This is a genomic window from Maricaulis sp., from assembly GCF_015665295.1.
Taxonomy (GTDB): domain Bacteria; phylum Pseudomonadota; class Alphaproteobacteria; order Caulobacterales; family Maricaulaceae; genus Maricaulis.
Genome location: NZ_JADFAJ010000012.1, coordinates 117016 through 171927, shown reverse-complemented (window position 1 = coordinate 171927; position 54912 = coordinate 117016). Strand labels below are relative to the sequence as shown.

Here is a 54912-nt window from a genome sequence, read left to right as displayed (position 1 = left end):
AGGCAAGCCGGCGCGGTTCGCTGACGTGCCCAAGGACGAGCGCAAGGCCTGGCGCGGCCTGCAGCTATTGACCACCAAGCCGGTCCTGTTCATCGCCAATGTCGATGAAGGCAGTGCCAGCACGGGCAATGCCTATTCCGAGATCGTGATGAAGCGGGCCGCCGAGGAAGGCGCCCAGGCTGTGGTGATCTCGGCCAAGATCGAGAGTGAACTCGCCTTGCTCGAAAACGAGGAGCGCGATGAATACATGGAGGCGATCGGCCTGACCGAGCCCGGCCTGGATCGCCTGATCCACACCGGCTATTCGCTGCTGGGCCTGCAGACCTATTTCACGGCCGGCCCGAAAGAGGCCCGCGCCTGGACCATCCGCGAGGGCTGGACCGCGCCGCAGGCCGCCGGCGTCATCCATGGCGACTTCGAGAAGGGCTTCATCCGCGCCGAAACCATCGCCTATGACGATTACATCGCCTGTGGTGGTGAAAGCGCCGCCAAGGAAGCCGGCAAGATGCGCGCCGAGGGCAAGGACTACATCGTCAAGGACGGCGATGTGCTTCACTTCCGCTTCAACGTTTAGGTCCAACAGCTCCTCGCCCAGGCAAGGCGAGGTGGCTGGACGCTTGGCGGCCAGACGGAGCGGGTGATCGGAGGTTGCTGCCGGAAGGCTGGCGCGTGTCACCCCCGGTCGGCCCTTCGGGCCACCTTCCCCGTCCAGGGGAAGGAGCTGCATCCCGCCCCCTGCGCCATCCCGCCACATGGCACTGTGACAGGACGCGTCCTACATCGGCGACATGCCCTCTCCCAACCACGTTCGCGTCACTGAAGCCCGCCTCGCTGCCCGCAAGGAAGCGGCGGAGATGGGCATTACGGCCGAGCAGATCTCCGACCTCGTGGAGACCTTTTACGGCCATGTCCGCCAGGACGATTTGCTCGGCCCGGTCTTCGCCCGCGCCATTCCCGGCGACTGGGGACCACACCTGGCGACGATGAAGGCCTTCTGGTCGGCGATTGTCTTTCATGATGGCGGCTATGCGGGTCGGCCGATGCCGGCTCATATGAAACTCAAACCGCAGATATCACCCGAGCATTTCGGTCGCTGGCTGGCCCTGTTCGAGCGGACGCTCGATGAAATCGGCGCGACTCCGGCTGCCAGGGCAGGCTTTCTGGAGCGTGCCAGCCGGATCGCAACCTCATTCCAGGCCCATCTTTTCTACGATCCGTACGACAACGCCTGACCCGCAATGCATCCAAAGGCTTGCCACCAGCGGCCTGACGACGCATTTGAGACATCCGGCATGGGTCCATGCCGTCTCCCGGAGCAGGTCATGACCAAACCTCAACAGGCGACCGGCGAAGCCTTGCCGATGTCGCTCACGGAACTCGTGGCACTGCTCGTCGCCATGACAGCCGTGGTGGCGCTGGCCATCGACATGATGCTGCCGGCACTCGACAACATCGCCGGGGATCTCGGCGTGCTGGCCGAAAATGACCAGCAATACGTCATCGCCATCTACCTGGCCGGTTTCGGGGCCGCACAACTGATCTACGGCCCGCTTGCGGACCGCTTCGGGCGCAAGATCGTGATCCAGTGTGCGCTGGCTTTCTTCATCCTGACCAGTCTGATCTGTACGCTGACACCGACCTTCGAGCTCCTGCTGGTTGCCCGTTTTTTCCAGGGCGCCGCCGCGGCCGCCTGCCGCGTGATCGCCACGGCGATAGCCCGCGACCTGACCTCGGGCCGGCGCATGGCGGAGGTCATGTCGATGGTCATGACCGCCTTCATGGCGGTTCCGGTGCTGGCGCCGATGTTCGGCCAGCTCATCCTGACCGTGGCGCCCTGGCGCTGGATTTTCGCCTTCCTGATGACGTTCGGGCTTGGCCTGATGGTCTGGCTGCAACTTCGCCTGCCGGAGACACTGCATCCGGAATTCCGGGTCCCGCTGCGCGTCAAACCGCTTCTGGCCGCCTTCCGCGAGACGGTCAGTCACCGGTTGATGCTGGGCTATACGCTGGCGGGCGCGCCCTTCTTCGGCGGGCTTTATGGCTTCCTGGGCAGTTCGCAGCAGATTTTCGTCGGGCATTTCGGCCTGTCCGATGACGCCTTCCCGTTCGCCTTTGCAGCGATCGCCGGTGGCATCGGCCTGTCGAGCTATGCCAACTCAAAGCTGGTGATGCGGCTCGGACAACGGCGCCTCTCGCACAGCGCACTGATCGCCTTCACCCTCATCTCCACCATTCACGCCCTTGTACTGGCGAGCGGAGTCGACAATTTCCCGCTCTTCCTGGCTTTGCTGGCGGCGGCGATGGCTTTCCTCGGCCTGATTGCAGCCAATTTCTCGGCCCTCGCACTGGAACCGGTCGGCCATATCGCGGGCACCGCCTCGGCGGTCTACGGCTTCGTCACCGGCGTCATCGGGGCGGCAATCGGCTCCTATGTCGGCCAGCTCTATGACGGAACCGCGACGCCGCTGATCATCAGCCAGGCCCTGATGGCGGGTACGGCGCTCACCATTGTCTTCGTGACCGAGCGCGGCAAGCTGTTCCAGGTCGGTGACGACTAGACCGCCGCCTTGAAGGCGGCGCCCGTCCCTACTGGCCTCGCGTCACAATCCACCCCATCATGCGGCCAAAGCCACAAGCAGGAGGGGGCACGGTTGGCCTATTCCACAATCGAGTACGCCGTCGACGAGCAGATCGCGACAATCACGCTGAACCGGCCGCACCGGCTCAACGCCTTCACCTATGAAATGGGTGACGAGATCATCGCAGCGCTCGACGAGGCCGATGGCAATGACGACGTGCGCGCCATCATCGTCACCGGTGCCAGGCCCGCCTTCTGCGCCGGCGCCGACCTGTCGACCGGGGCGGAAACCTTCAACATGGTCGCCCAGGCCCGGGAAAGCGGTGAGTTCGACGAAACCGATCCGAAATGGCGCGACAAGGGGGGCATGCTGAACCTGCGGATCTGGAATGCGCTGAAGCCGGTGATCGGCGCCATCAATGGCGCTGCGGTCGGGATCGGGGCAACGATGATCCTGCCGATGGATATCCGCCTTGCCTCGATGGACGCCAAATTCGCCTATCCCTTCGCCAAACGCGGCATTGTCTGGGATGGCTGTGCGAGCTGGTTCCTGCCGCGCGTGGTGGGCATCTCCACCGCGATGGACTGGGGCCTGACCGGACGCACCTTCTCGGCAGCGGAAGCGTTTGAGTCCGGCCTGGTCGCACGCGTCGTTCCGGCCGATGACCTGATGGCGGAAGCGCGCCAGCGGGCCCGCCTGATCGCCGAGCGTTGCGCGCCGGTCTCGGTCGCCATGATGCGGCGCATGGCCTGGCGAATGCAGGGCGCGGCCCATCCGATGGAAGCGCACCGTGTCGAGAGCCTGGGCATCCTGCATGCCGGCATGGGCGCCGATGCCAGGGAAGGTGTCATGTCCTTCCTGGAAAAACGGCCGCCGGACTTCCCGATGAAAGTCTCCAGCGACCTGCCGCCCTGGCACCCCTGGTGGGACGCGTCCGAAGACGAGTACTGTTAGACAGACATCTCAGCCAAGTGGTAGCTTGCGGAAAAATTTCCGGAGGTTGCAATGGCTGAACACGTCCTTTTGATCCACGGCTGGAGCGCCAGCGACAAGTCGATGGCGAAAATCGGCAACCTGCTCGCCGAGCATGGCTACCAGACCCGGGATGTTTTCCTCGGCGGTTATCCGTCAATGGATGATGATGTCCGCATCGAGGATTCGGCACGCCGGCTTCAGGTCATTGTCGGTGAAATGCAGGCCGCCGGCACGCTGCCCGCGAAATTCCACGTTGTGGTCCATTCCACCGGCGCCCTTGTGGGGCGCTGGTGGATGGCGGAATTCTTCCCAAAGGGCGGCGCCCCAGTCGCCAATTTCCTGATGCTCGCCCCGGCCAATTTCGGCTCGCCGCTCGCGACGATCGGTCGCTCGACACTGGGTCGGCTGACCAAGGGGTTCACCAACGGCTTCCAGACCGGCACGCATTTCCTCAACGCGCTCGAACTGGCGTCAAAATTCCAGGAAGAGCTGGCCCTGCGCGACCGCGTCAGCGAGGACGGTTCGACCGACAGCCCCTTCTCGGACGATGGCACCCGCCCCTTCGTCATCGTCGGTGCCGACCCGATTTCCGGAACCGGCATTCTCGGCCAGAAGGCGTGGGACGGGACGGTCCGTGTCGCGACGGCGAATATCGATCCGCGCGGCGTGACCGTCGACTTCTCCAATGGCTCGATCCTGGAACCGGAATTTCGCGCCTGGACCCGGCGCGGTCCGGAGGATACGCCCTTCGCCGTCATCCCGGATCGCAGCCATCTGAGCATTCTCAAACCGGCCCCGAAGGAAAGCGCGTCGAAGGACCCCGTCGTCTCGCAGCGCCTCGAAAAGCTTATCCTGCAGGCTCTGTCGGTGAAGACGGCGGCGGCTTATCGCACCGTCGCCGGGGACTGGGAGGCGGTCTGTCTGGAAACCCGCAAGCTGGCCCAGGACGGGCCGGAGGCTGACGCCTTGCGCGACCGGATACTCGGTCGGGCCAGCGCCGATGGTGACCGCTTCCGCGAATTCTATCAGATCGTGGTCGAGGCGGTGGATGATACGGGCCTGCCGGTCGATGATTTCTCGATCTGGCTGACCGCCCCGAAAAAAGCCAAGGAAACCCAGTTCAAGGCCGGCAATAGCGTCACCCAGATCGAGATCGATGCCCAGCTCTCCCTGATCCAGGACCGGCATGTGAACTCCTGCAACAAGAACCGGCTCTCCCTGCATATCGACCGGCGCGAATTGCTCGCCAATTTCCTGCGCGACCGTATCCCGCCGAGCTATGAGGCCTCGCTGGCAGCCGGGATCACCGCCTCGGCGCCGGGCAAGCGGGTCGGATATTTCACCGTCGATGGCAAGGAGCACAGCGCCCTGATCCGCCTGCGCGCTCTGGAGCCGGGGGATGAGGAAAAGGGCAGGCGCTTCCTGCGCCGCTATACGACCCATTTCCTGCGGGTGATCCTGCCGCGCGTGGCCCGTGACGACGTGTTCACGGTTCGCGCGCTGCGTTAGGGCCGCACACCGCGTCAGGCGCGCGGAAAGTCCTCGGTGAAAAGCGCGCCCTCGGCGATCTTGACCGCATCGCCGCCGAGCATGAGATCGGTCAATTTGCCATTCTCGTGCTTGAGCCGCAGCCGGATCAGGCTGGGTCGTCCCATCTCGACACCCTGATAGATGTCGACGCCGTGCTCACCCTCGCCGAGACCGCCCTGCTCGCTGATCACACCGGCAAAGGCGGCAGCTGCGCCGCCCGTCGCCGGATCTTCCAGAATACCCAGATGCGGCCCGAACATGCGAGCCCGCCAGTCCGTCGTGTGCTCGGTCAGCGTCGCCTTGGCCACCACAAGGGCACAGACCGGCGCCTCGCCGCCGAACACATCTTCAAAGGCCGCCAGGTCAAGCTTGATCGCCGAAAGCCGGGCCGGGTCGCGGATCGGCACGATCGCGAAGGGCACACCTGCCGACCAGATGCCGCCGGTCACCGATGTGTCGAGCAGGTCGCCGGTCTGCAGCCCGAGCGCAGCGGCGATCGCGGCATAGTCCGGCAGCTCGCCGAGCTGCACGGGCAGTTTCGGCGCGAAGAAACGCGCCGAGCCGTGGCGCGGCCCGTTGACCCGGCCATCGGCCGTGACATCGCCGACCGTCTCCTCCAGGACGAAGCGCTTGCGCTGGCCTTCGGCGGCGCCGCTGGCCAGCGTCAGGGCGACGGTGGCGCCGATCGTCGGATGCCCGGCGAAGGGCAATTCCTCGCGCGGTGTGAAGATGCGCAGGCCATAGTCGGCGTCGCGGCCGCGCGGCTCGGTGATGAAGACCGTCTCGGACAGGTTGAACTCGCCCGCAATCGCCTGCATGGCGACCTCGTCGAGATCATCCGCGCCGAAGACCACGGCGAGCGGATTGCCGGCGAGTGCCTGGTCGGTGAAGACGTCGAAAACGGCATAGCGATGTGTGGTCACAGGCGAAATCCTCAGGTCTTGAGCCGATAACCGGTCTTGAACATGCGCCAGACGATGAAGAGGCAAAAGGCGAAGAAGCCCGCAATGGCGGCCAGCGAGATGCCGATATCCACATCGGACACGCCATAGAAACTCCAGCGGAAGCCGGAGATCAGATAGACGACCGGGTTGAACAGGGTGACGGTCTGCCAGAAGGGCGGCAGGACCGAAATCGAGTAGAAGCTGCCGCCGAGAAAGGTCAGCGGTGTCACGATCAGCATCGGCACGATGTTGAGCTGTTCGAAATTGTCGGCCCAGATGCCGATGATGAAGCCGAACAGCGAAAAGGTCACCGAGGTCATGACCAGGAAGGCGATCATGGCCAGCGGATGCTGGATCTCCATCGGCACGAAGAAGGACGCGGTGACCATGACCAGCGCACCGAGGATCAGCGATTTGGTCGCCGCCGCCCCGACAAAGCCGACAACAATCTCCAACGCCGAGATCGGCGCCGAGAGCAGTTCGTAGACGGTGCCATTGAACTTGGGGAAATAGATGCCGATGGCGGCGTTCGAGACCGATTGCATCAGGATCATCATCATGACCAGGCCGGGCACGATGAAGGCGCCATAGCCAACCCCGTCGATCGATTCCATGCGCGAACCGATGGCCGCTCCGAAGACGACAAAATAGAGTGAGGTCGAGATCACCGGGGCGAGGATGGACTGCATCAGCGTCCGCCCTGTGCGGGCCATTTCGGCCTTGTAGATGGTCAGTGCGCCGCGCCAGTTCATGATGCGCCTCCCACAAGGTCGACGAAGATTTCTTCCAGCGAACTCTGCCGGGTCTCAAGATCACGTACCGAGACACCGGCCGCGTTGAGATTGGCGAGCAAGGTGGTGATGCCGGTGCGGTCTGCCCTGGTGTCGTAGTCGAAATGCAGCGCATCGCCGTGCTCTGACAAGGTCAGCCCCTCGACGGCGAGCGCCTCGGGAACTGCACTCAGCGGTTCGGCCAGCTGGAGGGTGAGCTGCTTGCGGCCGAGCTTGGCCATCAGCGTCGCGGTCTCTTCCACCAACACAATCTCGCCCTGGCGGATCACGCCGACCCGGTCGGCCATTTCCTCGGCTTCCTGGATGTAGTGCGTGGTCAGGATGATCGTCTTGCCGCGCTGACGCAGCTTCTCGATCACCTGCCACATGCCCTGGCGCAGCTCGACATCGACGCCGGCGGTCGGCTCGTCGAGGAAAAGAATGTCGGGATCATGCGACAGTGCCTTGGCGATCATCACCCGGCGCTTCATGCCGCCGGACAGCGCCCGCATCTGCTCGTCACGCTTGTCCCACAGGGAGAGGTCCCGGAGCACCTGCTCGACATAAGCGGGATCGGCGGGCTTGCCGAACAGGCCGCGCGAATAGGCGACCGCATCCTTCACCTTGGTGAACATGTCGATCGACATTTCCTGCGGCACCAGACCGATCCGTGCCCGCGTCAGGCGAAAATCGCCATTGATGTCATGCCCGAACACATTCACCGACCCGGAACTCGCCGTCACGAGACCGCAAACGATGCCGATCAGGGTGGTCTTGCCGGCGCCGTTGGGGCCCAGCAGGGCGAAGATCTCGCCCTTCCGGATGTCCAGATCGACCGATTTCAAAGCCGTGAAGCCGCCGGCATAGGTCTTGGACACGCCATTGATCGACAGGACAGCCGGTTGCCCGGCTCCCGTCGGCGTTTCATGCGTCATGGAATTGGTCTGCCTTCAGCGAGTGTCAGGCGCTCTGTCCCGCGCGGACGCCAAAGGTGGGCTTTCGACGGGGAAATTCAAGCCGCAAGGGCCGGATGAATGGATGCGATGCGGGAAAAGGCGTGGCCGAGGCCTAATCCTCGACCTCCTCCAGGTCATCCTCGGTCAGACCACCATCGACGCGCCAGCCATAGCCGTCGCCCTGGGCCAGGGTTTCCGCCAGCCAGGGCATCGCCGCGACCAGTTTTTCTTCCAGCATGAAGGGCGGGTTGATGATCACAACACCGGCACCGGCCAGCTTGCCTTCGGAGGCCAGATCGCGAGTCCACAAATCGGCACGCAGGATTTTCTCCGGCTCGAAATCCTTCTCCGAGATCAGCCATTCCGCGAGGCCATTGTCGAAACGGTCGGCCGCCCAGAGATTTTTCAGCGAGCGCCAGAAAATGAAGGTACCGGTCGGCCATTTTGCCAGGGCCCCCATCACGGCTTCGGCCATATGGGCCAGCTCGTCGCGATCCTCAAAGGGTGGGTCGATCAGCACCAGGCCCCGCTTTTCCTTCGGCGGAACCAGGCTTTTCAGCGCCTTGTAGCCGTCGCGACGTTCGACCTTCACGCGGGCATCGCGGCGGTAACGATTGTCCAGCGTCTGGCTGTCGGCCTCGTGCAGCTCACACAGGTGAACACGATCATCCTCGCGGGTCAGGCGGGCGGCGATCTCCGGCGAGCCGGGATAGGTCTTGATGCCGTCGGGATTCATGTCGCGCACAATATCGAGCCAGGGCCCGAGCATGGCCTGGACCGGTTCGGGCAGGTCGGCGTCGATCAGGCGGCCAATCCCGTCCTTCCATTCCGGCGAGCGCTCGGCTTCCGACGAGGCGAGGTCATAGCTGCCAATCCCGGCATGGGTATCGATCACCCGATAGGGTTTCGGCTTGGCGTTGAGGTGTTCAAGACACAGGGCGAGCACCGAGTGCTTGAGCACATCGGCGAAGTTTCCGGCGTGAAACGCGTGGCGGTAATTCATGGCGGCGCTATAGCGCGGAGCGGCTGCGGACGCCAATACTCGTTTCGGATCGACCGGCGCCCCTGGCGACCGTCATGACCCCGGCTTGCGCCGTGAACAGAGGCTTGCACACAGCCAGATGCGCCTTAGTCTTCCGGAAAAGTCATCGGGGAGCCTTCGACCATGTTCCGACTATTCGCCACCGCAATCGCTGCAGTCACACTCACCCTTCCGGCTTTCGCCCAGGACAGCGCCGCACCGGAGCCGCGCAGCTGGGAAAGCCGGGGCCAGGTCACCGTCAACGGGACGCGCATCCGCTATACCGCAACCGCCGGGGAAACCTTCCTGCGTGATGAGGACGGCAATGCGACAGCGGCCATTTTCGCCACCAGCTATATCGCGGACGGCACGAATGATCCGCGCACAAGGCCCGTCGCCTTTGTCTTCAATGGCGGGCCGGGCTCGGCCAGCCTGTGGCTGCACATGGGCGTGTTCGGCCCGCAACGCCTGGTCCTGCCCGATGTCGGTGATGATGGCGCGGCGCCCTTTGACATGGTGGAAAATACCCAGTCCATCCTCGACGTGGCCGACCTCGTCTTTGTCGATCCGGTCGGCACCGGCTGGTCGCGCGCGCTCGGCGACAGCGAGGGTTCGGAGTTCTGGGGCGTCAATGAGGATGGCGAGAGCCTGGCCCAGTTCATCCGCATCTGGCTGTCCGAGCACCAGCGCTGGAACTCGCCGAAATACCTGTTGGGCGAGAGCTATGGCACGCTGCGTATCGGCTCGCTGCTGAACGAGCTGGAAGGGGGTTATACCGATGTCGCGATCAATGGCGTGGCGCTGATCTCGACCGTGCTGGACTTCCGCTTCGATGACACTTCGGACGGTAATGATATCGGCTATGTCGGGCTGATGCCCGGCTATGCCGCGACCGCCTGGTATCATGGCAAGGTCGACCGTTCGGACTGGAACAATGATCTGCAGGCCTTCCTCGCGGATGCCCGCGAGTTTGCCATCGAGGATTACATGCCGGCCCTGATGCGCGGCGTCTCGCTGGATCCGGCCCGCGAAACCGAAGTGATCAGCCGGCTCGCCGCCTTCACCGGCCTGTCGGAAACCTTCCTCCATCGCGCCAATATGCGCGTCTCGCTGCAGCGCTTCATGCGCGAACTGCGCCGGGATGAGGGCCTGTCCGTCGGGCGCCTGGACAGCCGCTATAGCGGCGTCGAAGTCGACGGCGTCGGCGATACGCCGGAGACAGACCCCAGCTTCTACGGCATTGATGCCAGCTTCACCGCCTCCATGCTCGACTATTTCGGTCGCACGCTGGGCGTCGATATCACTGAATATTATTCGACCATTGGCGGCGTCGGTGGCTGGAACTGGGATGCCGGGTCTTCGGGCAATAACAACTACATCAATGTCGCGCCCTGGATCGCGCGGGCGATGCGCCAGAACTCCGATCTCGAAGTGCTGGTCCAGCAAGGCTATTACGATCTGGCGACGCCCTTCTTCGCGGCCGAACTCATGTTCAACCAGCCCGGCTTCGTCCAGGACCGTGTCCATTTTCGCTATTATGAGGCCGGCCACATGATGTACATCCACCAGCCGTCATTGGCCGCGATGACGGCCGATGTGCGCGCCCTGATCGCGGACTAGTCCGGAGCGTCCTCGTCCGGCTGCTGCTGCCGCGGGCGGGAGCCGGACGTCTCGCCATCGCGCGCCTCCAGCGCGGCCTCAAGGCGGCGGACTTCGGCCCGCAGCCGATCGCCCTCTCCGGCCCGTGCCAGACTGGCCTGCAATTGCGCCGTCAAACGCTCGGCACGCGCCCGCGCCGAGTCGCTCTGGGCCGCATTCTGGCGGGCGGATTTGAGCACGCTCGCGAGGGAGCGCAGATAGTCGGACCCGGCCCGCAACAAATCCTTGTCGCTGCGCCGGCTGCGCGCATCCGGCCAGTCCGCGAGCGCCGCGTCATAGGTTTCAAGCCAGGCATCGACCGCAACATCGAGCGCGGCATGCTCGCGCATCCAGACCGTCACGCGCGCCGCGTCCGAGCGGTCATAGAGCGCCAGTTCCCGCGCCACCGTTTCGGCTGACAGGCGCTGGGACTGCATGGTGCGGATGCCGAAATTGAGACTGCGCAAGGCCGGCAGGCGTTCGCTCGTGACCATGCCGGCGAGCCCGGCATGATGGGTCACGACCACGGCGCAGCCTGACGCCATCGCCTCCATCGCCGCGCGCGCCTTGGCAAAGACGATGTCGTATTCGCACAGCGTCGTGCCGGGATCGGCAATCGACCTGCCTGAGCCACTGCCGGCAATATCAATCTCGGCAATGCCCGCTGCCTCGCAAGCCTCGCGGATCGCCGCCGGCACGTCATTGGCATAATTGGAAAAGACCAGGGCGCGCCGTGGCTGTTCCGGCAGGTCACGGACCGTGCCGAACCGTTCGCAATCGACGAAATTGTGGATCATCCCGACGCGCGCCGGCTCGATCCCGCGCGTCGTCAGGAGACGCTCCCGGCACAACGCATCGACGGCGACATGACGCATGATATTGGGGTGCGCGAAGGGTTCTTCCTCCCACGGCACCCAGCCATGGCAAACAAGGATGGCCGGCGTGTCCGGATAGCGCATCATCGCCGTCATGGTCTCGTGATGGTGATGGCCGTGGATGATGTCGGGCGCCGCATCCATGACCCCCAGATCGTCGATGACGGGAATGGTGTGATCACGCAGCTCGTCTGCGACCTGGCCCAGCACGGGACTGTAGGCGACCGGAAAATGCCCGCGCTTCATCAGCGCGATTGCAAGGTCGCGGACATACATTTCCGACCCGGCCCTGTACGCCAACGTGTTGTTGGTGATCAGGATCCGCAGCGGCCTGAATTCCCGACTCATCGGGCCATGCCCAGCCGGGCGCGCACTTCGGCCGGCGTCGCGATATCACGCCCCATGAGCGCAGCGAGCTGACCGATGCGTTCAACCAGTGCCTTGTTGGTGGCAGGAAGGGTTCGCGCCGTGTCCATCCAGATCATGTCTTCCAGCCCGGTCCTGACACCGTCACCATACAAGATGCCGAGCGTATTGGCAGGCAGCTGGGCGGCACCGAGACCGCCCGCGGCCCAGATGGCCCCGGCGGGCAGGCTGGCGGTCATGCTGGCCAGATGCAGCGGTGTGGCCTGGGCCGAGGCAATATTGCCCAACAATACATTGAAATAATGCGGCCCGACCAAAAGCCCCTTGTCGATGAGATAATTGGCATAATTGATCATGCCCACGTCAAAGACTTCCAGTTCCGGTCGGATCCCCGCCTCGGCCATGACCGCCGCCAGGCGCTGGATCATGTCGGGCGCATTGACACTGGCGGTGCCCGTAAAATTGAGCGAGGACAGGGTCAGGCTGGCCATGTCCGGTCGCGCATCTCCGGTCAGGCGAAGCGGAGCGCTGCGCTGCTCGAACTCGGGGAAATCGCGGCCGCTGAGCGAGGCGCACAGGATCAGCTCGGGATGCTGCTCGCGAATGCCCTCGATGATCCGGGCGTAGACATCGCCTTGCCAGGTCGGACGCCCCGCCTCGTCACGCGCATGCAGGTGAATGATCGCTGCGCCGAGTGCCGCACATTCGCACGCGTCGGCAATGATCTCGGCAGGCGTGACCGGGACATGCGGGGTCATCGCCTTGGTCGGGATCATCCCGGTCGGGGCCAGGTTCAGGATCAACTTGTTCATTGCGCTCACTTGGGCTCGCCCGGCCGCAATCTCAATGCCCTTCGGCGGGCGTATGCAGTCGCGCGGGATTGCCGAATACCGTTGCGCCGGCTGGCACATCCTTGACGACCACACTGCCCGCCCCGACCAGGGCCCCGGCCCCGATCGAAACGCCGGGCAGGATGGTGCTGCCGCCACCGATACGGGCCCCCTTGCCGATGCGCGGATAGGTCATCGGACCATCCTTGAGACCGTCATTGAGGGTCACGACGCGCGGTCCGATGAAGACGTCATCCTCGACCACGACACCACGCGTGATGTGGCAACCGGTCTGAATGGATACATTGTTGCCGATATCGCACGCGCAGATATTGCAGTGCGAGCCGATCGTCACGCCGCGCCCGATCCGCGCAGATTCGTGGATCAGCGTCATCGAGCCAACACGGGTGCCCGCCCCGATGAAGACATCGCCCTGCACCTCGGTGAGCTCGGGGTTATAGAAACGAACCTCCGGAAACCGGACTGCAAGGCCTACCGTCATGGAACTGGACTACCGCTTACTCAACGTATGGTACCGTCTCCGGTTCCTGCCCTGAAAACAAGCTCTCAGAACATTGCGGCGGGTCACAGCCTGGGGCTAACTGAGGCGCCTTGCCGAAACGGGATTCGCATATGTCACGCGTACAGGAACTTGGAACCGCCATGGCCGACGAGCACGGCTTCCTTGGAATTCCCACCAAAACATTCGACGAGGGCGGCCGACGCCAGCTGATTTCGCTGTTGCGGGAAGGCCTTTCGCCGGAATCACGTGTTTGCGAGATTGGCTGTGGCTGTTTGAGGGTCGCCTATTGGCTCATCCAGCTGCTGGAACCTGGCGGCTATTGTGGCATCGAGCCGCACAAGGGCCGTGTAGAGTGGGGCAGGACAAGCTTGTTCAACGCGGACTTGCTTGAGATCAAGAAGCCACGTTTCCATCACAACGCGGATTTCGACACCTCCGTCTTCGGCGGGAAATTCGACTTCTTCCTGGCGGGGTCGATTTGGACGCATTGCTCCAAGGCCCACATCCAGACAATGCTCGACGGCTTTGTCGCCCACACCGTGCCTGACGCTGTTTTTCTGGTGTCCTATCTGGCAGCCCGCTCCGACGACGAGGACTATATGGGCAGCGTCTGGGTCGGAACGAGCCACGAGTCCAACGAGGCCGGTATTGTCCGACACAAGCTGTCGTGGATCGAGGACGAATGCGCCAGGCGTGGCCTGGTGGCCGAAGAGGTCACGGGCCCGGCCTTTGACGCCCAGACATGGCTCAGGGTCCGGCGCCGCAACGCAGCGCCGCGCGTTGAACGCATCGAGGACTAACCCTCAACGCGCCCTTCGGGTTACATCACAGACTACCGCGAGCAAGGTCAGCAGGATGAAGGTCGCGCTGGCCATATATCCGGCGGTCGCGACGTCACCGGACGGCGGCATGGTGTGATTGACGTACTCGGCCAGGGCCAGCAGCCCGACGAAAATCCACGGCCAGACACGTCCGACCAGCCCCTTGGCGACCGTGAGGCGCAGATAGAGGACAAAACCGGCGAGAAGCACACCGGCCTCGACGGCAAGCGCGAGCGGGTAGTTGTTCCACAGGCCGAACCCGACCCGCATCCCGCCTGGCCACAGCTCCAGATCGGGCACATGCACGATCAGGTCGAGCAACCAGTGGGAGAACACCGCCAGACCGATCGCCAGCGCGCCGACCCGCTTCTGGCGCGGCGCCAGGACCATCCAGACGAGGCCGGCAAGCACCGACCAGCCGAGCGCCCCCGGCAGGGAATGGGTGATCGGCATGTCATAGAGGTCAAGGGCGTTGGCGTCCGTGAAGCCGGGCACGATCCGCACATGCTCAATGCCATTGGCGACAAAGACGCCCCACAACACGTCAACGAGCTGGACCGCCAGGAAGAAGACCCAGAGCGGTACTGCGCTGGCGATGGACTTGCCGGCAAGGGCCGGACCGTAATGACCGACGAACATGACAATGGATTCCCCCGTTTTCCTGCCAGGCAGCTTAGTCAGCCTTCGGGTTCAGGAAAGCCCGGCCTGGCCGGTCCGGATCACAATCCGGCGAGCATCCCGGACATGGCGGCCCTACTCCCCCTCGAACGCGACCAGGCTGGACACCGGCACGCCCAGCGCCTCGATGCGCTTGGCACCGCCCAGATCGGGCAGGTCAATGATGAAGGCGGCGCCGACGACGGTGGCACCGGCCCGCTGGAGGAGTTTGATTGAGGCTTCGGCGGTGCCGCCCGTCGCGATCAGGTCATCGACCAGCAGGACGCGATCGCCCTCGGTGATTGCATCGACATGGATCTCGATCGCATCCGAGCCGTATTCCAGCTCGTATTCCTCGGCAAGGGTCCGATAAGGCAGCTTGCCGCGCTTGCGCACAGGTGTGAAACCGACCGAGAGCTGGTGTGCCACTGCGCCGCCCAGGATAAAGCCGCGCGCCTCGGTCCCCGCAACCTTGTCGATCTTGGCCCCGGCCCAGGGCTGCACCATGCGGTCAATGGCGACACGAAATGCGCGGGCATCGCCGATCAGGGTCGTCACGTCACGGAACTGGATGCCCTGCCTGGGATAGTCAGGAATGGTGCGTATGGCGGATTTCAGGTCCATCGGTCAGGTCTCGGCCTCGGGCTAGATCGTCTTGTCATACGGGTTCGGGAATGTCTCGGCCTGGGCAGCCGCATGCCAGTCGCGATAGTGTTCATCGGCGAGCAGCGTGTCGCAATAGTCCTGTGCCCCGGCATGGAGCGGAATGGCATAGGCATGGAAGCGCGCGGCGACCGGGGTGTAGAAGGCATCGGCGATCGACCAGTCTCCGAACAGCCAGGGCCCGTCGACGCACTTCACCTCGTGCCAGAGCGCCTGGACGGCGGCGATATCGATCCGCGCACGGTCAGTCAGCGCGATTGCAGACGGGGCGCGGCACAAATCCATCGGACAGGCCTCGCGCAGGGCCGGAAAGCCGGAATGCATCATGGCCACGGCTGCGCGGGCCCGTGCCCGCAGCCCCTGATGCGCCGGCCAGAGGCCGGGCACTTGCTCGGCAGCCCATTCAGCGATCGCAAGCGAATCCCAGACGACCGCATTGCGCGTATGCAAGGCCGGCACCGTGCCGCCCGGCGAAATGGCCGACACTGCCTTGCGCGTTTCACTGTTGTAGAGCGGGATCAGCGTTTCATCGAAGGCAATTCCAGCCTTCTTCAACACCAGCCAGGGGCGCAACGACCAGGTCGAGAAGCGGCGATTGCCGATATAGAGAACGGGCCTCATCGCCTCAGCGCTCCGCCAGTTCCGTCGCACGGGCCCGGGTCAAGCTGATCTGGCAATCCAGCGTGATTTCCTCGCGCGAATCCTCCGACAGGAACATCGCGGCAGCGCGGCGCGTGCATTCCGCGTCACGATAGGCGATCCAGGCGGTCTGGGCGGCGTCGAGCGCCGGGCGCGCACCGAAGCGGCCGGCGGAATCGGCATCGGTCTCGTCGGCATCCTCGCGCGCAAGATCGACGGAGCGCTCCAGCCCGCCCTCGGCTTCGGCCAGAAGCCCGCGCAGGCAATTGCGGCGGGCCCTCCAATCGGTCAGGTATTCAGCGCATTCCAACGCCGGCCGCGATGATGGCAGGGTCAGATCCTGGCCCGCCAGGGCCGCCACAAACAATCCGGAAATCACCAACATGTCCCACCACTCCGCGCTCTGCGCCTGTTATGGACGAGCCCTGCAGGCGGGGAAAGGGGGCAGCCGTGCCGGCACTGCGAAGAAACGCCGCAAACCAAAGCCTTCGCGCGCGAGCACAACCCAGTTCAGACAACGCGTCCGGCGATGCATTTCAAACGCGACACGAGCGCCGCATCGCGCGCCGCCACAGGCGTAATCACCGCCGTATCCAGGCAGGTCTCGATCCCGTCGGGCGACGGGGTGCGGGCAAGCGAAGACAGCGCGTGGGCAAGGCGGTCAAGCAGGCGTCTGGCCGAAATCGTGTTGGACTGCATCACAGCCATGACGGACGCGACATCGACACTCTCGCCCTCATCGCGCCAGCAATCATAATCCGTGACCATGGCAATCGCGGCATAGGGCAGCTCGGCCTCGCGGGCGAGACGGGCCTCGGGCATGTTGGTCATGCCGATCACGTCCATGCCCCATTGCCGGTAGAGTTCGCTTTCGGCGCGGGTGGAAAACTGCGGGCCTTCCATTGCCAGATAGGTGCCGCCGCGCGTGACGGGGATGCCCTCGGCCTCACCGGCCTCGGCAGCCAGTTCGGCCAGTCGCGCGCAGACCGGCTGCGCCAGCGGGACATGGGCCACACAGCCGGTTCCGAAGAAGGAGCGCTCACGGCCCACCGTGCGATCGACATACTGGTCCACCATCACGAAATGCCCCGGCGGCAAGTCCTCGCGCAGCGAGCCGCAGGCCGAGATCGAGAGGATGTCGGTACAGCCGGCCATTTTCAGCGCCGCGATATTGGCGCGATAGGGGATGTCTGATGGCGGGATGGCGTGGCCGGGGCCATGACGAGGCAGGAAGACCAGCTCGACGCCATTCAACTTGCCACGGGTCAGCGGCGCTGACGGGACACCCCAGGGGGTCTCCACGGTCTCGCTGCGCACGTCATCGAGCCCGTCCAGCGCATAAAGACCCGATCCGCCCAGAAGGCCGAGTGTCCAGCGGCTCATGTCACATCCTTTCGAAGCCCGCCAGGCGGGGGAAACAAAAAAGGGCCGCAGACAGTGTCTGCGGCCCTTGTGATCTTGTCTTGCGAGCCGGAAGCCTAGTGCTTCACATTGGCCCAGACCTGGCGATAGGCCAGATAGACCAGGATGGCGAAGATCAGCAGGTAGATGAGAACCATCACACCCATCTGCTTGCGCGTCTCCATGTGCGGATCCCCGGCCCAGCTGAGGAAGGTGGTGACATCCTCCGCCATCTGCTCGAGCGTTGCTTCCGTGCCGTCGGCATATTCGATGATGCCGTCAGCCAAGGGCGGTGCCATGGCGATGGCGCCACCGGGGAAATAGGGGTTGTAATACTGACCCGGAGCCAGATGGGAGTCGGCCGGAGCCTCCTCATAGCCGGTCAGCAGCGAATACAGGTAGTTCTCGCCATGGCTGCGCGCCTTGACGATCAGGGACAGGTCCGGCGGATAGGCGCCGCCATTGGAGGCGCGTGCCATCTGCTCGTTGGCGAAGGGCGCCGGGAAGGCGTCGGACGGCAGGCCAGGGCGCTCGACCGGATCACCGTCGTCATTGACCTCGTCCTGATCCCAGACGCGGGTGTAGGAAGCCGCGATCTGCATCACGATCAGATTGTCGTTCGGATTCGGAAACTCTTCCGATGCGAACGGGCCACCCTGCTGACCCAGATTGCGAAAACGCATCAGGTCCATCGAGTGACAGGAGGCGCAAACTTCCTGGTAGACCTGGTAGCCGCGCTGAACCGCCTGGGTGTCATAGGTGCCGAACGGGCCGTCATGATGCCAGTGATGCTCGTGCGGCGCGTGCTGCTCGCCCTCGAAGGCGGCTGCCGTGCCGGCGAAGCCCAGGGCCGCAATGGCGGCGGCGAAAATGCGGGTCATCTTCATGATCGTCGCTCCCCTCAGGCCTTGTCCGTGCCAAGAACCGCGGCTTCGATCGAGGCCGGACGCTCCTTGGGTTTTTCGATAATGCCCAACACCGGCAGGACGACGATGAAGTAGGCGAAGTAGTAGAAGGTCAGGAACTGGCCGAGATAGAGGAATTTGAAGCCCGTTATCCCCATCACGTAATCATCCGGGTTCACGGCACCGCACCAGCCGAGGCCGAGTGCTGCCACCACGAAGAAGATGAAGAACCAGCGCGTCAGCGGCCGGTAGCGCATCGAGCGGACCTTGGACGTGTCCAGCCAGGGCAGGACGAACAGGATGCCGATGGCGCCGAACATGGCCAGCACGCCGCCCAGCTTGGCGTCGATCGGACCGATGTCGAAGGTGATGGCACGCAGGATCGCGTAGAAAGGCAGGTAATACCATTCCGGAACGATGTGGGCCGGCGTCGAGAGCGGGTTCGCCTCGATATAGTTGTCGGCATGGCCCAGCACGGTCGGCAGGAAGAAGACGAAGACCGCGAAGATCATCAGATAGACGATGATCGCGAAGCCGTCCTTCACCGTGTAGTACGGGTGGAAGGGCAGCGTGTCCTTCTTGCCGGCATCGCCCTTGCGGACATCGAGACCGACCGGATTGCCATTGCCCGGCACGTGCAGCGCCCAGATGTGAAGACCGACAACGGCGGCGATCACGAAAGGCAGCAGGTAGTGCAGGGAGAAGAAGCGGTTCAGCGTGGCCTGGCCGACCGAGAAGCCGCCCCACAGCCATTCGCGGATCGCATCGCCCACGAAGGGCAGCGCGCCGATCAGGTTGGTGATCACCATCGCGCCCCAGTAGGACATCTGTCCCCAAGGCAGCACATAGCCCATGAAGCCGGTCGCCATCATCAGGAGGTAGATCACGACACCGAGGATCCACAGGATCTCGCGCGGCGCCTTGTAGGAGCCGTAATAGAGACCGCGGAACATGTGCAGATAGACCGCCACGAAGAAGAAGCTGGCGCCATTGGCGTGCATCGACTGGATCAGCCAGCCGAACGGCACGTCGCGGGTGATCCGCTGGACGCTGTCGAAGGCATAATCCTCGTGCGCCACATAGTGCATGGCCAGCACGATGCCGGACAGGATCTGGATCATCAGGAAGACGGCCAGGATGCCGCCGAAAGTCCACCAGTAGTTCAGGTTCCGCGGCGTCGGGAAGTCGACAAAGCTGTCATAGCCGAGGCGGATGATCGGGAGACGGTCATCGAGCCATTTCTCGACGCCGCTTCCCGGCTTGTAGGTCGAAGGTCCGCTCATGATACAGCCCACCCGGAGTTAGACGCTTCCTCAGGCGACAGACCGATCTTCACGGTCGTCTCGGTCTCGAAATAATAGTCGGGAACCGGCAGGTTTTCCGGTGCCGGACCACGACGGATGCGCGCCGAGGTGTCGTAATGCGACCCGTGGCAGGGGCAGTACCAGCCATCATAATCGCCGGTATTGGCGCCCAGGCCCAGCGGCACACAGCCGAGGTGGGTGCAATTGCCCTTCACGATCAGGAATTCCGGGCGCAGGACGCGGTTGGCGTCGGTGCCCGGCGTTCCGGCCGGCAGATTGTCATTGCGGGCGTCCTCGTCCGGCAGCGCATTCAGCGCAACCTCGCGGGCCTCGGCAATTTCAGCGTCCGTGCGGTGACGGATGAAGACCGGACCACCGCGCCACATGACGGTGATTTCCGACCCCACCTGGACCACGGACACATCAACACGGATGGACCCCAGCGCCAGCGTATCCGCTGCGGGGTTCATCTGGTCGATGAATGGCCAGGCTACGAGACCGCCGCCAACAGCGGCCGCACCGCCAGCAGCGATATAGATGAAGTCGCGGCGGGACGGTTCCTGACCGTGTCCGCCGGGCGCGCCGTTCTCTTCCGTCACGAGCCGACCTCTTCTCTTATCTAAACGGGACCGCGGGATGCGGGCCCTGCCCCAGAAAAACCACGTCACACTTGACGTGCCCGCACACGCGGGGTTTGACGCGGTATAAACTACTCCCGGACGCACTGACCAGTAGGTGGCGCAATGCCGCATGCAGACAGTTGGGTCCAGTCTCAGCGCGGCTTAGAATGCGGATCGTATTTTTTCAACCGGATATTCCGCAAAACCTTGGGGCAGCGATGCGGGTCGCCGCCTGTTTCGGGGCGGAACTCGACATCATTGAACCCTGCGCCTTTCCCCTGACAGACAAGGGAATCAGGCGAGCGGCCATGGACTATCAGGCAGCAATATCGCCAGTGCGCCATGCCTCGTGGACCGCCTATCAGGCAAGTCCGCAGGCGGCAGTCGGACGCCTCGTCCTGTTCACCACCAAGAGCGCGGAAGACCTGTGGAATTTTTCATTCGCCGCCGATGATCGACTGTTGTTCGGGCGCGAAAGTGCCGGGGTTCCAGGCGATGTCCATGACGCGGCGGAATGTCGCGTCCGGATTCCGATTCGCGACGGGATGCGCTCGCTGAATGTGACCGTTTCGGCGGGAATCGCCCTGGCCGAGGCCAGCCGGCAGCTGGGATTGGGGTAGCCTCCCCTTTCTTCCCCACCAGGGTGAAGACGCACCCAAGCGGGAGACAGGTACAATTAACGCGCCACGTTAATTGTATCTGTCCCCCTCCGCCCCGACGTACACCCGCGCGCTTGCCCTCATCCGCCAAGGCGCTAAACATCGCGGCATGACCAACACACCCTCCCCCGCCGCCGCAGCCTCCGACATCCAGCGCGAATCGACCAAGGCCTGGTTCGAGGAATTGCGGGACCGGATCTGCGCCGAATTCGAAGCGCTTGAGCGCGAGGCGCCGGACGCCCTCTATCCGGCTGCGCCCGGCACATTCGAGCGCGAGGAGTGGCGCCGCGGTGACGGGTCGAAAGACGAGGGCGGCGGCACGATGGCGATCATGCGCGGCCGCCTGTTCGAGAAGGTCGGTGTGCATGTCTCGGCCGTGAAGGGTGAGTTCTCCGAACAATTCCGCAAGCAGATCCCCGGCGCCGCCGAGGATCCGCGCTTTTACGCCACCGGCATCTCGCTGATCGCCCACATGTGGTCACCCAAGGTTCCGGCCGTGCACATGAATACCCGCTTCATCACCACCACCGAGTGGTGGTTCGGCGGCGGCATGGACCTGACCCCGGTGCTCGACCGCGCCCGCACCCAGGACCATCCCGACGCGATCGACTTCCACGCCGCCTGTCAGGCCGCCTGCGACAAGCATGGCGATGACTTCCACACCCGTTTCAAGAAATGGTGTGACGAGTATTTCTACCTGCCCCACCGCGACGAGCCGCGCGGCATTGGCGGGATTTTCTATGACCGCCACAATAGCGGCGACTGGGACGCCGATTTCGCCTTCACCCGCGATGTCGGCCTCGCCTTTCTCGACATCTATCCGCAGATCGTCCGCCGCCGCATGGGCGAGAGCTGGACGGCAGAGGACCGCGAGGAACAGCTGATCCGCCGCGGCCGCTATGCCGAATTCAACCTGCTGCACGACCGCGGCACCAAGTTCGGCCTCGAGACCGGCGGCAATGTGAAGTCGATCCTCTCCTCCATGCCGCCGGAAGCGAAGTGGCCGTAGGCGAATCCTGCCTCACGCTGGACGGTGTTCCGGCGGACCTCGCCAGCTTGACCTTCCGCCGCCGAGGCCGGGGCCGCACAGCCGACGCTGATCAACACATTCCTCGCCGAAGACCTGCCGGCGCCAAGGTTCGTCGCGGAATCGCCCGAACCGGCACGGCTCATGGCGTCTACGGGCCGGCCTGCACGGTGCAGGCGCCACCGCCTCTAATCTCAGTCTGGGTGACAACATGCCTCACATCCACCCACTCGATGGTCTCCACATTCCTGCGAAAGTATGCGAGCGCGCCCGAGCGCAGATCGATCGACGTCCGCTCTGTCCAGGCCGGCGGTGGATAGCGCATCTGCGGCAAGCCCATGCTGACCTCGGCGCCCCCCAAGGGAAGCTCAAAGTCGCTCGACACTCTGCCCGGCTCGAAATCGCATCGCGGCGAAATGGAATCGAACAATGCCGCGCACAACGATTCCCACCGGGCGTTTTCCGGACTGTAGCGCTCGAAGCCGGACGCGCTGACCCGGAACCGGATCTGCTGCGTGCCCGGCTGCGCCACCTCGCGGGTCTCGTCGCGGAGCACGTAGGCTGTCGTCTCCATGGTGCAGTCGAGGACCGTCCAGCCGTCCTGCGCCATCGCTGAATCGGAGAGGGCGAGCCCGGTCGCGCCGGCAGCTAGACCGGCAATAATGATCGATTTCATGTCCATCTTCCTCATTCCTGCGCGCCAAAACCGGCCGGATCCCGGCCGGTCACGCATTCCCGGTCCGCACGCCAGCTGTGGGCGGCGCCATTCTTATCATAGGCGAAATCCTGCACGGTATAGCGGCCGGTTTCGCGGTAGATGGAGCGATCGAAATAGAGCTCGCCCCCGCCCGCATTCGTGCCGGCACGGGTGCAACGCACCTCGCTGTCCGACACGGTCTCGTTGACACAGGAATAGCCGTCGCCCTCGACGCAGTCATGAATCCAGGCGTTCGTCGCCGGATCAAGCCGTTCGGCACGCTCGGCGTTGAAACGGAAGCTCGTCACAGTGGTGACGGTGCCTTCCGTGCCGTCGGGGCGGCGCTCGGTGACGTCGGCGGTGCACTCGAGATAGGTCCAGCCCGACTGCGCGATGGCAGCACCGGAGAAAGCCGGGATCTCGATATGCCGCGTCCGGACAGGTTCCGGCGGTCGCAGCCTGCCCACACCGTCATTGGCCGCCAGGTAAACGCGCTGCGTCGGCAGGACTGCGGGCATGGCCGGGCGCGGGACCACGGGCTGGGGCGTTGGCTGGGCGGTCGGCTGGGCCGGCAGCTGAACCGGTGCATCGCCGACCGGTCGGTCCGGTTCTTGGGCCTCGGCGGCCGGGGGCTGGCTGGTGCGGATGACATTCTGGGCAGCAAGACCCGGTGTCACCGAGCCCGCAATCGCCGCAAGGACGATCCCGCTCGCGATTTGCCGCCACAGCGTGATCCGGACCGCTGCCGTCACCCGCATCGCCTTCCCCTTCACTCACTTGCTTCCCGTACTCGTCCGGGCCGTGTCCGGACTATCGAACCACCCCCACCAGCTGGCAAACGAAATTGTGCTCCGAAAGATCGCCGGCGCTGCTCGCGCATCCAATTGCGGTCTGGCCTGCATCTTTCAAGCCTGGCCGAACCTGGAAACCGCATGCCCCCGACGACTAGCCCGCTCCCCATTCAGCGCTTCAGTGCCGATCTGGTGGATACCGCCTTTTCGCCGCATCGCCATGACACCTACACGTTTGCGCTGACCACGCGCGGGGTGCAGGCGTTTGACTATCGTGGCGCCACGCGGATGTCCCGGCCGGGTGCGGTGGTGGTGTTGCATCCTGACGAACTGCATGACGGACGTCCCGGCACAGAAGGCGGCTTTGGCTATGCGGGTCTCACCGTTCTGCCGGAAGTGCTGGCCCGCCATCGCCCGGGCCGCGGCCTGCCCTTTCTGGCGAGGGGCGTGTCACAGGACCGGAACCTCATCCAGGCTGTTCGCCGCGCCTTCGGGCTGGCGGCCGACGCCTCGGAGCTGGACCGTGAGAATACGCTGATCGACCTCGCCCAGGCGCTGGACACGGTGTGCGATGCGCCGGCTCCGGTCACGCCGGTGACCGAAGCCATCATTGATACGGCCAGCCGGATGATCCGCGATCGCGTGGAGAACGGGATCTCGCTGGCCGAGCTGGAAGCCGCAACCGGCCAGGACCGCTGGCAGCTTTGCCGGGATTTTCGGGCCCTGCGCGGCACCAGCCCGGCCCGCTACCTCACCCAGCGCCGTCTGGACGTGGTCCGCGACGGCCTCATCCGCCGCCAGCCACTGGCCGAGCTGGCGAGCGCCGCCGGCTTTGCCGACCAGGCGCATATGAGCCGGCATTTCAAGGCGGCGCACGGGATTTCGCCCGCCCGCTATGCCCGCACAATCGTTCAAGACCGGGCTGCCTGACGGCTTCACCCTGTCCTCGACTGACCGCGCTCGCGGTTCATTTGTGAGGACATCTGCATGACCGATACACCGCTCCGGCGCGCGCCCGGCCTGATCATCGAGCTTGCCATTGTGATGGCGGTTCTGGTGGTCACCAAACTCGTTTTCGACCAGATTGCCTGGCGCTTTGCCGGCCCGATTTCGCTGGCCTTCACCCTCGCGACCATCGCCGGTTTCACGATCCGTCACCGGGAAAGCTGGTCGAGCTTCGGCCTGCGCCGGCTGACGCGCTGGTGGTCCATACCGCTCATCCTGCCCCAGGCCTTGCTCGGCGTCGCCGCCATTCTCGCCATCGGCGCCGGCACCGCCCTCGCCGGCGACGCGCTGGGCTTCTGGTCGACCGAAGGCACCCAGGACGGGGTGGAGGCCCGGTGGGGCAATATCGAGGGCAATCTGCCGGTCTATCTGATGTGGATGGCGATCGGCTGGACCAGCGCCGCCTTCGGCGAGGAGATCTTCTTTCGCGGCTATCTGATCGACCGGATCGGCAAGCTGCTGCCCGATGCCCGCTGGGCGAGCCTTGTCGCCATTCTCGTCCCGGCGCTTATCTTCGGCATCGCCCACGCCTATTACCAGGGCATTCGCGGCCTGATCGTCACCGGCCTGATCGGCCTGGCCCTCGGCACGCTCTATCTCGTCAACAAGCGCAATCTCTGGCCCAATATCATCGCCCACGGCGTGGTCGACAGCCTCGCCTTCACGGCCATGTATCTCAACCTGGATATCTGACGGCGACCGGCTGGCGGGGTCGATCCGGCTAGGACGGATCGCCCGAGCCGGACTGGCGGAGCGCCTCAAAGCGCTCCATCGCCGCTTCCACCTCGTGGCCCGACTGATCGGCCAGCGCGATTGTCACCCGGCACTGCGGGCATTCGAAAGACTGGCCCAGCAGCATGGCCTGCACGTCGATGGTGATCCCGGTACCGCATTCCGGACAGGGAATCGTTGGTGTTCCACGGGCGTTGGTCATGAGCGGCACCTTCGAATTGCGATCAAGTCCGGCAAGCCAAGCACGCGCCGCCATCACATGCACGCAACCAGTCCCAAACGGCCACGAAAAAGCCCCGTCCTTGCGACCGGGGCTTTTCAAATTCATTCGGAAAGTGACGCCTAGTGCTTTTTCAGCCGGGCGATCAGCTCGTCCCTGGTCGGCTCGAAGCGATCGGCGATCCAGAGCGCCTTGAGTTCGTCCAGCGCGTCACCGAGCATCGGGCCGGGCTCATAGCCCAAGAGGATGAGATCGCCACCCTTGACCGGAAACTCCGGCTCTTTCCATTCGCGGGCGAACTGCGCCAGCAGAGTCCAGTCGCGCGGCGGCGGAGCCACTTCGCCAGCGGCCTCGAGCCGGACCTGGTCCTCAAAGGCGCGGGCGCCGAGAGTCATGATGGCACGTTCCGCGGCGGCGCTGTCTGACCAGGCCTTGCGGACATCGTCGCGGGCTGCGGGATTGACCGCGCCCTCGAGCCGGCGAGCTTCTGCGTTCGACATTTTCAACTTGGCTGCCATGGTCCTGATCCTTTCCGGTCCGCCATCGGCGAGCGCCACAAATCGAAGCAACGAATCGGGCGCTAATCCGTATTCTACATCTTGTGCAATGATACCGCTCAGGACTCTTAATGATCCGTTCACTCCGAGCATCAAATCCAGCAGGCCGAAATCCCGCATCACCTCGATGACCGCCCGCGGATCAGGCGCGGACAGGAGTTTCTTGAGCTCGGCCCAGACCCGTTCGGCGGATAATTTATGCAGGCCGCCACGCAGTTTTTCGACGGCAGCCAGGGCTGCCGGATCAATCCGGCCCCGCCCGTACCAGGCTTCGAAGCGGAACAGACGCAGGATACGAAGATAGTCTTCCCGGATGCGGGTCTCGGCATCGCCCACGAAAACGAAACGCCGTTCGGCGAGGTCATCAAGGCCACCGGTCGGGTCGTAAATCACGCCATCGGCATCGGCGTAAAGTGCATTGAGGCGGAAATCGCGACGTTGCGCGTCCTCGGCCCAGTCCTGGGTGAAGGCAACCACGGCGCGGCGCCCATCGGTCGCCACATCGCGGCGCAGGCTCGTCACCTCGAACACGTCGCCATCGGCAATCACCGTGATCGTGCCGTGCGCCTTGCCGGTCGGTACCGGTTTGAGGCCCGCGGCCCTGGCGGCAGCGATCACCGCGTCCGGGTCGAGCCGGGTGGCGATGTCGATATCCGCGACCGGCTTTCCCATGAGGGCATTGCGGACGCAGCCACCGACAAAACGCGCGCAGCCCGGCCGGGCTGCCTCAAGAGCCGCCATCACCTTCAACGTGGCCGGTGCGGTCATCCAGCCATGATCCGCTGGATCAAGCCGGATCGCAGTCATTGCGGTTCGTCGGTCTCGCCGTCATCGGCGGCCTCGTCCGCGCCCTCATCGCCAGTCTCGTTTTCATCAATCGGCACGAAATGCCCGGGAATGATGCGGCCATCGATATTCTGCGGCGGCACATAGCGCTCACCGGGCCGTCCGGCCTGGCTGGCATCGAGGAAGACCAGGACCAGCATCATCACGATGGCCGTCGCGGCGCCGGCAGCCGCCAGGCGGAGCGTCGGCAGGCGGCCTGCATCGGGTGCGCGGCTCGACAGCCTCTGCCAGATCATGAACAGGGCAAAGGGCAACAGGAAGGAAGCGATTTCGATGAGTGTGATGCGAACCATGTTCTATCCATATAGTCGATCGTGCAGGGATTTCAGCATGCCTGCTGTCGCCCCCCAGATGTAGCGACCTTCCCACGGCATCGCATAGAAATGCCGGACATGACCCTGCCATTCGCGGGAATGACGCTGATGATTGGCCGGGTCCATCAGGAAATCAAATGGGGTCTCGAAAACGTCGGCAACTTCACCAGGATCAGGCATGATCGCGTAGCCCGGCTTGATCACGCCGACAAACGGCGTGACGTGATAGCCTGTCACCGTCGCATAGCTGTCAAAGCGGCCGATCAGCTCGACATGGCTCGCGGCGATCCCGACTTCTTCCTCCAATTCGCGCACGGCCGCCTCGGCAGCGGTCTCGCCGCCGGCATCAATGCGCCCGCCGGGGAAGGATATCTGTCCGGCATGGCGTGGCAGGTGAGAGGCACGCTCGGTCAAGAGCAGGCGCGGCGGACCATCATGAAGAATCAGCGGTGCGATCACGGCGGCATCGCGAATCTCGACATCGGCAAAGGCCGCCGGCACGCCGGCCGGACCGCCATTGAGATCGGCATCGCCCAGACACGGCTGCGTTGTCGGCCCTTCGACCGGATCCAGCCGGTCGCGCAAGCGATCCAGCAGCGCGTCGATGCCGCCCTTGCCCGTCACGCGGTCATGCTCCCAGGGCGAAAAATTCGCCCCCGCTCCAAACGCCGGTCGCACCGTCATGCTCGACGGCCAGTCCGGCAAGCTCATAGAAGACAGGGCGCGTCATCAGGGCTTGCAGCTGACCACGCACATGGACCAGGGGCGTGGGCTCGCCGGTTTGCGGATCCAGGCTGACCGAAATCGGATGATCGGCCCTGGCCTCGACCAACTCGTCCATGTTGGTGTGAAAAACCAGCGACTGCTCCCGGCCCTCGCCAACCGCATCGACTCGCACGGCCAGGAAGGGTGCGACCTCCACCTTGATGGCGATTTTCTCAACCGGCGTCACAAGATAATGAACGCCGTCGTCATCTTTCCGCAAGATTGTCGCAAACAGCCGTATCAGAGGTTCCCGGGTGATGCGCGCCCCTTCATGCCACCATGATCCGTCACGTCTGATGACGAGGTCCATCTCCCCGCAATACGCGGGATGCCAGCGCTCGACCGGCGGCAGGCCGGTTCCGGCCTCGCGGGCTGCCTTCAGCAGCGACTGCATTGGATCACGGCGTTGCGAGGTCGAGGGCATGGACACCTTATCTGCGCAACGCCATGCTGCGTCGCGCCAACTGGCCTATATATGGTCTGTATCGGAGAGGAATGTAGGACGATGACCGAGATGAATGAACCCGGTGCAGAGCTGATCGCTGAAGCTGATGCCGCGACGGATCGCCTCAAGGCGGTCAAGGAGTCCATTGGCCGCGTGATCTACGGGCTGGAAAACGAGATCGAGCTCTGCCTCACGGCGATGCTGTCCGGCGGTCACACCCTGCTCGTCGGTGCACCCGGCCTGGCCAAGACCCGTCTGGTGGAGACCATCGCGGTGGCGACCGGTCTCGACACCAAACGCATCCAGTTCACGCCGGATTTGATGCCGGCCGATATTCTCGGCTCGGAAATGCTTGAGGAGGGCGATGACGGCAAACGTCATTTCCGCTTCCTGCCCGGCCCGATCTTCTGTCGCCTGCTGATGGCCGACGAGATCAACCGGGCCAGCCCGCGCACCCAGGCCGCGCTCCTGCAGGCCATGCAGGAAGGCCATGTCACCGTCGCCGGCGAGCGGCACGACCTGCCCAGGCCCTTCCACGTGCTGGCAACCCAGAACCCGATCGAGCAGGAAGGGACCTATCCGCTGCCCGAAGCCCAGCTCGACCGCTTCCTGCTGCGCGTCGATGTGCCTTACCCGTCCCGCGACGCTGAACGCGCCGTCCTGCTCGCCACGACCGGCGCGGTGACTGCTGAATCGGTCTCGGTCCTGGACGCCGAGGAAATCCTCAAGCTCCAGGCCCTCGTGCGCCGCCTGCCGGTGGGCGAGCGCGTGCTGGAATCCATTCTCGACCTGTTGCGCCTCGCCCGCCCGGAAGACTCCGACCTGCCGGAAGTCCGCGAAGGCGTTTCCTGGGGTCCCGGTCCGCGCGCCGGCCAGGCCCTGATGCTGGCTTGCCGCGCCCGCGCGCTTCTCCAGGGGCGTCTCGCTCCGTCGACGGAAGACGTCGCCGCCCTCGCGGAGCCGGTCCTGAAACACCGCATGGCGCTGTCCTTCGCGGCCCGCGCCGACGGACACACGCTGGAAGGCCTGATCAAGACGCTCGCCGACCGGGCCGCCTGATCATGAGCCAGAGTGGCAATCGCCAGGACGAGACACGCGTTGTCTCGCTGCGCCATGAAGGCGAGGACGCGGCGGCCAGCCTGCCGTCCCTGCTCGCCGAGGCCGATCGCATTGCCGCGACGGTCGCCCAGGGCGTGCATGGCCGTCGCCGCTCCGGCATTGGCGAGACCTTCTGGCAGTATCGTCACCACCGTCCCGAGGATGGCCGCCAGGCGATCGACTGGCGCCAGTCGGCACGCTCGGATCAGCTCTTCGTGCGCCAGAATGAGTGGGAAGCGGCCAATACGATCTGGCTGTGGCGCGATGGTTCCGCCTCGATGCGCTACAGTTCGAGCCGCAATCACAGCGCCAAGATCGACCGCGCCGCGGTCTGCCAGATCGCCATCGCAGCCCTGCTGACCCAGGGCGGCGAGCGGGTCAGCGTGCTCGGCGAATCGGCCATTGCGCGCACCGGTGCCCTGGGTCTTGAGCGCGCCTCGCGCCGGCTGGCGCTGGGTCCCGGCGACGCCTCGGCTGTGGAAGCCCCCAACATCTCGCGCTTCGGTCGCGTGGTGCTGGCCAGCGATTTCCTCGATCCGATCGAAACCTGGACGGCCCGCCTGTCACGCTTTGCGGCCATGGAGGCGCATGGCATCCTGCTGCGCGTCGTCGACCCGGCGGAGGAGGATTTTCCCTATGCCGGGCGGACCCGTTTCGAACACCCTGGCGGCGGGACCAGCCTGCTCTTCGGCCGCGCCGAGGAAGCCCGTACCGCCTATCGCGAGCGCTGGGCCGAGCATGGCGAACGCCTGGCCGGACTGGCCCGCCAATATGGCTGGACCCTGGTGACCCATCGTACCGACCGTCCGGCGACCAGCGCCGTTCTGGCCCTTTTCCGCGCCCTTGCGAGGGATGTCTGACCTGATGTTTGCCCTTGGCCCTCTTTCTTTCGGCGCCCCTCTGGCGCTGGCCGGACTTGTTGCCCTGCCACTCTTGTGGCTGCTGCTGCGCGCAACCCCGCCGGCCCCCAAGCGGGCGATTTTCCCGCCGCTGCGCCTTCTGCTCGGCGCACCGGATGATGCCGAGACTCCGCAACATGCGCCCTGGTGGCTGATCCTGTTCCGCCTCCTGATCGCGGCCCTGGTCATCATCGCCCTGGCGCGTCCGGTCTGGACCCCGCCCAGCGTCGAGGAAGAAACCCGCCCCGCCCTGATCGTGGTGGATACCGGCTGGGCCAGTGCCGCCGCCTGGAACGACATGCGCCAGGAGGCCGAGCGCCTGATCGACGAAGCTGAACGCGACGGCCGTGCCGTGGCCCTCGTCACGACCGCCCCGACCGGGCAGGCGGCGCCGGCCCTGCGCCTGGCCAATGCCGACGAGGCCCGCCGCCAGCTTGAGAACGCCGAGCCGCAAGCCTGGCCGGCCGATCGCGGCGCCACCGCCGATCGCATCACCGCGGCCCGCAATAATGGTACGCTGGACGGCGCCATGGCCGTGACCTGGCTGAGTGACGGCGTCGACAGTCGCGACGCGGCCCAGTTGTCGCGCACGCTTGACGCGCTGGGCGACCTCACGGTGATCGAGCCGGATGCGGGTCGCGCACCGCTGGCTCTGGCGGCGCCCGAACCGGCCGCCGATGGTCTGACCGTCTCCGTTCTGCGTGCGACCCGCGACTTCCCGCGCACGGTCGCCGTGACCGCGCTTGGCAGCGATGGCCGGGCCATCGCCCGCCGCGATGTCACCTTCGAGGCGGGAGACGGCAGCGCATCCGCCGATATCGCCCTGCCGCTGGACCTGCGCAACCGGATCGCCAGCCTGCGCCTGGACGGCACGGCGTCGGCCGCCTCTGTCCGCCTGCTCGGCGACCAGTGGCAGCGTCCGCGTGTCGGCCTGATCACGCTGGAAAGCGATGAGGGCCAGCCGCTCCTGTCCGACCTGCACTATGTGCGCAGCGCCCTGGGGCCGCATGCGCAGCTGATCGATGGCGATCTCGACGCCCTGCTGGCCGAGGACATCTCGGTGCTGGTGATGACGGACAGCGCCCGCTCCGACGATCAGCGCATCGTCGACTTCGTCAATGAGGGTGGCGTGTTGATCCGGTTCGCCGGGCCGCGCCTGGCGGCACAGGGCGACGATCTCCTGCCTGTCATCCTGCGCGAGGGCGGCCGCCTGTTCGGCGGATCCCTGAACTGGGACGAACCGCAACGCATCGCGGCCTTCCCCGACACCTCGCCCTTTGCCGGCCTGCCGGCTGACAGCACCGCCACCATCGACCGCCAGGTTCTCGCCCAGCCGGGCAGCGCCACGCCGGATCGCGTCTGGGCGCGACTGGAAGACGGCACGCCGCTTGTCACCGCCGAGCGCCGCGCCCGCGGCTGGATCGTGCTCTTTCACGTGACCGCCAGCCCGGACTGGTCCGACCTGCCTCTGTCGGGCCTCTTCCCGCGCATGCTGCAGCGCCTGATGGGACTCGCCCAGGGCGGCACCGCCTCGGTACCCGGCAATGGCGCCTGGATTCTCGACCGGGCGCTTGATGCCAGTGGCCAGCTGGTCGCCGCACCGGTCACCGCCCGCCCCGTGCCAGCGGCCAGCTTCGACACCACACCGGTCTCGCCGGTGGCGCCGCCCGGCCTCTATCGGCTCGGATCGGCGGCCAGCGCCCTCAACATCATCGGACCGGACACCCGCATGGACCCCCTGCCCCGCGACCTTCCCGGCGCCAGTTTTGCCGGCCTCGACGGCCCGCGCGCCCGCCATTTCGATGCCTTCCTGCTGGCCACCGCCCTCATCATGCTGACCCTCGATGTGCTGATCGCGCTCGGCCTGGCCGGACGCCTGCCGGTGCGGCTTGGCGGGGCGACCGCCGCCGCCCTGCTCGCGCTCGGCCTGGCGCCGCTGGCCGCACCGTCCGCCGAGGCGCAGGACACACCGACCGCCCCGCAACGGCTTGAGCTGAGCGATGAGATGATGCAGGCCGCGCTGACCCTGCGCTTTGGTTATGTCACCACCGGTGACACGACGATCGACAACCGCAGCCGAACCGGCCTGACCGGGTTGTCGCAGGAGATTTTCCGGCGCAGTGCCATGGAGCCGGAAGCACCGCTCGCCGTGAATGTGAACACCGACGAGCTGATCTTCTTTCCCCTCCTCTACTGGCCTGTCACCCGCGACGCAGGGCCGCTGAGCGATGAAGCCTCGCGCCGGGTCGCGGCCTATCTGTCGGCCGGCGGTCTGATCGTGTTCGACACCCAGGACGCCGACATCGCCATGCTGCGTGCCGGCGCGCCGCATCCCGGCCTGGTCAATGTGCTCGACAGTATCGACGTACCGGCCCTGTCACAGATCCCGAGCGACCATGTGCTGACACGGGCCTTCTACCTGTTGCAGGATTTCCCCGGCCGCTATTCCGGATCGCCGGTCTGGGTCGAGGCCAATCCCGATGGCGCATCGCGTGACGGCACCTCCGGCGTGATCATCGGCTCGCACGACTGGGCCACAGCCTGGTCACGCGGCGAGAATGGCGGCGCCGCTGCGCCGATTGACGGCGGCGACCGCCAACGCGAGATGGCAATCCGGTTCGGCGTCAATATCGCGATGTATGCCCTGACCGGAAACTACAAGGCAGATCAGGTCCACGTGCCCGACATCCTGGAAAGGCTCGGACAATGAGTGCGCCTCTCGCTGCGACCGTGTCGGCGCTCGACTTTGCACCCCTCCTGCCCTGGCCCGTCATTGGCGGTCTGGCCGGCCTCGCCCTGCTGGCGATTGCTGCCGGCGGGCTGCAAAAACTGTCCGGCTGGTTCTGGCGCACGCTCGGCGTCGCCCTGATCGCGCTGGTTCTCGCCAATCCCTCGCTGGTCGAGGAAGAGCGCGACCCCTTGCCCGATATCGCCGTGCTGGTCACCGACACGTCTTCCTCGATGACGGTGGGCGGGCGCCGCGAGGCGGCCGGGGAAATGGCGGCCGCCCTGCGCCGCGAGGCCGAGGCGGACCCGCTGCTCGACCTGATCGAGGTCGAGGCCGGTGAAACTGCCGACGGCACCATGCTGTTTGACGGCCTGAACGCCGCCCTTGCCAGCGCACCGCCCGACCGGCTGGCCGGCATCGTCCTGGTCAGCGACGGCCAGGTGCATGACGCGCCGCCGGACGCGAACGCGCTCAATGTCGATGCCCCGATCCACCATGTCCTGACCGGCGACCGAAATGCCGGGGACCGCCGCCTCATGATCGAGGAAGCGCCGCGCTACGGCATTGTCGGCCAGACAGTCTCCTTCGTGATCCGCGTCGAGGACGACGCCATGCAGGGCACGGCGAATGTCGCCTTCCGCTTCGAGGGAGGTGACCCGCAAGTCCATGCGATTCCGATCGGTCGCTCGACCCGCGTCGAGGTTCCCGTCGAGCGCCGCGGCCAGAATGTCATCGAGGCCGAAGTCGAGGCCGGTCGCCAGGAATTGTCGCTGATCAACAACCGCGCTGCCGTTTCGGTGTCCGGTGTGCGTGACCGCCTGCGTGTACTGCTGGTCACGGGAGAGCCCCACAATGGCGCCCGGGCCTGGCGCGACCTGTTGAAATCCGACCCGTCGGTCGACCTTGTCCATTTCACAATCCTGCGGCCGCCGGATCGCCGCGACTCGACCCCGGTCGACGAGCTGGCCCTGATCGGCTTCCCGGTGCAGGAGCTCTTCGTCGAGCGCCTCAGCGAGTTCGATCTGGTGATCTTCGACCGCTATCGCCGTCGCAACATCATGCCGCCGCTCTATTTCGACTATATCGCCCGTTATGTGGAGAATGGTGGCGCGCTCCTGGTCACGGCCGGCCCGCCCTTTGCCGGACCGCCGAGCCTCTATCGCACGCCGCTGGCGGCTGTGCTGCCGGTGCGTCCGACGGGCTATATCACCGACGCGCCGTTCACGCCGGAGCCGACCGATACCGGACTGCGTCATCCGGTGACTGCCGGGCTGGCCGGTGGCGGTGAAACACCGCAATGGGGTCGTTGGCTGCGTCACATTCACGGCACGGCGCTGGGCGGGGAGACCTTGCTCGAGACACCCGATGGTGATCCGCTCCTGGTGGTCCAGCGCGCCGGAGACGGTCGTGCCGCCATCGTGATGTCGGATCAGACCTGGCTGTGGTCGCGCGGCTTTGAAGGTGGTGGCCCCTATGCGGAAATGTTCCGCCGGGTCGCCCACTGGCTGATGCGCGAACCCGAGCTCGACGAGGAACGCCTGACTGCCTTTGCCACGGATGGCGAGCTGCAGGTCGACCGGGTCACGCTGTCCGACACGCCGCCGCCACTGCAGCTGACCTGGCCTGATGGCCGCCAGGACGTCGTTACCATGACCGGATCCGAGGGCGAGCCCGGCCATTTTGCCGCGCGCGTCCCCGCCTCGGGCTCGGGCCTCGTGCGACTGCGGTCTGGCGACCTGACGACCGTTGCCGCCCTCGGTCCGATCAATCCGCTGGAATATGCCGACATGCGTCCGTCAGCCGACATGCTCGATCCTTTCGTCGATGCGACCGGCGGCGGCCTGTTTGCCATCGGCGACGGACCAGATGCAGCCCTGCCGAACCTGCGCCGGACTCGCGCCACAGCCGACCAGTCCGGTCGTTCCTGGCTCGGCCTGAAGCGCAATGAACGCTACGTGGTGCGCGCCTCGACCCGCATCCCGCTCCTGCCAGGCCTGCTCATGGTGCTTTTGATCACCGCCATGCTGGGACTGGGCTGGTGGCGCGAGGGTCGCTGATCCTCGCGGCCAGCTGTCAGGGTGCCAGCTGTCAGGGTGCCAGCTGCCAGGGTGAAAGTCGCGTTCACCATGCGGAAAGGCCTGGTCTGGCATGACGGGGTGAACACGCACCGGAGATGACCATGCGCCGCTTCCTGACCCTGATCGCCCTTCTCGGCCTTGCGCCTGTCCTGTCCGGCTGCATCGTGATTGGCGCCGCAGCACTGGCCACCGATGTCGCCGTCGGTACGGCCGGCGCCGCCGTGCGCACGGTCGGCGCGGTCGGTGGTGCTGCGATCGATGTCGTCACCCCGGGTGATGATGACGATGATCACCACCATGACCACGATCATGACTAGCGACGGGCCTGCCCGGAAACTGACCGATACGTAATCGTGTCCGGGCGCACCTTCTCAACCACCCCCTGATACTGCTATCCTTCGGATCGAGGGACTGCTTGTAGACGTATCAAGGAGGCGCGTGATGTTGCGCACAATGACGGCCATTCTGGCGCTGGGTGCCCTGTCCACCCCGTCGCTGGCAGACCAGCCCGTTGCGATCGGCGAGATCGCTTTCGGTCCTGAACTTGTTGAACACGCAGAAGATTTTGGCGAACGCGAGATGGACCGCCTGGCTGGCTATCTGCGCGATGCGCTGGAGCGTGAACTCGCCGATCAGCTTGGTGAGGGCGGTTATGTGCTGAATGCGACAATTCTCGACGCCCAGCCCAACCGGCCGACCATGGAGCAGATGGGCGGACCGCGCGCCCTGCACCACTCCTCGATTTCGATTGGCGGCGCCGATGTCGAGGCTCAGCTGGTCTCCGCAGACGGCGAAGTCCTCGAAACCTACAGCTATGGCTGGCGCAGCTGGAACATCGAGGACGTCGTCGGTTATGGCCAGTGGACCGATGCGCGCCGGACTTTCTCGCGCTTTGCCGACCAGGTCTCCGACAGCCTCGACGAGCGGGCAGATTCCGGTTCCTGATCGGAGTTCCGACTGAAAAGAACGGACGCGCCTTCGCAGGTGCGTCCGTTTTTTATTGTGCTGCAACACGAATTTACGCGCTGCCCCCCTGCTCGGGCGCGGGCGGATGTGCTAGTCTTTCTAGACCGCAGGGGGGGACATCAACCCAGGAGAGACCGATATGCGTACTCTCGTTTGCGTGCTTGCGTTGTGTTGCCTGCCCTCGCCGCTTCTGGCCCAGGGCGGGGATGGCTTTCGGGCCGATATCCGTCACCCGGCCAACGGATCGATCGAAATCGGTCGGATCGGCTTTTCAGACCTGGTGCGAAGCAAGGCGGACAGTTTCGGTGAAGCCGAACTGGTGCGCCTGGCTGACTATCTGCGTATCGATCTGGAACGGGCCCTGATCGAAGCCAACTGGCATGGTGTGGCTGTCCACAAAACCGTACTCACCGTCACCGTTCTCGATGTCGTTCCCAATCGGCCGACCATGCAGCAGATCCAGGACCTGGACGGGGCGCACTATACCACCCACGCAAATGGCGGCGCCTCGATCAGCGCCGAGCTGCGCGACGCGGAGAATGCGTTGGTTGCGAGCTACAGCTACAGCTGGTTCAACCCGGATGAAAGCGCTGGTGAGGGCTATGGAGTCTGGACCGATACCCGGCAGGCCTTCGACCGTTTCGCCGCCGAACTGGCCACCAGCCTGGGCATCGCCCCGATGCCGCGCAGCTGAAGTCGGACGGACAGGTTCGGGCTAGGGCGCGCCGATCCATTTATGGGTCTGCAGGGAGAGCGACCATTTGGGATGCGCCAGGCAGTAGTCGAAGGCCGCCTGCGCGTTCGCCATCATCTGCGGCCCGTCCATGGGCTGCAGGGAGAAGCGCTTGAAGTCCCAGTCTTCGAACGCAGCCGGATCGAGTTCCGGCTGTGGATAGACGAGTTTGAGCTCGTGACCGGACATCTGCACAACCGGCGCCGTGCCTTTCGGGCTGACCGTGATCCAGTCGATTCCATCCGGCGCCCGCACAGTCCCGTTGGTCTCGACCGCGATCTCGAAACCGCGTTCATGCAGTGCGTCGATGAGCGGCGTATCGAGCTGGAGCAGGGGTTCGCCACCGGTGCACACGACCAGTGGCGAGCCGCCGCCCGGCCATAATTCGGCAACCGCCTCGACGAGCGCGGCTGGCGTCTTGAAGCGGCCACCGCCAGGTCCGTCCATGCCGACAAAATCCGTGTCGCAGAAATTGCAGACAGCCTTGTGGCGATCCTGCTCGCGACCGCTCCACAGATTGCAGCCGGCAAAGCGCAGGAAAACCGCCGGGCGGCCGGCTTGGGCGCCCTCGCCCTGCACAGTGAGGAAGCGTTCCTTGACGGAGTAGCTCATGCCGGTAGCGCCGCCGTCCAGGCGGCATGCCCACGCGCACGCAGCTCACAGGCCGGGCAGGTCCCGCAGCCATAGCCCCAGGCATGGCGCGCGCCGCGCTCGCCGCGATAGCAGGTGTGGCTGTCTTCCTCGATCAGCGCCGTCAGCGCCCGCCCGCCGAGCTGTTCGGCCAGGGCCCAGGTCTGCGCCTTGTCGAGATGCATGAGCGGCGTGGCGATCGACAGCGCCGTATCGAGGCCGAGGCCGAGCGCGGATTGCATCGCATCAATCGTCTCGCGGCGGCAGTCCGGATAGCCGGAATAATCCGTCTCGCACATCCCGCCGACCAGGACGCCATGCCCGCGCCGGTAGGCCAGCGCAGACGCAACGGTGAGGAAGACCAGGTTGCGGCCCGGCACGAAGGTGCTTGGCAGGCCGCTGGCCTCCATCTCGATGGCCCGGTCGGCCGTCAGCGCGCTCTCGGCGATGGCACCATAGCCGGTCAGGTCGACCACGAAGTCCTCACCCAGGCGCTGGCCCCAGTCGGGAAAGCCCGCCGCCATGCCCTCGCGGACCCGGTCACGGGCCTGCAGCTCGACGTGATGACGCTGGCCATAATCGAAGCCGACGGTCTCGACACGGTCATGGTGCTGCAGCGCCCAGGCGAGACAGGTCGCGGAATCCTGGCCACCGGAAAACAGGACCAGGGCCGAACGCTCGGCGGGAACGGGGCTGGAGGTATCGCTCATGTGGCGCTTATATACCGAAGGGGAGAATTTTGACCATGCAGGGCGTTTGTCTCATCTACACATGCTGGCCCGATGCCGACTGCGCGGGCGCTGCTGCGCGCGTTGCGGTCGATGAAGGCCTGTGTGCTTGCGCCAACCTCCTGCCCGGCATGACCAGCATCTATCGCTGGGAGGATAGAATAGAGACGGCCAGCGAGTGCGTTGCCCTGTTCAAGACCACGACCGCACGCGCCCCCGCCCTGGTCGTCCGTCTGGCCGAACTGCACCCCTATGACGAACCGGCCATTCTCGGCCTTCCGGTGGATGCAGCCGGCAGCGCGGCAAGCTTTCTCACCTGGATCGCGGCGCAAACCGGGTCCGGCCGGGGCAATCCGGCCTGACATTTCGGCCTGACATTTCGGCTTGGCGGGAAGCACGCAAGCACAGGGTGTTTCCGTGTGAATTATTTGTGAAACCTGCGGTTCCTGTGCCCGCGTTTGAATGAATGGAAACCGTTTTCATAGACAAGCAATCCGGCAATCACTGCGACGTTCAGGACCCCGAAAAGGGGTTCCCGGCAGGACGGGGAGTATTCGATGGTGGGCTTGGTTCGAGACGTTCTGGTCGATGCGCCGGCCGTCGCGCCCGATACAACCGGTGGCGAGGTTTACGAGCATTTCTCGGAAGATCCTGATTTGCTTGTGATGGCTGTGGTGACGGACGGCAGGCCGGTCGGCCTGGTTGCCCGCGATCAGTTCTTCCTGAGGATGGCCGACCGCCATGGTCGCGCCCTGTTCGAGCGCCGCCCGATTACTTTCGCCATGAACAAGTCGCCTTTGATCGTGGAGACCCGCACACCGATCAGCGAGCTGAACGCGCAAATCCTCAAGGATCGTCCGGCCGCGCTGATGGACGGCTTCATCGCTACCCGCAACGGCGAATATGCCGGTGTCGGAACGACGCTGGAACTCTTCCGCCTGATCGCGCGTGAGAATGCCGACAAGAACCATCGCCTTTCCACCCTGGCCGAACAGCTCGGCCGGGCCCGGATCGAGGCTCTGGCTGCGTCGAAGGCAAAATCCGACTTCCTGGCCACGATGAGCCACGAGATCCGCACCCCGCTCAACGGCGTGCTCGGCGTGACCCAATTGCTGCAGGCCACCGCACTCGACGAGGAGCAGCACGACTTCGTCCGGGTGATCGACGAGAGCGGCAATATCCTGCTGCGCCTGCTCAACGACATTCTCGACCTGTCCAAGATCGAAGCCGGCAAGATGGAGCTGGAGCTGCGCCCCTTCCGGCCGTCTGCCCTGGTGCATGACACGCGCACGCTCTGGCTTGGCCGGGCCCTCGAGAAGGCCATTGCCTTCGAGATCGAGGCGGATTGCGATCATGACGCGCATTTCGAAGGCGATATCGTTCGCATCAAGCAGGTCCTGTTCAACCTGATCAGCAATGCGATCAAGTTCACCGACGCCGGGCATGTCCATGTTCGCTTCCATTTCCTGCCCATCGGGCGGCGTCGACATGTCATGCGGGTGGAGATCAGGGATACCGGCTGCGGCATCCCTGACGCCGCCCAGTCGGAGCTTTTCTCGGCCTTCAAGCAGGCCGATGCGGCGACCAATCGCCTGCATGGCGGCACTGGTCTGGGACTGGCGATCTGCCGCCGCCTGGTGGAATTGATGAGCGGCTCCATCGGATTCGAGAGCACGGCCGGACAGGGTTCCAAATTCTGGTTCGACTTGCCCTTGCGGTCGGTCGAGGCCAATTCTGTGCCGGCAGCGGTCGCGCCGGGCAGACCCCTGCCCATCGCCCCGGTTCCGGAGCACAAGCACAGTATTCTCGTCGCCGAGGACAATCCGGTGAACCAGGCGGTCGCCCGCGGCTTTCTCAAGCTGCGCGGCCTCGCGGCTGATTATGTCGTCAACGGTCAGGCGGCCGTTGAAGCCGTGAAGGCTCGCCATTACGACCTCGTGCTGATGGACATGGAAATGCCGGTGATGGACGGGCTGGCCGCCTGTCGCGCCATCCGGCAGCTGGATATGCCGGCCGGTTCGGTCCCGGTAGTCGCGCTGACGGCCAATGCCATCGGCACGGCCAGGGATCGCTGCCAGGCGGCCGGCATGGATGATTTCATCACCAAGCCGATCATCCGTGCCGACCTCGATCGCGTGCTAGACATTTATCTGGACCCGGCCCGCCAGGCCGCGAGGACCAAAGCCGCGTGAGCAGCGGAAATCCATATCGATTTCGAAAATGCGGAGACAGGGACCGGCGATTGCATCATCACTCGGCATAGAGTCGGCGGGCCTGCCATTCGGGCATCGCTACCAATCCTATGTGCTCACCCGAGACCGGCCGGCGCCCATGACCACTGCAGCAATCCTTGAACTTCTGGCCCGCGGCGGTACGACCGGCCTCGCCTTGATGCTGGCCCTGTTTTTCTGGCGCGATGCCCGGCGCGCAATCGGCGCCCGTCTCGGACTGCTCTTTGCCCTCGGCGTCGCCTGCTACGCGCTGGTCTCCTCCAACGTTGTCTCCCTGGCCCTGGGTCCTGTGTCCCTGGCCCTGAACCTGCTGGCCATTCCGACGGCAGTCCTTTTCTGGTGGTTCGTCACGGCGCTGTTTGACGACCGCTTTGTCTGGCGCCAATGGCGTCTGATCCCGCTCGGGATTGTCGCCCTTGCAGCGGCCGGTCATTTCCTGCCGGGGCCAGACTCACCGCTGCCCCTGATCGCCATGCTGGCATGGCAAACCGCGAACGTGCTGATGATGGCCCATGCCGCCGTTCTGGCGATCCGCGATTGGCCAGATGATCTGATCGAGCCGCGTCGCCGCTTTCGCGTTGCCCTCGCCAGCCTGGTCCCGATACTCGGCATCACGGTTTCGGTGATGGAGATCCGCTTCGCCGGCATCGGCTTTCCCGACTGGGTGTTCCACACGCAGGGCATCACCCTGTTCGGGCTTGCCCTCCTGTTCACCGGCTGGCTCATCGCGGCACCGACCGACCTCTTCCCGCCCGACACGGCCCGCGCGCCGGGCGCCGTTCAAAGCACCAAGCTCGCACCGGAGGACCGGCCACTGGCGGCCCGGCTGGATCAGGCCATGGCCGATGGGCTGTACCGGGAGGCCGGTCTGACAGTCGGCACCCTCGCAGGGCATCTGAAAACCCGCGAGCACAGATTGCGGCGCCCGATCAACAAGGGTCTGGGCTATCGCAATTTCTCGGCCTTCCTGAACACCCACCGCTTGGCTGAGGCCAAACGCCTGCTGGCGGCGCCGGAACGTGCCCAGGACCAAATCCTGATCATCGCGCTTGAACTCGGCTATGGCTCGGTTGCGCCGTTCAACCGGGCCTTCCGGGCCGAAACCGGGACGACACCGACCCTGTATCGACGGACCGCCCTCGCAGAAGCCTGATCAGAACCGGAAAATTCGCGTCGATTTCGGCAATGTCCGAGCGCATTCGACATCGCCGCGACAGACAAGCGGCCGACAGCAAGCCTACCCCCTCATTCTTGCCATGAGGTCAGCTATGCCGTCGATACAAACTGCCATGCCGGACGTCCTGATAGAGGCCCTGGCGGCCGCGCCGGACCTCTTCCTCAGCGATCTGTTGCGTTACTTCCTGGCCGCCGGAATGGTTTACCTGCTGGTCCATATCGTATTCGCGAAAGCCCTGGCGCCACGCCGGATACAGCCGCGGCGCACCGGGCCGGGTCAGATCCGGCGGGAAATCCTGGCCTCCCTGCGGTCCATTGCCGTCTTTGCGATCGTCGGGACACTGGTTGCGCTGGAACTGCTCACCGGCGTCTCCCAGGCCTATTTCGATCCGATGGAACGCGGCCCAGTCTGGTTCATGGCGTCGCTATTCGCGCTGATCGTGGCGCATGATGCCTGGTTCTACTGGACGCACCGGCTCATGCACCGGCCACGCTGGTTCCGCCGCTTCCATCGCCTACATCACAAATCCCGGACACCGACTCCGTGGACGGCCTATGCCTTCAATACCGGTGAAGCGGTCCTGCATGCCCTCTTCCTGCCCGTCATCCTGCTCGTCCTGCCCGTGCCAGTCCTGGCCATATTCCTTTGGGGCATCCACCAGATCGTCCGCAATGCGGTCGGTCATTGCGGTGTGGAAATCTTTCCGGCCGGAAAGGACGGACGTCCGCGTTTCGACTGGATCACGACGGTTACCCATCATGATCTGCATCACGCCGAACCTGGCTGGAATTTCGGACTCTATTTCACCTGGTGGGACAGGTGGATGGGGACGGAGAACCCGGACTATCACGCCCGTTTCGCGGCAATCGTCCAGCGCCAATCTGACCCGCTGACCAAGGGTCAGCCCGCTACCCGGGTGACGAAAGAGGCGTGAAGGCGAGGCGACGGTTTCCGGGATGTACAGCCAACCGCATCCCGGAGGCCCGCCAAGCGCGTGTGTCAGAGATCCGGCTCAACATGCCGCGAGGCTTCATGCGCGGCTTCGTCGAAGCCGCGGCGGCGCGAGATGACCAGAACGGTCGACAAGGTACCGCCCAGCGCCAAGCTCACCACCGTTCCCAGCCCGAGCGCGATCCAGCCATGGGCACTCATTTCCACGCCCGCCAGCCGGATCATGCCGAACACCATGAAGGCCCCGCACATCAAAATGGCGATGCCGGCCATCACGAGGGTGAGAATGTTGGAACGGGTCATGGAGGCGTGTCCGGGCTGCTTGGCCCTCATATGGGCACCGACGGCCCCGGATACCAAGTGGGCGTCGGGTCGCAGGCGCAATTGTCGCAGCGACGGTGGCAGATGATCAGGCGATTGGGAAAAGTGGTGGCGAGGGAGAGACTTGAACTCTCGACCTCACGATTATGAGTCGTGCGCTCTAACCAGCTGAGCTACCTCGCCACACAGGCCCCTCCGCAAGGGAGAGGCACGCCGTATACGCGCAGCGCCCACGGCTGGCAAGCCGTGGGCGCTGGCGGATTTCAGTTCACGCGCAGTCAGGCTGCGCGAACCTCCTGGAGGAATTGTTCGACCGCCGTCTTGAGCGTGTCGGACTGGCGCGACACGGCCAGCGAGGCTTCCAGAACCTCGCCCGCGCTTTCGCCGGTTTCCGAGGTTGCCTGGTCGACTTCCTGGATGTTGGTGAAGACCTGGCTGGTGCCGTCTGCCGCCTCCTGGGCCGAGCGGGTGATCTCGCCGGCAGCAGCGCGTTGCTCTTCCATCGCGGCTGCAATGGCGGTGGCGATCTCGCTCATCTCGTGAATCGTGCCGCCGATCGATGACATCGCCTCAACAGCCTTGGCCGTTGCACCCTGGATGCCCGAGATGTGCTCGGAAATGTTCTGCGTCGCCGCGCCGGTCTGGCTGGCCAGCGCCTTGACCTCGGAGGCCACAACCGCAAAGCCCTTGCCGGCCTCACCGGCCCGGGCCGCCTCGATGGTGGCGTTCAGGGCCAGCAGGTTTGTCTGCTCGGCGATATCGTTGATCAGGCTGACGATATTGTCGATCGACTTCGCCGCGTCATCAAGCCGCTGGACGTCGCCATTGGTCTGTTCAACCTGGTCGACCGCCGAGTTGGCGATCTCGGTCGAGCGCGAGATCTGCTGCGAGATCTCGCCGATCGAGGACACCATTTCCTCGGCAGCCGCTGCCACGGTCTGCACGTTTTGCGACGCGCCTTCCGACGCCTGGGCCACGGCGGCGGACTTGCCGGTTGTGGCCGCCGCTGTCGAGCTCATCGCCCGGGCTGCGGTTTCCATGCGGGTGGCGGCCTCGCCGACCTGGCCCAGCGCATCGCTGGACGCCTGCTCGAAAGCCTGGATGAGGCTTTCGACGGCGGCAGAACGCTTTTCCTTCATGCGGCGCTCTTGCTCGGTCTCGGCCTCGAGGCGAGCCCGTTCAATGGCGTTCTGGCGGAACACGTCCACCGAGCGCGCCATGTCGCCGATCTCGTCCCGGCCCGGCGTGAAGCCGAGATTGACGTCGCTATTGCCCTCAGCCAGGGCGCCCATCGTGCGGGCCATGGCGCTGAGGCGCTTCAAGAGCATGTTGTTGACGTAGAACCAGGCGATACCCGCAGCGACCACCATGCCGATCGCGGCAATGGCGATCAGCAGTATCCGGCCGGTGATGACAGCGGCGTCTGCGGCCGAGGTCGCATCGCTGACCCGTCCGGCCACCTGGGACTTGAAGGCCTGGACGCTGGCAAGCAGGGCTTCGGCTGACAGGCGGGCTTCCTCGGCCACGACTTCGGCGGCAGCCACGGCAGCCAGCTCCGCCTTGCGCAGCTCGAAGACACCATCATTGCCGTCGCCGAAATTGATCAGATTGTCGGACTGGGTCTGCATGATGTCAGTCACGACAGGCCCGAGGATGGCGAAATTCACGTCCAGTTCGCCGGCGTTTTCGTCATAGCGATCGAAGATCGCGTCAACTTCGCCGGTCGCGGCCGCGGTATCGACCTCATTGTACTGGATCAGGATCTGGTTCGCTGCGAGCAGGGCGCGCAGCAGGCTCTCGATGTCGGCCTCGTCACTCGCATCAAGCGCGCCTTCGACACTGTCGGCCAGATCGGTCCGGGCTTCACGTGCCTGGGATGTGACATACCAACGGCGGTCGCGGATCTGCAGGCGACGCTCGACCACCTCGTTCATGCTCTCGACAAGCTCGTTCAGGTCGGCCGCGGCCGCGCGCAGTGACGCCGTCTCGCCGATCCCGGACAAGGTCTCCAGGCCCGCTAGGTCCCGGACCAGCCCGTCGCGATAACCGACGACCCGGTTGTAATTTTCCAGACGCGCCTCAACCGAAGTCGAAGCAGCGAACACGCCCAGCGCTTCGCTCAGTCCGACGCTGTTTTCCGAGAGCGCGTCGATATATTGCGTTTCCGGAATGGCGCGATTGGCGATCTGTTCGACGGCATGGTTTGCCGAGTTGAACCCGGTCACGCCGACGATCGCGGCGACCAGGGTCATGACAGAGGTCAGCCCGAATGCAGCGAGCAGTCGGACCCGGATGCTGGTCGTTTTGCTGAGGAAGTTACCAAGCACAGAATTCATTGCACGGCCCCTAAGGCTGATGGCCTGATTCAAAAAAGATACGGCGACGCTAACGCGCCGCCGTAAATGAATTCTTATTATGGTAAACGCGTATCAGTTCTTTTGCTGATTAGCGTTGAGGCTCGGGGCGTTAGCCGCCCAGACTAAAGTCGAAACGCTGCTGCATGCCAGCCGTCGCGGCCGGAGCCGGCGCATATGCCCAGCCTTCGATGGCCCGCAGGACGGCGCGATCAAACACGCCCTCCGGCTCGGCCTCGACCACGGTGGCCTCGGCAATCGTGCCGTCTTCTGCCACGGTATACTCGACCACGGCAAAACCTTCGATACCGCGACGCTCAGCGCCACGCGGATATTCCGGAGCTTCCACAGCCGTACGTTCGCGGTCCTGAGCCAGAGCCGGTGTCGCTGCGAAAGCCATCGTCGACATCACTGCCGCCAGAAACATGGTTCCCGTCTTTTTCATGACTTACCCTTCATCCATTTACAGAATGGCGCGCCCGGGATTTTCCCCGTGTTCAAACGCCGAGTTGAATTCCTGCGGGTCGTTTGCTGCCCGACGAGGTGGATAATGCAGGAGAGCGGTTGCCAAACGTTTAAGCCAATGCCGGGAACGCGTCTTTTGCGTCCATTTTTTTCTTGTTTAAAATCAATATTTTAAGGAAAATTTGGCGTCGAAAATGTCTGATTGTGCCAAAATGTGACAGGTTTCAATCTGACCTATGCTTAATAAACACCTAACGGCCCAACTCAAATCTTATGCATATCCGCACATGACTGCATCAGGAAGAATGAACTGCCAATGAGCACAGCAGAACGCCGTTTGAATCCGGCCGAACTCGAAACCTTTTGCAATGCGCTTCTCGCATCCGGTGGTGCGCGCGCGGACGATGCAGCCTGTGTCGCCGCGCACCTGGTCGATGCCAATCTCAAGGGCCATGACAGCCATGGCGCCGGTCTGCTGCCCGCTTATGCGCAGCACATGAAGCGGGGACAGGTCAATCTGGCGGCCTCGGAGAAGACCCTCACCGATACCAGCGTCATCCTCCGCGTCGATGCCGATGGCGGATGGGGTGCGCCAGCGGGTCAGCGTCTGATCGAACGGGCCAGCGCCAGAGCGCGCGAACACGGGCTCGCCGCAGCCACGCTTGGCCAGGTCCACCATCTGGGACGCATCGGCGCCTATGCCGAACAGGCGGCCGCAGCCGGGCTTGTCTCGATCCATTTCGTCAATGTCACCGATCATGCGCCGCTGGTTGCGCCCTATCGCGGCTCGGATGCGCGCTTCGGCACCAATCCGGTCTGTATCGGCTATCCGGCCACATCGACACGCCCGGCCTTCCTGCTCGACATGGCCACCAGCCAGATCGCCCTGGGCAAGGTGCGCATCGCTGCCAATCGCGGCGTTGCGGTCCCGAGCGGCTCGCTGATCGACAAGCGCGGCATGCCAACGACTGACCCCAGCGGCATGGCCGGATTTGAACTGGAAGGCGCCCTCACCCCGCTGGGCAAGCACAAGGGCTATGGCCTCGCCTTCGCCTGCGAGCTGCTGGCCGGCGTCCTGGGTGGCGGTGGCACGATCCAGCCGGACACGCCGCGCAGGGGCGGTATCACCAACGGGATGTTCTCGATCTTTATCGATCCGGCGGCCTTCGGCGATACGGCCTGGATGCAGGCCGAGACCGACGCCATGGCCCGCTACGCCCTCGCCTCCCCGCCCATGGACTGGGACAGCCCCGTCCTCTACCCGGGCGACCCGGAACGCGCCATCGCCGGCAAACGCGCCAAGGAAGGCATCCCGATGGACGAGACGACCATCGGGCAATTGAATGCGGTGGCGGAGAAGCTGGGCGTGGCGGAGCGGCTTTAGCCCAGCTCCAGCCCCACCAGACCAAAGGCCTTCATCACATCCTCGCCGATCCGCATCGGGCGGCGGCTGTCGCGGCCGATGCGGCACCATTCGGTGGTGGCGCGGGCGGAGAAACGTTTGGCGCCGGGCTTGCGGATATCGACATGGCGGTCAAAGCGCGGCCCGTGAACCTTGCCGAGCCAGGTGCGGATCTCGGCCGTCTCGCCGGGCAGGATGGGGTCGCGGTATTCAATCGTGTGCTTGAGCGCGACCCAGACCTCGCCACTGACCATGTCGTCCGGCGCGATGGCATGCCAGTGGGTGATGGCGATGTCCTGGACCCAGCGCAGATAGACGACATTATTGACGTGACCGAGCTCGTCGATATCGCCCGGGCCCGGCTCGATGCGGCGCAGGAAGGCGGTCTCGAAGGAGACGCAGCCCACACCTTCGCCGACCACGGCCTGGTCGGCGCCAATGATGCCGGAAAGGAAACTGCCACTGTCGTCCATGATGATCCCGCCTGCTGACCCGCCGCCTTATATAAGCATGCGGACGCGGGCGTGAAGCGTATAGGCGGTATTCGCGTGGACGGATCGCTAGATTTCGCCGTCTCGCAGGCCGAGCGCGGCAGCGAGACGGTTCAGGGCATAGTCTTCCTGAGTCCTGGAGATGCGATCCGCCATCAAAGCCTTGCGGGCCGCCTCGGTAATGGCGCGACGTGCGACACCATTTCCGCGCTGCTCTGCGACCAAAGCAAGGACGCGCTCTGCCGTCGCGTCGGGGCGGGACCGGAACTCGGTTTCCAGCTTGGCATAGATCGCGTCCGCCTCAACGTCTGTCATGGCGCGCGGCTTTTGCTCACGAAGAAGCCTTACCCGCACCAGATACTCCTCCGATTTGGAGAATTCACCGTCACTGAAGGCAACCATCAAAAATGCGCCGATCAGGGCCTCGAACCTACGTTCAGCCTGTGCCGTCGGATCCGCAGAATCCATCCTGGCGCCCCTACTTCTTCGGCGCGGAGATATGGATCGGGTGACCCAGCGCCGTCAGCGCGGCTTCGGCGAAGCCTTCGGTGAGCGTCGGGTGGACGTGGATCGTACCGGCGATGTCGTCGAGGCGGGCGCCCATCTCGACCGCCAGGGCGAATTCGCCTGACAATTCGGAGACATGGGTGCCAACGGCATGGATGCCGAGGATGACATGATCTTCCTTGCGCGCGGTAACGCGGACAAAGCCGCCATCTGTGCCCGCTTCCATCGACAGATAGCGACCCGAGGCGGCGAGCGGGAATTTGCCGGTGATGATCTCTTCGCCCTTGGCCTTGGCCTCGTCCGGCGTCAGGCCGACGCCGACGACTTCCGGCTCGGTGAAGCAGACCGCGGCGATGGAGACCGGGTCATGCACGCGGCGATGACCGGCAATGATCTCGGCGACCATTTCGCCCTGGGCGGTCGCCTTGTGGGCCAGAAGCGGCTCGCCGACGACATCGCCAATGGCATAGACGCCACGCATTCCGGTGCGGCACTGATTGTCGACCTTGATGAATTTCCCGCCGTCCAGATCGAGGCCCATGTTTTCCAGGCCCCAGCCGGCGAGGCAGGCCTTGCGGCCAACCGCGACAAGGACCTTGTCGGCCTCGATCGACTGGGCCGCGCCCTTGGCATCGTCATATTCGAGCACGGTCTTGCCGTTCTTCTCCGACACACCCTTGGCCTTGCAGGACAGGTTCACCTCGACCTTGTGCTTCTTCAGCCACATGGTGATGGGACGGGTAATCTCCTTGTCATAGAGCGGCAGGATACCGTCCGACGCCTCGATGAAGGTCACGGTCGAACCCAGCTTGCGGAAGGCGATACCCAGTTCCAGGCCGATATAGCCGGCACCGACCACGACCAGTTTTTCCGGTAGCTCGGAAAGATCGAGCGCATCGGTCGAACCGATGACGTTTTCGCCAAACGGCAGGAAGGGCAGCTCAACCTCGACCGAACCGGTCGCCAGAATGACATTCTCGGCCGTGATCTCGACCTTTTCGCCGTCTTCCATGGTCACGACACAGGTCTTGGCGTTGGAGAATTCCGCCCAGCCGGCAATATGCTCGGCGCCCGCAGCCTTGATCAGCTGGGCCACGCCACCGGTCAGCTTGGAGACGATGCCGTCCTTCCAGCCCACCAGCTTGCCCATGTCGAGCTTCGGCGCTTCGGCCAGCGATATGCCCAGCACATCGCTTTGCGCATGCTTGGCCATTTCCTCATACTTGGTCGCGGCGTGGATCATCGCCTTGGAGGGGATACAGCCACGATTGAGGCAGGTTCCGCCCAGCCCGTGCTTGTCGACAATGATGGTGTCCAGACCCAGCTGGCCGGCACGAATGGCAGCCGGATAGCCGCCCGGGCCACCACCGACAATGAGGACTTGGCAAGACCGTGTCTGCATCACAGGCGCTCCTTGGAAGATCAAAGCACGAAAACGCGTTTTCCGGGGACGGATTTAGCGGTTCGGCGGGTAAAGGGAAAGGGGCTGACTGAGGCTAGGCCGGCCGGATGAAGCGGCGCCAGAGCAGCGAGCCGATCGGCGCCAGCACGACAACCGCAGCAAAACTGCCGAACACGACCTGCGGCATCCATTCCGAGTGGATGCCGACCTTTTCGTGGTGGAACATCAAGAGGAAAACCGCAGCGGCCCAGACAGCAACTACCGAGATGAAGTCGGACCAGACTTGTTTGGCGACTGACGGCATGTGTCGGTTCTCCCCTGCCCCTCTTTTGCCGCCGACCACACAAGCCGGTCAAGCCCGCCCATCGGGACAGCCAGATTTGCGACGCCGCATTATTGACTACACCAGACGCGGGTTTACCGTCCGGGTCCAAGAGCGTGGCGTCCTGGCGCCCCTGCCTTTCAAGGGAGAATCGGATGCGCGTGTTCCTGATATCATTGAGCTTGCTCGTGGGCATTTCGGTGCCGGCTTCGGCCCAGGTGAGCTGCTTTCAGTTTCCCGCGCGGGCTGGCTGGACGCGGATCACACTCGATGGCTTCGACCATGGCGCCATTGTTCGCACCATAACAGGCAGCTGGAGCGCCCACCCGTCGCTCTCCCCGGTTGGTGCAGAAGGGCATGATCTGAGCGCCCTGCCTGCCCCGCACAGAGTCGCCTTCGAGGCCGCGCGCGAGCGGCCCTATTGGCGGCTCGGCACCATCCTGGTGAACAATAACGGACGCCTGAATGAAGAGCCGCTGCGGGCTGGCGATATCATCCCGCCGACCAGCCGACTGGATTTCCGGTTCAATGAACAGGACAGCCGCCTGGCCGACAATACCGGCCAACTCACGATCTGCATGGAACCGCGCAGCGCCGGCGCGGGATCGAACCCCGTAACCAGCAACACGGCCTCGTCTGGCACCGGAACCGCCCGGACCGCTACACCGGCTGCGTCTGCGCCGACAGAAAGGCTGGCAGGCCGGAGCGAGTGGATGGCCTGTTTCAATGACTCCCGTCAGAGCGATTCCGAGGCCAGCCGGCTTCGCCGCTGGAGGGCCGACATCCGCACGGCCGAGCGGGCACTGGAACGCCGCGCCGACGGTCTCCGGGACGAGCGCAATCACCTCAGCTATTCCTACAATCGTGATTCGACGGGCGTGGCTGACCGCGCCCGCGCCAATCAGGTGCGCATGCATCAGCAACGGGTCGATGCCTATAATGCAGACTTGGACGCGCTGGAGGATGAACTGGACGACTACAACCGCGACGCCGCAGACCATGACGCGAGAGATGATGTCTGGCAGGCACGTTGCGGCGGGGTGCTGTTTGAAAACCCCCGCCCACTGGTACAGCAATACTGCGTCGGCAGTGCCGCGAGCACATCGTTCTGCGGGGCCTTCGACTAGCAAGACCTCGAACAGCACCGTCGCGGCAGGGTTAGGTCGAGTTGGGGACGCTGAACCTGCAAGGCCGCCACGGGTCTGGCTGTTATCCATCAACCCGTCCGGAGAGCATCATTGAGACAGGTGGAAACGACCGATTGAATAACTCAGACAATTAAGGCATGACAGCCGTGCAGACAGCGGAGGACATGTCATGATCATCGGGAAACACCTTGTCGCCGGAGACTGGGTCGGCAGCGATGCCAGCTTCACCTCCAGCCCGGCCCACGGCCCGTCGCACGACTTCGCCGTCGGCACGCCGGACCTGGTCGACCAGGCCTGCAAGGCCGCCGAAGAGGCGTTCTGGTCCTACGGGTATTCCTCGCGCGAGGACCGCGCGAAATTCCTCAACACCATCGCCGACGAGATTGATGCCCGCGGGGAAGCCATCACCGAGATCGGTACCCAGGAGACCGGCCTGCCGGAAGCGCGCCTCAATGGCGAGCGCGGCCGCACGGTCGGACAACTGCGCCTGTTTGCCAGCCATATCCTGGCCGGTGACTATCTCGACAAGCGCCATGACGCCGCCCTGCCCGACCGCCAGCCCCTGCCGCGCCCGGACCTGAAACTGGTGCAGCGCCCGATCGGCCCGGTTGCCGTCTTCGGGGCCTCAAACTTCCCGCTCGCATTTTCGACCGCCGGTGGCGACACCGCCGCCGCCCTCGCGGCCGGTTGCCCGGTCGTCGTGAAAGGCCATTCTGCCCATCCCGGCACCGGCGACATCGTCGCCCAGGCCATCGACGCGGCCATCAAGTCCTGCGGCGTGCATCCCGGCGTGTTCAGCCAGATCCAGGGCGGTGACCGCAAGGTCGGCCAGGCTGTGGTCGAACACCCGCTGATCAAGGCGGTCGGCTTCACCGGTTCGCTGGCCGGTGGCCGCGCCCTGTTTGACCTGTGTGCCGCGCGCCCCGAACCCATCCCCTTCTTCGGCGAGCTGGGCTCGGTCAATCCGATGTTCCTGCTGCCCGCCGCCATGGGCTCGCGCGCCGAAGCAATCGGCACCGGCTGGGCCGGGTCACTGACCATGGGCGCCGGCCAGTTCTGCACCAATCCCGGCATTGCCGTGATGATCGAGGGCAAGGACGCGGAAACCTTCATTCGGGCCGCCGTTGCGGGTCTCGGCGAGGTCGGTCCGCAGACCATGCTGACCGATGGCATCGCCCAGGCCTACCAGAAGGGTCGCGATGTGATCCGCAGCACGGCCGGGGTCCGTGAAATCCTGACCACGACCTGCGACCTGCGCAATGCCACACCCTACCTCTTCGTGACCACGGGCCAGGACTGGCTGGACAATGAGGTGCTCGGCGAGGAAGTCTTCGGCCCGCTGGGCCTCGTGGTCACGGTGAAGGACGAGGCGGAAATGCTCGCCATCGCCCGCTCGCTGCAGGGCCAGCTCACCGCCACTTTGCACATGGACGATGGCGACATGGCGCTGGGCCAAAAGCTGATGCCGGTGCTGGAGCGCAAGGCCGGCCGTATCCTGACCAATGGCTTCCCGACCGGCGTGGAAGTCAGCGACACCATGGTGCATGGCGGTCCCTACCCGGCCTCGACCAATTTCGGCGCCACCTCGGTCGGCACCATGTCGATCCGCCGCTTCCTGCGCCCGGTCTGCTACCAGAACATGCCGGATGCGCTGATGCCGGGGGATTGGGGGTAGCGGAACAGGTAGCGGTTTGGCGCTTGATTACGCGTAATAGCCGTCACAGGGGTGGCCCGTGACGGGCCCGCCACTCCATTCATCGCTTGCCGAGAGAGGGCCGCATCCGGTTTTCCGGGTCAAGGGAGAAACCGCGCAGCGGCCCGTTGGGCCCTTGACCCGGAAAACCGGATGCGGCGGTCTGGCTGACAAGCGATCAATACCTCAAAGCGCGTCGGCACGCCTGCTTCGACTTGGAATGTCACATTTCGATGGCTAGTGTCAGGTGTGTTCCCCTTCGACAATAGAACGGGGCGCATCACCGGCCCCATTTCCAAGCGCCTCGAGGGTGCGGATACGCGCCCCGGCTCTTCGTCCAACTCGAGGCCGGGCATCCATTAGGGATATCGCGAGGGGACCATGTTTTGGACAAACTGCGTTGGCCGACCGCTTCGTCAGCGCCGCGCACGCCGCTCAATGCGCTCACGGCGAGCCCGGATGCGAGATGCGCGCCCCGGACGAGCAGGCTTAGCGTCCATCTGCAACCAGGCTGACCGCAAACCGACATAGATCATGAGCGCGAACAAAGCCGAGGTTTGCACAATGACGTGCAACCAAACCGGTAACCCACCCGACAGGAGGCCGATCCAACTTATGATCCAAACAAGCCCCACAGCGGCGCAAGCCCCGCTGAAGTTGTCAAACATCCAGTTCCAAGCCTTGAACACCACGCCACCCCCTCTATCCGCAATGCAGCACGGCAGACGTACACAAAAAAGCGGGACACCCGGCTTGGGCATCCCGCTTTCGTTTTGTCATCCTAAGCGCCAGCTCACATGAACAGCGTCGCCGGATTCTCCAGATAGCCCTTCACGGCCTGGATCAGCATGGCGGCCTCGTAGCCGTCGACAATGCGGTGATCGAAACAGCTGGAGAGGTTCATCAGCTTGCGCGGCACGACCACGCCCTCGGCATTGTAGCGCGGCAGGGTCTGCATCTTGTTGACGCCGATGATGGCGGTTTCCGGGGCGTTGAGGATGGGCGTGGTGACCAGGCCACCGATCGCCCCCAGCGAGGTGATGGTGATGGTCGAACCGGTCAGCTCGGCCTTGCTGGCCTTGCCGTCCTTGGCCGCCGCCGCGAGCCGCTTCAGCTCGGCCGCGATCTGCCAGATATCCAGGCTCTCGGCATGCTTGATGACCGGCACCATGAGCCCGTTCGGCGTCGCCGCCGCAACCCCGCAATGCACGGCATCATGCTTGGTCAGCAGCATCGCCTCGCCATCGAAATGGGCATTGGCCTGCGGCGTGTTCGGCAGCGCCCTGGTCAGCGCCAGGACGAGGAAGGGGATGAAGGTCAGCTTGGCCTGGTCATCCGACTTGGTGGCGTTGAGATGCGCCCGCAGGTCTTCCAGCGCCGTGACGTCGATCTCCTCGACATAGGCGATGTCGGGAATGGTGCGCTGGGCGTGGGACATGTTGTCGGAGATGCGCCGGCGCAGGCCGATCACCTTCTCCTCGGTCACGCCGGTACGCGGCGCCCGGACCGAGGAACTGCCCGAGCCCGAGCGGGCCACCAGGCGGCCGCCGGACTTGATGAAGTCATCGAGATCGTCATGCGTGATGCGACCGGCCGGCCCCGTGCCCGGCACATTGGCGAGGCGGATATCGGCTTCCAGGGCGCGCTTGCGCACGGCCGGGCTGGCCAGCGGACGCTCGCCGCCGGAGCGGCTGGCAATTGCCGGGGCTTCGGCTGCGGCGACCGGCTCGACGGCCTTTGGCGCGGCCGGCTTGGCCGGCTCGGCCTTGGCTTCGGTTTCAGCTGGCGCTTCGGCCTCGGCCGGGACCGCGCTGTCGACCGCGATGAACATGATCTCGGTGCCGACCGCGATGACATCGCCCGGCGCGCCGACCAGCTTGGTCACCTTGCCGTTGACGGCACAGGGGATCTCGACGGTCGCCTTGTCGGTCATCACGTCCAGGACATGCTGGTCCTCGGTGACCGTATCGCCTTCCTTGACGTGCCATTCGACGATTTCCGCCTCGACGATACCTTCGCCGACATCGGGCATCTTGTAACGGTATTCGCTCATCTTCAGTCTCTCCAGGCTCGGCTACCCCGTTTCTTCCCCCGCCTGCGGGGGAAGTGGGCCGGACATCGTCCGGGTCGATGGGGGACGCGCAGCGCGCTTGCGGCCCGGCGGGCCGCCCCCTCCGCCCCTGCGGGGCACCTCCCCGCATTGCGGGGAGGAAAGCGTTGCGTCGTCAGGCCTCCAGAACGGTGTTCATGGCATTGATGAAACGGTCCGGCCCCGGGAAGTAGGACCATTCATGGGCATGCGGATAAGGCGTATCCCAGCCGGCGACCCGCTGGATCGGCGCTTCGAGGGCGTAAAAGCACTCTTCCTGGATCTGGGCCGCCAGTTCGGCACCGAAGCCCGAGGTGCGTGGGGCTTCCTGGGCGACGATGCAGCGGCCGGTCTTGTTGACCGAACGGGCAATCGTCTCGATATCGTAGGGTACCAGCGTTTTCAGATCGATCACCTCGGCATC

58 protein-coding genes and 1 tRNA gene (1 of these 59 only partly in view) are annotated in these 54912 nt (G+C 64.7%); 25 read left to right on the top strand and 34 right to left on the bottom strand.

Annotated elements, in window-relative coordinates:
- The 5 genes from ychF to QZZ02_RS06575 all read left to right on the top strand — a co-directional run.
- On the top strand, positions 1-574 hold the 3' portion of the coding sequence (ychF, locus tag QZZ02_RS06595; RefSeq protein WP_291843183.1) for a redox-regulated ATPase YchF. Its footprint begins 524 nt before the window's first position; the window shows 574 of its 1098 coding nt (coding positions 525-1098); its start codon lies off the left edge, out of view; its stop codon occupies positions 572-574.
- Between the two features lie 214 nt (positions 575-788).
- Complete coding sequence (locus tag QZZ02_RS06590) at positions 789-1232, top strand: group III truncated hemoglobin (RefSeq protein WP_291843182.1); 444 nt, start codon at positions 789-791, stop codon at positions 1230-1232.
- Between the two features lie 90 nt (positions 1233-1322).
- On the top strand, positions 1323-2558 hold the full coding sequence (locus tag QZZ02_RS06585) for a multidrug effflux MFS transporter (RefSeq protein ID WP_291843181.1): 1236 nt from the start codon (positions 1323-1325) through the stop codon (positions 2556-2558).
- Positions 2559-2651: 93 nt separating this feature from the next.
- Positions 2652-3533 (top strand): crotonase/enoyl-CoA hydratase family protein, encoded by an 882-nt coding sequence (locus QZZ02_RS06580; RefSeq protein WP_291843179.1) that lies wholly within the window; start codon positions 2652-2654, stop codon positions 3531-3533.
- 51 nt (positions 3534-3584) lie between these two features.
- The gene (locus QZZ02_RS06575; protein ID WP_291843178.1) at positions 3585-5063 is read left to right on the top strand and encodes a hypothetical protein; all 1479 of its coding nucleotides are present in this window, start codon (positions 3585-3587) and stop codon (positions 5061-5063) included.
- Between the two features lie 14 nt (positions 5064-5077).
- Here QZZ02_RS06575 and QZZ02_RS06570 read toward each other — a convergent pair whose 3' ends face one another.
- The 4 genes from QZZ02_RS06570 to rlmJ form a co-directional block, all read right to left on the bottom strand.
- Entirely contained in the window at positions 5078-6007 is a 930-nt protein-coding gene (locus QZZ02_RS06570; RefSeq protein WP_291843177.1) for a PhzF family phenazine biosynthesis protein, read from the bottom strand.
- A gap of 11 nt (positions 6008-6018) precedes the next feature.
- Entirely contained in the window at positions 6019-6780 is a 762-nt protein-coding gene (locus QZZ02_RS06565; protein WP_291843176.1) for an ABC transporter permease, read from the bottom strand.
- Complete coding sequence (locus QZZ02_RS06560; RefSeq protein WP_291843175.1) at positions 6777-7733, bottom strand: ABC transporter ATP-binding protein; 957 nt, start codon at positions 7731-7733, stop codon at positions 6777-6779. Before QZZ02_RS06560 ends, QZZ02_RS06565 begins: the two co-directional genes overlap by 4 nt.
- A gap of 133 nt (positions 7734-7866) precedes the next feature.
- Positions 7867-8757 (bottom strand): 23S rRNA (adenine(2030)-N(6))-methyltransferase RlmJ, encoded by an 891-nt coding sequence (gene rlmJ / locus QZZ02_RS06555; RefSeq protein ID WP_291843174.1) that lies wholly within the window; start codon positions 8755-8757, stop codon positions 7867-7869.
- A 162-nt stretch (positions 8758-8919) separates the two neighbouring features.
- Here rlmJ and QZZ02_RS06550 point away from each other — a divergent pair, with 162 nt between their 5' ends.
- Positions 8920-10395: a peptidase S10 gene (locus tag QZZ02_RS06550; RefSeq protein WP_291843173.1), complete on the top strand. Its 1476-nt coding sequence runs from the start codon at positions 8920-8922 to the stop codon at positions 10393-10395.
- Here QZZ02_RS06550 and QZZ02_RS06545 read toward each other — a convergent pair.
- The 3 genes from QZZ02_RS06545 to QZZ02_RS06535 are packed head-to-tail and all read right to left on the bottom strand — an operon-like array spanning position 10392 to position 12986.
- The gene (locus QZZ02_RS06545; protein WP_291843172.1) at positions 10392-11636 is read right to left on the bottom strand and encodes a glycosyltransferase; all 1245 of its coding nucleotides are present in this window, start codon (positions 11634-11636) and stop codon (positions 10392-10394) included. The two genes, QZZ02_RS06550 and QZZ02_RS06545, sit on opposite strands and share 4 nt — an antisense overlap.
- The gene (locus QZZ02_RS06540) at positions 11633-12466 is read right to left on the bottom strand and encodes a 3-keto-5-aminohexanoate cleavage protein (protein ID WP_291843170.1); all 834 of its coding nucleotides are present in this window, start codon (positions 12464-12466) and stop codon (positions 11633-11635) included. Before QZZ02_RS06540 ends, QZZ02_RS06545 begins: the two co-directional genes overlap by 4 nt.
- Positions 12467-12497: 31 nt before the next feature.
- Positions 12498-12986, bottom strand: a complete 489-nt coding sequence (locus tag QZZ02_RS06535) for an acyltransferase (RefSeq protein WP_291843169.1) — start codon at positions 12984-12986, stop codon at positions 12498-12500.
- A gap of 131 nt (positions 12987-13117) precedes the next feature.
- On the opposite strand from QZZ02_RS06535, the gene QZZ02_RS06530 reads away from it, so the two are divergent.
- Entirely contained in the window at positions 13118-13807 is a 690-nt protein-coding gene (locus tag QZZ02_RS06530) for a class I SAM-dependent methyltransferase (RefSeq protein ID WP_291843168.1), read from the top strand.
- Between the two features lie 3 nt (positions 13808-13810).
- Here QZZ02_RS06530 and QZZ02_RS06525 read toward each other — a convergent pair whose 3' ends face one another.
- The 8 genes from QZZ02_RS06525 to petA all read right to left on the bottom strand — a co-directional run bounded on the left by QZZ02_RS06525 (position 13811) and on the right by petA (position 19996).
- Positions 13811-14467 (bottom strand): hypothetical protein, encoded by a 657-nt coding sequence (locus QZZ02_RS06525; protein WP_291843167.1) that lies wholly within the window; start codon positions 14465-14467, stop codon positions 13811-13813.
- A 114-nt stretch (positions 14468-14581) separates the two neighbouring features.
- Positions 14582-15109 (bottom strand): adenine phosphoribosyltransferase, encoded by a 528-nt coding sequence (locus QZZ02_RS06520; RefSeq protein WP_291843166.1) that lies wholly within the window; start codon positions 15107-15109, stop codon positions 14582-14584.
- Positions 15110-15130: 21 nt separating this feature from the next.
- Positions 15131-15769, bottom strand: a complete 639-nt coding sequence (locus QZZ02_RS06515) for a glutathione S-transferase family protein (RefSeq protein ID WP_291843165.1) — start codon at positions 15767-15769, stop codon at positions 15131-15133.
- Positions 15770-15773: 4 nt separating this feature from the next.
- Positions 15774-16172, bottom strand: coding sequence for a lysozyme inhibitor LprI family protein (locus tag QZZ02_RS06510; protein ID WP_291843164.1), 399 nt, complete (start codon positions 16170-16172; stop codon positions 15774-15776).
- Between the two features lie 125 nt (positions 16173-16297).
- Positions 16298-17170, bottom strand: coding sequence for an S-methyl-5'-thioadenosine phosphorylase (locus QZZ02_RS06505; protein WP_291843162.1), 873 nt, complete (start codon positions 17168-17170; stop codon positions 16298-16300).
- A 95-nt stretch (positions 17171-17265) separates the two neighbouring features.
- Positions 17266-18075, bottom strand: coding sequence for a cytochrome c1 (locus QZZ02_RS06500; protein WP_291843159.1), 810 nt, complete (start codon positions 18073-18075; stop codon positions 17266-17268).
- Positions 18076-18089: 14 nt separating this feature from the next.
- Positions 18090-19376 (bottom strand): cytochrome b N-terminal domain-containing protein, encoded by a 1287-nt coding sequence (locus QZZ02_RS06495; protein WP_291843158.1) that lies wholly within the window; start codon positions 19374-19376, stop codon positions 18090-18092.
- Positions 19373-19996, bottom strand: a complete 624-nt coding sequence (petA, locus tag QZZ02_RS06490) for a ubiquinol-cytochrome c reductase iron-sulfur subunit (RefSeq protein WP_291843157.1) — start codon at positions 19994-19996, stop codon at positions 19373-19375. The genes QZZ02_RS06495 and petA overlap by 4 nt, the downstream gene beginning before the upstream one ends.
- Positions 19997-20184: 188 nt before the next feature.
- Here petA and QZZ02_RS06485 point away from each other — a divergent pair, with 188 nt between their 5' ends.
- Together QZZ02_RS06485 and hemF are read left to right on the top strand one after the other, a co-directional pair.
- Positions 20185-20637 carry a tRNA (cytidine(34)-2'-O)-methyltransferase gene (locus QZZ02_RS06485; RefSeq protein WP_291843156.1) on the top strand — a complete coding sequence of 151 codons (453 nt, stop codon included), beginning with the start codon at positions 20185-20187 and terminating at the stop codon, positions 20635-20637.
- Between the two features lie 148 nt (positions 20638-20785).
- On the top strand, positions 20786-21685 hold the full coding sequence (hemF, locus tag QZZ02_RS06480) for an oxygen-dependent coproporphyrinogen oxidase (RefSeq protein WP_291843154.1): 900 nt from the start codon (positions 20786-20788) through the stop codon (positions 21683-21685).
- A gap of 169 nt (positions 21686-21854) precedes the next feature.
- On the opposite strand, the gene QZZ02_RS06475 is transcribed toward hemF, so the two are convergent.
- Both QZZ02_RS06475 and QZZ02_RS06470 read right to left on the bottom strand, forming a co-directional pair.
- Complete coding sequence (locus QZZ02_RS06475; RefSeq protein WP_291843153.1) at positions 21855-22379, bottom strand: hypothetical protein; 525 nt, start codon at positions 22377-22379, stop codon at positions 21855-21857.
- An 11-nt stretch (positions 22380-22390) separates the two neighbouring features.
- Positions 22391-23158 (bottom strand): hypothetical protein, encoded by a 768-nt coding sequence (locus QZZ02_RS06470; protein ID WP_291843152.1) that lies wholly within the window; start codon positions 23156-23158, stop codon positions 22391-22393.
- Between the two features lie 174 nt (positions 23159-23332).
- Here QZZ02_RS06470 and QZZ02_RS06465 point away from each other — a divergent pair, with 174 nt between their 5' ends.
- Both QZZ02_RS06465 and QZZ02_RS06460 read left to right on the top strand, forming a co-directional pair.
- A complete protein-coding gene (locus tag QZZ02_RS06465; protein ID WP_291843151.1) occupies positions 23333-24121 on the top strand; it encodes an AraC family transcriptional regulator in 789 nt (262 codons plus the stop codon).
- Between the two features lie 57 nt (positions 24122-24178).
- Positions 24179-24889 (top strand): type II CAAX endopeptidase family protein, encoded by a 711-nt coding sequence (locus QZZ02_RS06460; RefSeq protein WP_291843150.1) that lies wholly within the window; start codon positions 24179-24181, stop codon positions 24887-24889.
- Between the two features lie 28 nt (positions 24890-24917).
- Here the strand turns inward: QZZ02_RS06460 and QZZ02_RS06455 are convergent, their stop codons facing one another.
- The 5 genes from QZZ02_RS06455 to QZZ02_RS06435 all read right to left on the bottom strand — a co-directional run bounded on the left by QZZ02_RS06455 (position 24918) and on the right by QZZ02_RS06435 (position 28024).
- On the bottom strand, positions 24918-25130 hold the full coding sequence (locus tag QZZ02_RS06455; protein WP_291843149.1) for a hypothetical protein: 213 nt from the start codon (positions 25128-25130) through the stop codon (positions 24918-24920).
- A 140-nt stretch (positions 25131-25270) separates the two neighbouring features.
- A complete protein-coding gene (locus tag QZZ02_RS06450) occupies positions 25271-26512 on the bottom strand; it encodes a CCA tRNA nucleotidyltransferase (protein WP_291843148.1) in 1242 nt (413 codons plus the stop codon).
- Complete coding sequence (locus QZZ02_RS06445) at positions 26509-26844, bottom strand: DUF6111 family protein (protein WP_291843147.1); 336 nt, start codon at positions 26842-26844, stop codon at positions 26509-26511. Before QZZ02_RS06445 ends, QZZ02_RS06450 begins: the two co-directional genes overlap by 4 nt.
- A gap of 3 nt (positions 26845-26847) precedes the next feature.
- The gene (locus tag QZZ02_RS06440) at positions 26848-27489 is read right to left on the bottom strand and encodes a CoA pyrophosphatase (protein ID WP_291843146.1); all 642 of its coding nucleotides are present in this window, start codon (positions 27487-27489) and stop codon (positions 26848-26850) included.
- 4 nt (positions 27490-27493) lie between these two features.
- Positions 27494-28024: a DUF1285 domain-containing protein gene (locus QZZ02_RS06435; protein ID WP_366511511.1), complete on the bottom strand. Its 531-nt coding sequence runs from the start codon at positions 28022-28024 to the stop codon at positions 27494-27496.
- A gap of 111 nt (positions 28025-28135) precedes the next feature.
- Here QZZ02_RS06435 and QZZ02_RS06430 point away from each other — a divergent pair, with 111 nt between their 5' ends.
- The 7 genes from QZZ02_RS06430 to QZZ02_RS06400 all read left to right on the top strand — a co-directional run bounded on the left by QZZ02_RS06430 (position 28136) and on the right by QZZ02_RS06400 (position 36538).
- Entirely contained in the window at positions 28136-29134 is a 999-nt protein-coding gene (locus QZZ02_RS06430) for a MoxR family ATPase (RefSeq protein ID WP_291843145.1), read from the top strand.
- A 2-nt stretch (positions 29135-29136) separates the two neighbouring features.
- A complete protein-coding gene (locus QZZ02_RS06425; RefSeq protein WP_291843144.1) occupies positions 29137-30033 on the top strand; it encodes a DUF58 domain-containing protein in 897 nt (298 codons plus the stop codon).
- A complete protein-coding gene (locus tag QZZ02_RS06420) occupies positions 30026-32782 on the top strand; it encodes a DUF4159 domain-containing protein (RefSeq protein WP_291843143.1) in 2757 nt (918 codons plus the stop codon). The genes QZZ02_RS06425 and QZZ02_RS06420 overlap by 8 nt, the downstream gene beginning before the upstream one ends.
- Positions 32779-34857 (top strand): hypothetical protein, encoded by a 2079-nt coding sequence (locus tag QZZ02_RS06415; RefSeq protein WP_291843142.1) that lies wholly within the window; start codon positions 32779-32781, stop codon positions 34855-34857. Before QZZ02_RS06420 ends, QZZ02_RS06415 begins: the two co-directional genes overlap by 4 nt.
- Before the next feature lie 122 nt (positions 34858-34979).
- Positions 34980-35195 carry a hypothetical protein gene (locus QZZ02_RS06410; RefSeq protein ID WP_291843141.1) on the top strand — a complete coding sequence of 72 codons (216 nt, stop codon included), beginning with the start codon at positions 34980-34982 and terminating at the stop codon, positions 35193-35195.
- A gap of 124 nt (positions 35196-35319) precedes the next feature.
- Positions 35320-35823: a hypothetical protein gene (locus QZZ02_RS06405; RefSeq protein ID WP_291843140.1), complete on the top strand. Its 504-nt coding sequence runs from the start codon at positions 35320-35322 to the stop codon at positions 35821-35823.
- A gap of 160 nt (positions 35824-35983) precedes the next feature.
- Positions 35984-36538, top strand: a complete 555-nt coding sequence (locus tag QZZ02_RS06400; protein ID WP_291843139.1) for a hypothetical protein — start codon at positions 35984-35986, stop codon at positions 36536-36538.
- Between the two features lie 21 nt (positions 36539-36559).
- On the opposite strand, the gene queE is transcribed toward QZZ02_RS06400, so the two are convergent.
- Together queE and queC are read right to left on the bottom strand one after the other, a co-directional pair.
- Positions 36560-37189, bottom strand: coding sequence for a 7-carboxy-7-deazaguanine synthase (gene queE, locus QZZ02_RS06395; protein WP_291843137.1), 630 nt, complete (start codon positions 37187-37189; stop codon positions 36560-36562).
- Positions 37186-37917: a 7-cyano-7-deazaguanine synthase QueC gene (gene queC, locus QZZ02_RS06390; RefSeq protein ID WP_291843136.1), complete on the bottom strand. Its 732-nt coding sequence runs from the start codon at positions 37915-37917 to the stop codon at positions 37186-37188. Before queC ends, queE begins: the two co-directional genes overlap by 4 nt.
- Positions 37918-37952: 35 nt before the next feature.
- Here queC and cutA point away from each other — a divergent pair, with 35 nt between their 5' ends.
- From cutA to QZZ02_RS06370, 4 genes are all read left to right on the top strand, one after another.
- Complete coding sequence (gene cutA, locus QZZ02_RS06385; protein WP_291843135.1) at positions 37953-38297, top strand: divalent-cation tolerance protein CutA; 345 nt, start codon at positions 37953-37955, stop codon at positions 38295-38297.
- A gap of 195 nt (positions 38298-38492) precedes the next feature.
- Complete coding sequence (locus tag QZZ02_RS06380) at positions 38493-40127, top strand: ATP-binding protein (protein WP_291843133.1); 1635 nt, start codon at positions 38493-38495, stop codon at positions 40125-40127.
- Between the two features lie 139 nt (positions 40128-40266).
- Positions 40267-41319 (top strand): AraC family transcriptional regulator, encoded by a 1053-nt coding sequence (locus QZZ02_RS06375; protein WP_291843132.1) that lies wholly within the window; start codon positions 40267-40269, stop codon positions 41317-41319.
- 115 nt (positions 41320-41434) lie between these two features.
- Positions 41435-42277 (top strand): sterol desaturase family protein, encoded by an 843-nt coding sequence (locus tag QZZ02_RS06370; RefSeq protein ID WP_291843131.1) that lies wholly within the window; start codon positions 41435-41437, stop codon positions 42275-42277.
- Positions 42278-42342: 65 nt separating this feature from the next.
- On the opposite strand, the gene QZZ02_RS06365 is transcribed toward QZZ02_RS06370, so the two are convergent.
- From QZZ02_RS06365 to QZZ02_RS06350, 4 genes are all read right to left on the bottom strand, one after another.
- Positions 42343-42597 (bottom strand): hypothetical protein, encoded by a 255-nt coding sequence (locus tag QZZ02_RS06365; protein ID WP_291843130.1) that lies wholly within the window; start codon positions 42595-42597, stop codon positions 42343-42345.
- A gap of 124 nt (positions 42598-42721) precedes the next feature.
- Positions 42722-42798 (bottom strand) — tRNA-Met (locus QZZ02_RS06360).
- Between the two features lie 95 nt (positions 42799-42893).
- Positions 42894-44951 (bottom strand): methyl-accepting chemotaxis protein, encoded by a 2058-nt coding sequence (locus tag QZZ02_RS06355; RefSeq protein WP_291843129.1) that lies wholly within the window; start codon positions 44949-44951, stop codon positions 42894-42896.
- Positions 44952-45081: 130 nt separating this feature from the next.
- The gene (locus QZZ02_RS06350) at positions 45082-45414 is read right to left on the bottom strand and encodes an energy transducer TonB (protein ID WP_291843128.1); all 333 of its coding nucleotides are present in this window, start codon (positions 45412-45414) and stop codon (positions 45082-45084) included.
- A 336-nt stretch (positions 45415-45750) separates the two neighbouring features.
- Between QZZ02_RS06350 and QZZ02_RS06345 the strand changes: the two genes are divergently transcribed.
- Entirely contained in the window at positions 45751-46818 is a 1068-nt protein-coding gene (locus tag QZZ02_RS06345) for a malate/lactate/ureidoglycolate dehydrogenase (protein ID WP_291843127.1), read from the top strand.
- On the opposite strand, the gene QZZ02_RS06340 is transcribed toward QZZ02_RS06345, so the two are convergent.
- The 4 genes from QZZ02_RS06340 to QZZ02_RS06325 all read right to left on the bottom strand — a co-directional run bounded on the left by QZZ02_RS06340 (position 46815) and on the right by QZZ02_RS06325 (position 49540).
- A complete protein-coding gene (locus QZZ02_RS06340; protein ID WP_291843126.1) occupies positions 46815-47309 on the bottom strand; it encodes a thioesterase family protein in 495 nt (164 codons plus the stop codon). The two genes, QZZ02_RS06345 and QZZ02_RS06340, sit on opposite strands and share 4 nt — an antisense overlap.
- A gap of 87 nt (positions 47310-47396) precedes the next feature.
- A complete protein-coding gene (locus tag QZZ02_RS06335) occupies positions 47397-47795 on the bottom strand; it encodes a hypothetical protein (RefSeq protein WP_291843124.1) in 399 nt (132 codons plus the stop codon).
- Between the two features lie 10 nt (positions 47796-47805).
- Positions 47806-49236: a dihydrolipoyl dehydrogenase gene (gene lpdA, locus QZZ02_RS06330; protein WP_291843123.1), complete on the bottom strand. Its 1431-nt coding sequence runs from the start codon at positions 49234-49236 to the stop codon at positions 47806-47808.
- Positions 49237-49330: 94 nt separating this feature from the next.
- A complete protein-coding gene (locus tag QZZ02_RS06325; protein WP_291843122.1) occupies positions 49331-49540 on the bottom strand; it encodes a hypothetical protein in 210 nt (69 codons plus the stop codon).
- Positions 49541-49713: 173 nt separating this feature from the next.
- Here QZZ02_RS06325 and QZZ02_RS06320 point away from each other — a divergent pair, with 173 nt between their 5' ends.
- Together QZZ02_RS06320 and QZZ02_RS06315 are read left to right on the top strand one after the other, a co-directional pair.
- Positions 49714-50685 carry a hypothetical protein gene (locus tag QZZ02_RS06320; protein WP_291843121.1) on the top strand — a complete coding sequence of 324 codons (972 nt, stop codon included), beginning with the start codon at positions 49714-49716 and terminating at the stop codon, positions 50683-50685.
- Between the two features lie 190 nt (positions 50686-50875).
- Positions 50876-52381 (top strand): aldehyde dehydrogenase (NADP(+)), encoded by a 1506-nt coding sequence (locus tag QZZ02_RS06315; RefSeq protein WP_291843119.1) that lies wholly within the window; start codon positions 50876-50878, stop codon positions 52379-52381.
- Between the two features lie 811 nt (positions 52382-53192).
- On the opposite strand, the gene QZZ02_RS06310 is transcribed toward QZZ02_RS06315, so the two are convergent.
- On the bottom strand, positions 53193-54452 hold the full coding sequence (locus QZZ02_RS06310) for a dihydrolipoamide acetyltransferase family protein (RefSeq protein ID WP_291843118.1): 1260 nt from the start codon (positions 54450-54452) through the stop codon (positions 53193-53195).
- 172 nt (positions 54453-54624) lie between these two features.
- On the bottom strand, positions 54625-54912 hold a 288-nt coding region (locus QZZ02_RS06305), incomplete at its 5' end, for a transketolase C-terminal domain-containing protein (protein WP_291843117.1).

What these genes read in the sequence shown, in the direction of transcription:
- QZZ02_RS06590 (WP_291843182.1), top strand. Translation starts at nt 789, where the DNA reads ATGCCCTCTCCCAACCACGTTCGCGTCACTGAAGCCCGCCTCGCTGCC.
- QZZ02_RS06585 (WP_291843181.1), top strand. Translation starts at nt 1,323, where the DNA reads ATGACCAAACCTCAACAGGCGACCGGCGAAGCCTTGCCGATGTCGCTC.
- QZZ02_RS06575 (WP_291843178.1), top strand. Translation starts at nt 3,585, where the DNA reads ATGGCTGAACACGTCCTTTTGATCCACGGCTGGAGCGCCAGCGACAAG.
- QZZ02_RS06565 (WP_291843176.1), bottom strand. Translation starts at nt 6,780, where the DNA reads ATGAACTGGCGCGGCGCACTGACCATCTACAAGGCCGAAATGGCCCGC.
- QZZ02_RS06560 (WP_291843175.1), bottom strand. Translation starts at nt 7,733, where the DNA reads ATGACGCATGAAACGCCGACGGGAGCCGGGCAACCGGCTGTCCTGTCG.
- rlmJ (WP_291843174.1), bottom strand. Translation starts at nt 8,757, where the DNA reads ATGAATTACCGCCACGCGTTTCACGCCGGAAACTTCGCCGATGTGCTC.
- QZZ02_RS06550 (WP_291843173.1), top strand. Translation starts at nt 8,920, where the DNA reads ATGTTCCGACTATTCGCCACCGCAATCGCTGCAGTCACACTCACCCTT.
- QZZ02_RS06545 (WP_291843172.1), bottom strand. Translation starts at nt 11,636, where the DNA reads ATGAGTCGGGAATTCAGGCCGCTGCGGATCCTGATCACCAACAACACG.
- QZZ02_RS06540 (WP_291843170.1), bottom strand. Translation starts at nt 12,466, where the DNA reads ATGAACAAGTTGATCCTGAACCTGGCCCCGACCGGGATGATCCCGACC.
- QZZ02_RS06535 (WP_291843169.1), bottom strand. Translation starts at nt 12,986, where the DNA reads ATGACGGTAGGCCTTGCAGTCCGGTTTCCGGAGGTTCGTTTCTATAAC.
- QZZ02_RS06530 (WP_291843168.1), top strand. Translation starts at nt 13,118, where the DNA reads ATGTCACGCGTACAGGAACTTGGAACCGCCATGGCCGACGAGCACGGC.
- QZZ02_RS06525 (WP_291843167.1), bottom strand. Translation starts at nt 14,467, where the DNA reads ATGTTCGTCGGTCATTACGGTCCGGCCCTTGCCGGCAAGTCCATCGCC.
- QZZ02_RS06520 (WP_291843166.1), bottom strand. Translation starts at nt 15,109, where the DNA reads ATGGACCTGAAATCCGCCATACGCACCATTCCTGACTATCCCAGGCAG.
- QZZ02_RS06515 (WP_291843165.1), bottom strand. Translation starts at nt 15,769, where the DNA reads ATGAGGCCCGTTCTCTATATCGGCAATCGCCGCTTCTCGACCTGGTCG.
- QZZ02_RS06510 (WP_291843164.1), bottom strand. Translation starts at nt 16,172, where the DNA reads ATGTTGGTGATTTCCGGATTGTTTGTGGCGGCCCTGGCGGGCCAGGAT.
- QZZ02_RS06505 (WP_291843162.1), bottom strand. Translation starts at nt 17,170, where the DNA reads ATGAGCCGCTGGACACTCGGCCTTCTGGGCGGATCGGGTCTTTATGCG.
- QZZ02_RS06500 (WP_291843159.1), bottom strand. Translation starts at nt 18,075, where the DNA reads ATGAAGATGACCCGCATTTTCGCCGCCGCCATTGCGGCCCTGGGCTTC.
- QZZ02_RS06495 (WP_291843158.1), bottom strand. Translation starts at nt 19,376, where the DNA reads ATGAGCGGACCTTCGACCTACAAGCCGGGAAGCGGCGTCGAGAAATGG.
- QZZ02_RS06485 (WP_291843156.1), top strand. Translation starts at nt 20,185, where the DNA reads ATGCGGATCGTATTTTTTCAACCGGATATTCCGCAAAACCTTGGGGCA.
- hemF (WP_291843154.1), top strand. Translation starts at nt 20,786, where the DNA reads ATGACCAACACACCCTCCCCCGCCGCCGCAGCCTCCGACATCCAGCGC.
- QZZ02_RS06475 (WP_291843153.1), bottom strand. Translation starts at nt 22,379, where the DNA reads ATGAAATCGATCATTATTGCCGGTCTAGCTGCCGGCGCGACCGGGCTC.
- QZZ02_RS06470 (WP_291843152.1), bottom strand. Translation starts at nt 23,158, where the DNA reads ATGCGGGTGACGGCAGCGGTCCGGATCACGCTGTGGCGGCAAATCGCG.
- QZZ02_RS06465 (WP_291843151.1), top strand. Translation starts at nt 23,333, where the DNA reads ATGCCCCCGACGACTAGCCCGCTCCCCATTCAGCGCTTCAGTGCCGAT.
- QZZ02_RS06460 (WP_291843150.1), top strand. Translation starts at nt 24,179, where the DNA reads ATGACCGATACACCGCTCCGGCGCGCGCCCGGCCTGATCATCGAGCTT.
- QZZ02_RS06455 (WP_291843149.1), bottom strand. Translation starts at nt 25,130, where the DNA reads ATGACCAACGCCCGTGGAACACCAACGATTCCCTGTCCGGAATGCGGT.
- QZZ02_RS06450 (WP_291843148.1), bottom strand. Translation starts at nt 26,512, where the DNA reads ATGACTGCGATCCGGCTTGATCCAGCGGATCATGGCTGGATGACCGCA.
- QZZ02_RS06445 (WP_291843147.1), bottom strand. Translation starts at nt 26,844, where the DNA reads ATGGTTCGCATCACACTCATCGAAATCGCTTCCTTCCTGTTGCCCTTT.
- QZZ02_RS06435 (WP_366511511.1), bottom strand. Translation starts at nt 28,024, where the DNA reads ATGCAGTCGCTGCTGAAGGCAGCCCGCGAGGCCGGAACCGGCCTGCCG.
- QZZ02_RS06430 (WP_291843145.1), top strand. Translation starts at nt 28,136, where the DNA reads ATGACCGAGATGAATGAACCCGGTGCAGAGCTGATCGCTGAAGCTGAT.
- QZZ02_RS06425 (WP_291843144.1), top strand. Translation starts at nt 29,137, where the DNA reads ATGAGCCAGAGTGGCAATCGCCAGGACGAGACACGCGTTGTCTCGCTG.
- QZZ02_RS06420 (WP_291843143.1), top strand. Translation starts at nt 30,026, where the DNA reads ATGTCTGACCTGATGTTTGCCCTTGGCCCTCTTTCTTTCGGCGCCCCT.
- QZZ02_RS06415 (WP_291843142.1), top strand. Translation starts at nt 32,779, where the DNA reads ATGAGTGCGCCTCTCGCTGCGACCGTGTCGGCGCTCGACTTTGCACCC.
- QZZ02_RS06410 (WP_291843141.1), top strand. Translation starts at nt 34,980, where the DNA reads ATGCGCCGCTTCCTGACCCTGATCGCCCTTCTCGGCCTTGCGCCTGTC.
- QZZ02_RS06405 (WP_291843140.1), top strand. Translation starts at nt 35,320, where the DNA reads ATGTTGCGCACAATGACGGCCATTCTGGCGCTGGGTGCCCTGTCCACC.
- QZZ02_RS06400 (WP_291843139.1), top strand. Translation starts at nt 35,984, where the DNA reads ATGCGTACTCTCGTTTGCGTGCTTGCGTTGTGTTGCCTGCCCTCGCCG.
- queE (WP_291843137.1), bottom strand. Translation starts at nt 37,189, where the DNA reads ATGAGCTACTCCGTCAAGGAACGCTTCCTCACTGTGCAGGGCGAGGGC.
- queC (WP_291843136.1), bottom strand. Translation starts at nt 37,917, where the DNA reads ATGAGCGATACCTCCAGCCCCGTTCCCGCCGAGCGTTCGGCCCTGGTC.
- cutA (WP_291843135.1), top strand. Translation starts at nt 37,953, where the DNA reads ATGCAGGGCGTTTGTCTCATCTACACATGCTGGCCCGATGCCGACTGC.
- QZZ02_RS06380 (WP_291843133.1), top strand. Translation starts at nt 38,493, where the DNA reads ATGGTGGGCTTGGTTCGAGACGTTCTGGTCGATGCGCCGGCCGTCGCG.
- QZZ02_RS06375 (WP_291843132.1), top strand. Translation starts at nt 40,267, where the DNA reads ATGACCACTGCAGCAATCCTTGAACTTCTGGCCCGCGGCGGTACGACC.
- QZZ02_RS06370 (WP_291843131.1), top strand. Translation starts at nt 41,435, where the DNA reads ATGCCGTCGATACAAACTGCCATGCCGGACGTCCTGATAGAGGCCCTG.
- QZZ02_RS06365 (WP_291843130.1), bottom strand. Translation starts at nt 42,597, where the DNA reads ATGACCCGTTCCAACATTCTCACCCTCGTGATGGCCGGCATCGCCATT.
- QZZ02_RS06355 (WP_291843129.1), bottom strand. Translation starts at nt 44,951, where the DNA reads ATGAATTCTGTGCTTGGTAACTTCCTCAGCAAAACGACCAGCATCCGG.
- QZZ02_RS06350 (WP_291843128.1), bottom strand. Translation starts at nt 45,414, where the DNA reads ATGAAAAAGACGGGAACCATGTTTCTGGCGGCAGTGATGTCGACGATG.
- QZZ02_RS06345 (WP_291843127.1), top strand. Translation starts at nt 45,751, where the DNA reads ATGAGCACAGCAGAACGCCGTTTGAATCCGGCCGAACTCGAAACCTTT.
- QZZ02_RS06340 (WP_291843126.1), bottom strand. Translation starts at nt 47,309, where the DNA reads ATGGACGACAGTGGCAGTTTCCTTTCCGGCATCATTGGCGCCGACCAG.
- QZZ02_RS06335 (WP_291843124.1), bottom strand. Translation starts at nt 47,795, where the DNA reads ATGGATTCTGCGGATCCGACGGCACAGGCTGAACGTAGGTTCGAGGCC.
- lpdA (WP_291843123.1), bottom strand. Translation starts at nt 49,236, where the DNA reads ATGCAGACACGGTCTTGCCAAGTCCTCATTGTCGGTGGTGGCCCGGGC.
- QZZ02_RS06325 (WP_291843122.1), bottom strand. Translation starts at nt 49,540, where the DNA reads ATGCCGTCAGTCGCCAAACAAGTCTGGTCCGACTTCATCTCGGTAGTT.
- QZZ02_RS06320 (WP_291843121.1), top strand. Translation starts at nt 49,714, where the DNA reads ATGCGCGTGTTCCTGATATCATTGAGCTTGCTCGTGGGCATTTCGGTG.
- QZZ02_RS06315 (WP_291843119.1), top strand. Translation starts at nt 50,876, where the DNA reads ATGATCATCGGGAAACACCTTGTCGCCGGAGACTGGGTCGGCAGCGAT.
- QZZ02_RS06310 (WP_291843118.1), bottom strand. Translation starts at nt 54,452, where the DNA reads ATGAGCGAATACCGTTACAAGATGCCCGATGTCGGCGAAGGTATCGTC.